This window comes from Streptomyces sp. NPDC001843 (assembly GCF_042891955.1).
GTDB lineage: Bacteria > Actinomycetota > Actinomycetes > Streptomycetales > Streptomycetaceae > Streptomyces.
On record NZ_JBIATQ010000007.1, the window covers coordinates 340,977 to 398,647 of the forward strand.

The 57,671-nt window shown below is 69.9% G+C and carries 43 protein-coding genes and 1 pseudogene (2 of these 44 cut by a window edge); 29 read left to right on the forward strand and 15 right to left on the reverse strand.

Features of this window, described 5'->3' with window-relative positions:
* The 4 genes from ACFYZQ_RS20020 to ACFYZQ_RS20035 all read left to right on the forward strand — a co-directional run.
* A protein-coding gene (locus tag ACFYZQ_RS20020; RefSeq protein WP_389149170.1) for a LamG domain-containing protein crosses the window boundary here: on the forward strand, positions 1–569 show its end. The gene continues 2,992 nt to the left of window position 1, outside the view; only the last 569 of its 3,561 coding nucleotides appear in the window; its start codon lies beyond the left edge, outside the window; the stop codon is at positions 567–569.
* Positions 570–725: 156 nt separating this feature from the next.
* Positions 726–7,577: a polymorphic toxin-type HINT domain-containing protein gene (locus tag ACFYZQ_RS20025; protein ID WP_389149173.1), complete on the forward strand. Its 6,852-nt coding sequence runs from the start codon at positions 726–728 to the stop codon at positions 7,575–7,577.
* A gap of 780 nt (positions 7,578–8,357) precedes the next feature.
* Positions 8,358–8,612, forward strand: coding sequence for a hypothetical protein (locus ACFYZQ_RS20030; RefSeq protein ID WP_389149176.1), 255 nt, complete (start codon positions 8,358–8,360; stop codon positions 8,610–8,612).
* Positions 8,613–8,625: 13 nt separating this feature from the next.
* Complete coding sequence (locus ACFYZQ_RS20035) at positions 8,626–9,066, forward strand: hypothetical protein (protein ID WP_389149179.1); 441 nt, start codon at positions 8,626–8,628, stop codon at positions 9,064–9,066.
* A 79-nt stretch (positions 9,067–9,145) separates the two neighbouring features.
* Here the strand turns inward: ACFYZQ_RS20035 and ACFYZQ_RS20040 are convergent, their stop codons facing one another.
* Positions 9,146–9,331 (reverse strand): hypothetical protein, encoded by a 186-nt coding sequence (locus tag ACFYZQ_RS20040; RefSeq protein WP_389149471.1) that lies wholly within the window; start codon positions 9,329–9,331, stop codon positions 9,146–9,148.
* Positions 9,332–9,561: 230 nt separating this feature from the next.
* On the opposite strand from ACFYZQ_RS20040, the gene ACFYZQ_RS20045 reads away from it, so the two are divergent.
* Together ACFYZQ_RS20045 and ACFYZQ_RS20050 are read left to right on the forward strand one after the other, a co-directional pair.
* Entirely contained in the window at positions 9,562–11,058 is a 1,497-nt protein-coding gene (locus ACFYZQ_RS20045) for a 3' terminal RNA ribose 2'-O-methyltransferase Hen1 (RefSeq protein ID WP_389149182.1), read from the forward strand.
* Complete coding sequence (locus ACFYZQ_RS20050; protein ID WP_389149184.1) at positions 11,055–13,601, forward strand: polynucleotide kinase-phosphatase; 2,547 nt, start codon at positions 11,055–11,057, stop codon at positions 13,599–13,601. Before ACFYZQ_RS20045 ends, ACFYZQ_RS20050 begins: the two co-directional genes overlap by 4 nt.
* A gap of 6 nt (positions 13,602–13,607) precedes the next feature.
* Here the strand turns inward: ACFYZQ_RS20050 and ACFYZQ_RS20055 are convergent, their stop codons facing one another.
* The gene (locus tag ACFYZQ_RS20055) at positions 13,608–14,270 is read right to left on the reverse strand and encodes a hypothetical protein (RefSeq protein WP_389149187.1); all 663 of its coding nucleotides are present in this window, start codon (positions 14,268–14,270) and stop codon (positions 13,608–13,610) included.
* A 345-nt stretch (positions 14,271–14,615) separates the two neighbouring features.
* On the opposite strand from ACFYZQ_RS20055, the gene ACFYZQ_RS20060 reads away from it, so the two are divergent.
* Together ACFYZQ_RS20060 and ACFYZQ_RS20065 are read left to right on the forward strand one after the other, a co-directional pair.
* On the forward strand, positions 14,616–16,472 hold the full coding sequence (locus ACFYZQ_RS20060; protein WP_389149190.1) for a RiPP maturation radical SAM C-methyltransferase: 1,857 nt from the start codon (positions 14,616–14,618) through the stop codon (positions 16,470–16,472).
* Positions 16,469–17,011, forward strand: a complete 543-nt coding sequence (locus ACFYZQ_RS20065; RefSeq protein ID WP_389149193.1) for a DUF5825 family protein — start codon at positions 16,469–16,471, stop codon at positions 17,009–17,011. The genes ACFYZQ_RS20060 and ACFYZQ_RS20065 overlap by 4 nt, the downstream gene beginning before the upstream one ends.
* A gap of 6 nt (positions 17,012–17,017) precedes the next feature.
* On the opposite strand, the gene ACFYZQ_RS20070 is transcribed toward ACFYZQ_RS20065, so the two are convergent.
* The gene (locus tag ACFYZQ_RS20070; protein ID WP_389149196.1) at positions 17,018–17,917 is read right to left on the reverse strand and encodes a hypothetical protein; all 900 of its coding nucleotides are present in this window, start codon (positions 17,915–17,917) and stop codon (positions 17,018–17,020) included.
* Complete coding sequence (locus tag ACFYZQ_RS20075; RefSeq protein ID WP_389149199.1) at positions 17,914–18,951, reverse strand: SPFH domain-containing protein; 1,038 nt, start codon at positions 18,949–18,951, stop codon at positions 17,914–17,916. The genes ACFYZQ_RS20070 and ACFYZQ_RS20075 overlap by 4 nt, the downstream gene beginning before the upstream one ends.
* A 124-nt stretch (positions 18,952–19,075) precedes the next feature.
* Here ACFYZQ_RS20075 and ACFYZQ_RS20080 point away from each other — a divergent pair, with 124 nt between their 5' ends.
* The 5 genes from ACFYZQ_RS20080 to ACFYZQ_RS20100 all read left to right on the forward strand — a co-directional run bounded on the left by ACFYZQ_RS20080 (position 19,076) and on the right by ACFYZQ_RS20100 (position 28,809).
* Entirely contained in the window at positions 19,076–20,299 is a 1,224-nt protein-coding gene (locus ACFYZQ_RS20080) for an arginine deiminase (protein WP_389149202.1), read from the forward strand.
* 134 nt (positions 20,300–20,433) lie between these two features.
* Entirely contained in the window at positions 20,434–21,441 is a 1,008-nt protein-coding gene (gene argF, locus ACFYZQ_RS20085) for an ornithine carbamoyltransferase (RefSeq protein ID WP_389149204.1), read from the forward strand.
* 134 nt (positions 21,442–21,575) lie between these two features.
* Positions 21,576–23,027 carry an amino acid permease gene (locus ACFYZQ_RS20090; RefSeq protein ID WP_389149207.1) on the forward strand — a complete coding sequence of 484 codons (1,452 nt, stop codon included), beginning with the start codon at positions 21,576–21,578 and terminating at the stop codon, positions 23,025–23,027.
* A gap of 456 nt (positions 23,028–23,483) precedes the next feature.
* Positions 23,484–28,253: an RHS repeat-associated core domain-containing protein gene (locus ACFYZQ_RS20095; RefSeq protein WP_389149210.1), complete on the forward strand. Its 4,770-nt coding sequence runs from the start codon at positions 23,484–23,486 to the stop codon at positions 28,251–28,253.
* Positions 28,254–28,272: 19 nt separating this feature from the next.
* Positions 28,273–28,809 carry an SMI1/KNR4 family protein gene (locus ACFYZQ_RS20100; RefSeq protein WP_389149213.1) on the forward strand — a complete coding sequence of 179 codons (537 nt, stop codon included), beginning with the start codon at positions 28,273–28,275 and terminating at the stop codon, positions 28,807–28,809.
* 191 nt (positions 28,810–29,000) lie between these two features.
* Here the strand turns inward: ACFYZQ_RS20100 and ACFYZQ_RS20105 are convergent, their stop codons facing one another.
* Positions 29,001–29,453 (reverse strand): ATP-binding protein, encoded by a 453-nt coding sequence (locus tag ACFYZQ_RS20105; RefSeq protein WP_389149216.1) that lies wholly within the window; start codon positions 29,451–29,453, stop codon positions 29,001–29,003.
* 307 nt (positions 29,454–29,760) lie between these two features.
* Between ACFYZQ_RS20105 and ACFYZQ_RS20110 the strand changes: the two genes are divergently transcribed.
* Both ACFYZQ_RS20110 and ACFYZQ_RS20115 read left to right on the forward strand, forming a co-directional pair.
* Entirely contained in the window at positions 29,761–30,588 is an 828-nt protein-coding gene (locus ACFYZQ_RS20110; protein WP_389149219.1) for an enoyl-CoA hydratase family protein, read from the forward strand.
* A gap of 1 nt (position 30,589) precedes the next feature.
* A complete protein-coding gene (locus tag ACFYZQ_RS20115; RefSeq protein WP_389149223.1) occupies positions 30,590–32,857 on the forward strand; it encodes a bifunctional salicylyl-CoA 5-hydroxylase/oxidoreductase in 2,268 nt (755 codons plus the stop codon).
* A gap of 13 nt (positions 32,858–32,870) precedes the next feature.
* On the opposite strand, the gene ACFYZQ_RS20120 is transcribed toward ACFYZQ_RS20115, so the two are convergent.
* Both ACFYZQ_RS20120 and ACFYZQ_RS20125 read right to left on the reverse strand, forming a co-directional pair.
* A complete protein-coding gene (locus tag ACFYZQ_RS20120) occupies positions 32,871–33,716 on the reverse strand; it encodes a PaaX family transcriptional regulator C-terminal domain-containing protein (RefSeq protein ID WP_389149226.1) in 846 nt (281 codons plus the stop codon).
* Between the two features lie 15 nt (positions 33,717–33,731).
* The gene (locus ACFYZQ_RS20125; RefSeq protein ID WP_389149229.1) at positions 33,732–35,333 is read right to left on the reverse strand and encodes an AMP-binding protein; all 1,602 of its coding nucleotides are present in this window, start codon (positions 35,331–35,333) and stop codon (positions 33,732–33,734) included.
* A gap of 162 nt (positions 35,334–35,495) precedes the next feature.
* Here ACFYZQ_RS20125 and ACFYZQ_RS20130 point away from each other — a divergent pair, with 162 nt between their 5' ends.
* The 4 genes from ACFYZQ_RS20130 to ACFYZQ_RS20145 all read left to right on the forward strand — a co-directional run bounded on the left by ACFYZQ_RS20130 (position 35,496) and on the right by ACFYZQ_RS20145 (position 39,204).
* Positions 35,496–36,623 carry an acyl-CoA dehydrogenase family protein gene (locus ACFYZQ_RS20130; protein ID WP_389149232.1) on the forward strand — a complete coding sequence of 376 codons (1,128 nt, stop codon included), beginning with the start codon at positions 35,496–35,498 and terminating at the stop codon, positions 36,621–36,623.
* A complete protein-coding gene (locus ACFYZQ_RS20135) occupies positions 36,620–37,018 on the forward strand; it encodes a RidA family protein (RefSeq protein WP_389149234.1) in 399 nt (132 codons plus the stop codon). The genes ACFYZQ_RS20130 and ACFYZQ_RS20135 overlap by 4 nt, the downstream gene beginning before the upstream one ends.
* A gap of 116 nt (positions 37,019–37,134) precedes the next feature.
* Complete coding sequence (locus ACFYZQ_RS20140) at positions 37,135–37,563, forward strand: DUF6299 family protein (RefSeq protein ID WP_389149237.1); 429 nt, start codon at positions 37,135–37,137, stop codon at positions 37,561–37,563.
* 273 nt (positions 37,564–37,836) lie between these two features.
* Positions 37,837–39,204 (forward strand): hypothetical protein, encoded by a 1,368-nt coding sequence (locus ACFYZQ_RS20145; RefSeq protein WP_389149240.1) that lies wholly within the window; start codon positions 37,837–37,839, stop codon positions 39,202–39,204.
* Between the two features lie 20 nt (positions 39,205–39,224).
* On the opposite strand, the gene ACFYZQ_RS20150 is transcribed toward ACFYZQ_RS20145, so the two are convergent.
* Together ACFYZQ_RS20150 and ACFYZQ_RS20155 are read right to left on the reverse strand one after the other, a co-directional pair.
* Positions 39,225–40,892, reverse strand: coding sequence for an amidohydrolase (locus tag ACFYZQ_RS20150; protein ID WP_389149243.1), 1,668 nt, complete (start codon positions 40,890–40,892; stop codon positions 39,225–39,227).
* A gap of 33 nt (positions 40,893–40,925) precedes the next feature.
* Positions 40,926–42,443, reverse strand: a complete 1,518-nt coding sequence (locus ACFYZQ_RS20155) for an APC family permease (protein WP_389149246.1) — start codon at positions 42,441–42,443, stop codon at positions 40,926–40,928.
* A gap of 161 nt (positions 42,444–42,604) precedes the next feature.
* On the opposite strand from ACFYZQ_RS20155, the gene ACFYZQ_RS20160 reads away from it, so the two are divergent.
* A complete protein-coding gene (locus ACFYZQ_RS20160) occupies positions 42,605–43,315 on the forward strand; it encodes a TetR/AcrR family transcriptional regulator (RefSeq protein WP_389149249.1) in 711 nt (236 codons plus the stop codon).
* Between the two features lie 5 nt (positions 43,316–43,320).
* On the opposite strand, the gene ACFYZQ_RS20165 is transcribed toward ACFYZQ_RS20160, so the two are convergent.
* Entirely contained in the window at positions 43,321–43,770 is a 450-nt protein-coding gene (locus ACFYZQ_RS20165; RefSeq protein WP_389149252.1) for an ATP-binding protein, read from the reverse strand.
* A gap of 175 nt (positions 43,771–43,945) precedes the next feature.
* On the opposite strand from ACFYZQ_RS20165, the gene ACFYZQ_RS20170 reads away from it, so the two are divergent.
* The 3 genes from ACFYZQ_RS20170 (at position 43,946) to ACFYZQ_RS20180 (ending at position 45,951) form a co-directional block, all read left to right on the forward strand.
* Positions 43,946–44,845 carry a Scr1 family TA system antitoxin-like transcriptional regulator gene (locus ACFYZQ_RS20170; protein ID WP_389149255.1) on the forward strand — a complete coding sequence of 300 codons (900 nt, stop codon included), beginning with the start codon at positions 43,946–43,948 and terminating at the stop codon, positions 44,843–44,845.
* Positions 44,842–45,033: a DUF397 domain-containing protein gene (locus ACFYZQ_RS20175; RefSeq protein WP_389149258.1), complete on the forward strand. Its 192-nt coding sequence runs from the start codon at positions 44,842–44,844 to the stop codon at positions 45,031–45,033. Before ACFYZQ_RS20170 ends, ACFYZQ_RS20175 begins: the two co-directional genes overlap by 4 nt.
* 90 nt (positions 45,034–45,123) lie before the next feature.
* Positions 45,124–45,951, forward strand: coding sequence for a class I SAM-dependent methyltransferase (locus tag ACFYZQ_RS20180; RefSeq protein ID WP_389149260.1), 828 nt, complete (start codon positions 45,124–45,126; stop codon positions 45,949–45,951).
* Positions 45,952–45,959: 8 nt separating this feature from the next.
* Here ACFYZQ_RS20180 and ACFYZQ_RS20185 read toward each other — a convergent pair whose 3' ends face one another.
* Positions 45,960–46,121 carry a hypothetical protein gene (locus tag ACFYZQ_RS20185; RefSeq protein WP_389149263.1) on the reverse strand — a complete coding sequence of 54 codons (162 nt, stop codon included), beginning with the start codon at positions 46,119–46,121 and terminating at the stop codon, positions 45,960–45,962.
* 41 nt (positions 46,122–46,162) lie between these two features.
* Between ACFYZQ_RS20185 and ACFYZQ_RS20190 the strand changes: the two genes are divergently transcribed.
* Positions 46,163–46,342, forward strand: coding sequence for a hypothetical protein (locus ACFYZQ_RS20190; RefSeq protein ID WP_389149266.1), 180 nt, complete (start codon positions 46,163–46,165; stop codon positions 46,340–46,342).
* Between the two features lie 56 nt (positions 46,343–46,398).
* Here ACFYZQ_RS20190 and ACFYZQ_RS20195 read toward each other — a convergent pair whose 3' ends face one another.
* Positions 46,399–48,960, reverse strand: coding sequence for a GH32 C-terminal domain-containing protein (locus ACFYZQ_RS20195; RefSeq protein ID WP_389149269.1), 2,562 nt, complete (start codon positions 48,958–48,960; stop codon positions 46,399–46,401).
* A 491-nt stretch (positions 48,961–49,451) separates the two neighbouring features.
* Between ACFYZQ_RS20195 and ACFYZQ_RS20200 the strand changes: the two genes are divergently transcribed.
* Entirely contained in the window at positions 49,452–50,786 is a 1,335-nt protein-coding gene (locus ACFYZQ_RS20200; RefSeq protein ID WP_389149272.1) for a glycoside hydrolase family 68 protein, read from the forward strand.
* An 83-nt stretch (positions 50,787–50,869) separates the two neighbouring features.
* Here ACFYZQ_RS20200 and ACFYZQ_RS20205 read toward each other — a convergent pair.
* Positions 50,870–51,151, reverse strand: a pseudogene (locus tag ACFYZQ_RS20205) (UDP-N-acetylglucosamine 1-carboxyvinyltransferase); the annotation flags it as partial.
* Positions 51,152–52,288 (reverse strand): pentapeptide repeat-containing protein, encoded by a 1,137-nt coding sequence (locus ACFYZQ_RS20210; RefSeq protein ID WP_389149274.1) that lies wholly within the window; start codon positions 52,286–52,288, stop codon positions 51,152–51,154. It lies immediately after the preceding pseudogene.
* Positions 52,289–52,449: 161 nt separating this feature from the next.
* Between ACFYZQ_RS20210 and ACFYZQ_RS20215 the strand changes: the two genes are divergently transcribed.
* The 4 genes from ACFYZQ_RS20215 to ACFYZQ_RS20230 are packed head-to-tail and all read left to right on the forward strand — an operon-like array spanning position 52,450 to position 55,934.
* Positions 52,450–53,490 carry an ABC transporter substrate-binding protein gene (locus tag ACFYZQ_RS20215; RefSeq protein ID WP_389149277.1) on the forward strand — a complete coding sequence of 347 codons (1,041 nt, stop codon included), beginning with the start codon at positions 52,450–52,452 and terminating at the stop codon, positions 53,488–53,490.
* 56 nt (positions 53,491–53,546) lie between these two features.
* Complete coding sequence (locus ACFYZQ_RS20220; protein WP_389149280.1) at positions 53,547–54,512, forward strand: FecCD family ABC transporter permease; 966 nt, start codon at positions 53,547–53,549, stop codon at positions 54,510–54,512.
* A gap of 4 nt (positions 54,513–54,516) precedes the next feature.
* Positions 54,517–55,353: an ABC transporter ATP-binding protein gene (locus tag ACFYZQ_RS20225; RefSeq protein WP_389149284.1), complete on the forward strand. Its 837-nt coding sequence runs from the start codon at positions 54,517–54,519 to the stop codon at positions 55,351–55,353.
* Positions 55,353–55,934 (forward strand): DJ-1/PfpI family protein, encoded by a 582-nt coding sequence (locus tag ACFYZQ_RS20230; protein WP_389149287.1) that lies wholly within the window; start codon positions 55,353–55,355, stop codon positions 55,932–55,934. Before ACFYZQ_RS20225 ends, ACFYZQ_RS20230 begins: the two co-directional genes overlap by 1 nt.
* Before the next feature lie 286 nt (positions 55,935–56,220).
* Here ACFYZQ_RS20230 and ACFYZQ_RS20235 read toward each other — a convergent pair whose 3' ends face one another.
* Positions 56,221–57,671: the 3' portion of a helix-turn-helix domain-containing protein gene (locus ACFYZQ_RS20235; RefSeq protein ID WP_389149290.1), read on the reverse strand. It continues 79 nt past the right edge of the window; the window shows 1,451 of its 1,530 coding nt (coding positions 80–1,530); the start codon falls outside the window, past its right edge — the gene reads right to left on this strand; the stop codon is at positions 56,221–56,223.

Here is a 57,671-nt window from a genome sequence, read left to right on the forward strand (position 1 = left end):
CGGTGACGGACGAGACCGGTTCGTTCACCGCCTCCGCACGGGTGCGCCTGGATGGCGAGGGCCTGACGGCCAAGCCGGTCGGCTACCAGGCCCAGGTCGCGGGACAGCAGGCGTCTGGCGGTGAGTCCTCGTGGGCGTTGTGGGTGGTCAAGACCGACACCTCGTCCTACCAGTGGAAGTGCACCCGTACCGCCGTCGGAGCAGACGGCAAGGTCACCCAGAGCGCGGCAGTGGCGGCGACGGACCTGGCCGAGCTGAACACCACGGTGGACGTCACCTGCGTCTACGACGCGCAGTGGACCGACCCGGCGGACGAGGCGTCCGACGAGGACACCCAGATGGGCCGACTGCATCTGTTCGTCGGCGGAGACGAGCAGGTCACCGACGACGGCTTCACGTTCTCCGCTGTCCAGCACGGCAACGGTGCGATCTCTGCGGGGCGTGGCTCCGCAGGGGGGACTACCGGCTACTACCTGCCGGGCTCCCTCGCATCGCTGCGAGTGTGGACAGGCGCCCTGGACGAGCAGCAGATTCGCTCCCAGGTCATGGACACTCCCGACAGCGACTGAGTCGAAGGCAGGCGTTCTCCCGAGCGGCTCGCGGCACGGAGCGGGCCGCTCGGGCCCGGCACCCGAAGGTGCCACCGGCCTTTCGTTTGTCCATCTCCTCAACGCACGCGCCCGGCGTGACACAGCGGGGCGCCACTCAGGAAGCAATTTCTCTCGATGAATTCCTTTGGCATACCCAGGCCCTCGCCCGGCCGCGAAAGCAGGGTGAGACCGTGGTCCCGCCGTATCGCGGTCACCACCGGACTGGCACTACTGCCCAGTCTGCTGACCCCGGTCGTCTTCGCGGCCGGCACCGCTCCGCTGGGCCGCCCCGATCTGAACCCCGCACAGGCCACGAAGGTCCGCCCTTTCACCGCCCAGCTCAACAAGCAGGCGGCGGCCGAGGTGGAGAAGGCAGAGTGGGCCGACCAGGCCGCGGCCGCCAGAGCCCGCCACGATCAACGGCGCGAGGTCACCTGGCCGAAGGCCGGAAAGGCATCGCTGACCGTTCCCGACAAGGGCATGGTCAGGGCTGCCCCCGGTGCACTGCCTGTCACAGCATCCGCTACCGGCAGCGGTAAACAGGCCGATACCGTCAACGTCGAGGTCCTTAGCCAGCGAGAAACAGCCGCTCTCGGCGTCAAGGGCGTGGTCCTCAAGATCACCGGTCCCACCACAGGTGGCAAGGCCCGACTGGGTGTCGACTATTCGGCGTTCGCTTCCGCCTATGGAGGCGACTGGGCCGGACGCCTCCAGCTACAGCGCCTGGACGCCTGCGCCCTGGAGGACGCCGACGCCGCGAAGTGCGGCAAGCGCACCACGCTGGATGCGGTGAACAACCGGGAGAAAGACAGCATCTCCGCCCCGGTGACCTTCGGCCCTCGCAGTCGGCCGATGCTGCTCGCCGTTGCGGCAGGGGCGCAGTCGGGGGCCGGCAGTTATCAGGCGACGCCGCTGTCACCGGCGTCGACGTGGGAGGCGGGCGGTTCCTCCGGTTCGTTCACCTGGTCCTATCCGCTGCGCGTGCCGCCGGCCGCCGCCGGACCTCAGCCCGACCTGTCGATCTCGTACAACTCCGCTGCAGTCGACGGGCAGACGGCGAACTCCAACAACCAAGGCAGTCAAGTCGGTACGGGTTTCGACCTGACCTCCTCGTTCATCGAGCGAAAGTACGGCTCCTGCGACGACGACGGCCAGGACAAGAAGTACGACCTGTGCTGGAAGTACGACAACGCCTCCCTCGTGCTGAACGGCAAGGCCACCGAGCTCGTCAAGGACGACGAGACGGGCAAGTGGCGGCTCAAGGACGATGACGCCTCCACCGTCACCCACTCCACCGGCGCGGACAACGATGACGACGACGGTGAGTACTGGACCGTCGTCACCGGCGACGGCACGAAGTTCGTCTTCGGCCTGAACAAGCTGGACGGGGCCGGCAAGGACGACCACACCGACTCCGTATGGACGGTGCCCGTCTTCGGTGACGACGAGGGAGAGCCCGGCTACAGCGCGGGTGACTCCTTCGCCGGGCGAGCCAAGCCGCAGGCCTGGCGCTGGAACCTCGACTATGTCGAGGACACCCACGGCAACGCCTCCACGTACTGGTACGCGGCCGAACACAACAACTACGACAAGCTCGGGGACAAGAACACCGGCACCGACTACGTCCGCGGCGGATACCTGAAGGAGATCCGCTACGGCCAGCGCGCCGGCAAGCTGTTCTCCGCCTCCCCGGCCGCCTCGGACAAGGTCGTCTTCAGCTACGACGAACGGTGCCTGGCCTCCGGCGACGGCTGCGACAAGCTGACGAAGGACACGCGGGACAACTGGCCGGACGTGCCGTTCGACGCGATCTGCAAGGACGGCGACAAGTGCGACGGCAACGTCAACCCGGCGTTCTTCACCCGCAAGCGACTGACCGCCATCACCACCTACGCGTGGAACGCTGCCGCCCCCACTCCGGCCTTCGAGCCGGTGGATGCCTGGACGCTCAAGCAGCTCTATCTCGACCCCGGCGACACCGGTGACTCCACCGACCAGTCGTTGTGGCTGGACGAGATCAAGCACACCGGCAAGCGCGGCACCGACCTCTCGCTGGATCCGGTCAAGTTCGACCACGTGATGATGCCCAACCGGGTCGACGGCAAGAGAGATGGCATCCTGCCGCTGAACAAGCCCAGGTTGAAGATGGTCGCCTCCGAGACCGGCGCACACACCATCGTCAACTACCTCGACGCCGACTGCACCGCCAGTGGCAGCAAGCCCAAGGTGGACGAGAACACCAAGCGCTGCTACCCGGTGTACTGGTCGCCCAACGGCGAGAAGGACCCCAGGCTCGACTGGTTTCAGAAGTACCCGGTCAGCTCCGTCTCCACGAACGACCCGCAGGGCGGATCCGAGGCTCTCCAGTACACCTACCGGTACGGCGGCAGCGGATCTGCCGCAGGTGGCGCCTGGCACTACAACGAAGACCCGATGACTCCCGAGAAGGAGCGCACCTGGTCCGTCTGGCGCGGCTACCAGCAGGTCACCCGGCTCACCGGAACCTCGACCGGCACGCAGAGCAAGGAGACCACGGTCTACCTGCGCGGTATGAACGGCGACCGCGTCCTCGGCTCCGACGGCAAGACCCCGGACCCTGACAAGCGTAAGACGGTCAAGGTGTCCGGGATCAAAGCCGACGAGATCACCGACTCCGAGCCCTATGCGGGATTCACCCGCGAAACCGTCACCTACAACGGGGATGCGGAGGTCGGAGGCAGCGTCAACGACCCGTGGTCCAAGCGGACCGCGACCCAGCACAAGTCCTACGCGGACACAGAGGCGTACTACGTCCGCACCGCTGCCACCCATACCCGCACCAACATCACCAGCAAGCTCAACCCCGTCGACCGCGTCCGCACCGAGAAGACGACCTACGACGACTTCGGCATGGCCGAGACGGTCGAGGACGACGGCGACGACGCCGTCAAGGGCGACGAGAAGTGCACCCGCACCTGGTACGCCCGCAATGACGACAAGGGCATCAACTCCTTCGTCTCCCGGACCCGCGTCGTGGCCAAGCCGTGCACGACCGAGGACGCGGCACTCGACCTGCCCGCGGACGCCAAAAGGCCGGGCGATGTCATCTCCGACACCGCGACGGTGTACGACGACACCACCAGCCCCACCTGGACGCCGACGCAGAAGCCCACCAAGGGCGACGCCACCTGGACGGGACGCGCCAAGGCCTACAGCGGGACCGACGCGCCCGCATGGCAGAAGGTGTCCACCACGACCTACGACGCCCTCGGGCGTCCCGGGGTCGTCAAGGACACCAACGATCTCGAGGTCTCGTCGACCTCCTACGTGCCCGAGGAAACGGGCCCGCTGACGTCGACGTCGGTCGAGAACGCCGAGAAGCACAAGACCACCTCGACCCTGGACTTCGCGACCGGAGCCGAGCTGAAGGTCACCGACCCCAACGACAAGGTCACCGAGAGCGAGTACGACAGCCTCGGCCGTGTCACCAAGGTGTGGCTGCCCAACCGGCTGAAGGTACTGAACGCCGAGCCCAACTACGTCTACGACTACCACCTCACGAGCAGCGCCAAGGACATGTCGTGGGTGGCCAGCGGAACCCTCAGCGCCAACGGCTCCGGCTACAACACCTCCTACGAGTTCTATGACTCCCTGCTGCGCTCGCGCCAGGTCCAGACGCCGACTCCGCAGAGGGGTCGGCTGATCTCCCTGACGCAGTACGATTCGCGTGGTCTGGCGGTCAGTCAGCAGGCCGACGTCTGGGACAGCAAGTCTCTGCCCAGCTCCAAGCCGCAGGAGATCGACGGCGGTGCGGCCCCGATCCAGACGGACACCAGCTACGACGGTGCGGGCCGGCCCACGACGGCGGTGACGAAGGTCCATGGCGTCACGCGCTGGAGCGCCGTCACCACCTACACCGGCGACACCGTCGCCACCAGCGCGCCGGCCGGCGGCCAGGCCGTCGCACAGGTGACCGACGCTCTCGGCCAGCTCACCCAGCGCCGCGAGTACGCCGGGCCGCAGCCGACCGGCACCGATTTCACCACGACCGATTACACCTACAGCCCCGCCGGTCAGCAGAAGACCATCACCGGGCCCGACAAGAGCGAGTGGACCTACACCTACGACCTCTTCGGCCGGCAGGTCAGCGCGAACGACCCGGACAAGGGCAAGACCGTAACGGAGTACGACGACCTCGACCAGGTCGTCAGCACCACGCCGAACGACGACGCGGCCAAGAAGCTGCTGTTCGGCTACGACCGACTCGGTCGCAAGACCGGTCTCTGGCAGAAGGAAAAGACGGACGCCAACAAGCTCGCCGCCTGGGGCTTCGACCAGCTCGCCAAGGGGCAGCAGGACACCGCAACCCGGTACGTCGGCGGTGTGCAGGGCAAGGCCTACACCCAGAAGGTCACCGCCTACGATCCCATGTATCACGTGAAGGGCAGCGACCTGCTCCTGCCCGACGACGAGCCACTGGTCACCGGCAAGTACGTCAAGAACAAACTGTCGTTCACCACGAGCTACAACGTCGACGGCAGCGTCCACTCCTATTCCGTCCCCGCGGTGGGCGGGCTGGCGGCCGAAACGGTCTCCTACGAGCCGGACGCCTTCGGCCATCAGCTCACCTCTCACGGCACTACCGGCTACCTGGAAGGTGCCGCGTTCTCGCCCGAGGGGGACCTGCGCCAGCACACCCTGGGCAAGAGTGATTCCTCCTCGGCGAAGAAGGCCTACGTCAACTTCGACTACGAGGAAGGCACCCGCCGCCTCACCCGCTCCTTCGTCACCGACGACGTGCACGGCTACATGCCGCAGGAGCTGAAGTTCACCCAGGACGACGCCGGCAACGTCACCTCCGTCTTCGACACCTCCACCCAGGGCGGCACCGGCAAGGCCGACTATCAGTGCTTCGCCTACGACGGCAACCGGCGCCTCACCCAGGCCTGGACCCCGAAAACCGCGGACTGCGCGGTCTCCGGACGCACCACCGGCAACCTCGCCGGCGCGGCACCGTACTGGACGTCGTACACCTACACCGACGCCGGCCAGCGCAAAACGGAGACCCAGCACATCGCGGCCGGTGACAAGACCACGACCTACACCTACGACGGCAGCGGCGACACCAAGCCGCACACGCTGGACGAGACCACCGGCGCCCGCGCCGGCACCTACACCTACGACGCAAGCGGCAACACCCTCACACGGCCCGGAGCCATCGACCCCAAGACGAAGAAGCCCACCCAGCAGACGCTGGCCTGGAGCGCCGAAGGGGACCTCGCCAAGCTGACCGAGGGATCCAAGCAGACCGGCTACCTCTACGACGCCGGGGGCGAGCTGCTGATCCGCCGTGCCACTGGCGACGGCGAAACCATCCTCTACCTCGGCGGTGGCACAGAACTCCACCTCACCGTCAAGGGCAGCACCAAGACCGCGGCCGGCATGCGCTACTACACGGCGAACGGCCAGACCATCGCCGTCCGTACCGCCGCCGACGGAGTAGCCGGCACAGAGCTGAACTTCCTGGCCGGCGACCACCACGGCACCTCCAGCGTCGCCCTCGACGGCGACACCTACGCCGTCACCAAGCGCTATTCGACCCCGTTCGGCGCACCCCGCGGCCCCAAGGGAGCCGACTGGCCGGACGACAAGGCTTTCCTCGGCAAGCCCGCCGACGACACGACCGGCCTGACCCATGTAGGCGCCCGTGAATACGACCCGTCCCTCGGCCAGTTCGTCAGCGTCGACCCGATCCTGACCCTGGACCAGCACCAGTCCCTCAACGGTTACGGCTACGCCAACAATTCACCCGTCACGTTCAGCGATCCCGATGGCCTCAGGCCCATCACCCTTTGCGAGGAGGGCTGCTCTCGCGGTGGCGACACCTACCGGGACTGGATGACCCCGAACGGCGACGGAACCTGGAGCTACCACCACGAGCAAACCCACTATGCGTACACCTCGTCAGGTGACCTGCACACCGTCGTCAAGATGGGCAGCGACCTGCCGGCGCTGGGCAAGACGATCCACTTCAAGGCGTACAACCTCAAGCCCCAGAAAACGGTCTTCAAGGCACTCGCCACCACCTTCCTGCCAGACCCGACAGCCTGGAAGGACTGCCTCTCCGGCTCAGGTGTCTCCAGCTGCCTCATCGCCGGCACGGACCTCCCCCTCGGCAAGGCCTTCAAGCTGGTGCCCGACTCGCTGAAGAGGAAGGGTGCCAAGGCGGTCGAGGAATGGATCGCCAAGGTCGTCAAGAAGGGATGCAAGTGCTTCCTCGCCGGCACGGACGTCCTGATGGCCAACGGCAAGACCAAGGACATCGAGGACATCAAGGTCGGAGACAAGGTCCGGGCCACCGACCCGGAAACCGGTAAATCCGTTTCCAAGCGGGTCAGCCGCCGCATCGTCACCGACGACGACAAGCACTTCAACGAGCTGTCCATCGCCACCGAGAACGGCATCGAAAAGCTCACCGCAACACACGAACACCCCTTCTGGTCCCCCTCCCAGCACGACTGGATCCCAGCCGGCAAACTCAGGCCCGGCATGACCCTGCGCACGGACGACGGCGACACGGTCATCGTCACCGGCAACCGGTCGTTCACCGAACGGGCGCGGACCTACAACCTCACGGTTCAGGACCTGCACACGTACTATGTGCTGGCGGGGGCCACGCCTGTTCTCGTCCACAATTCGGGTGGACTTTGTCCGGAAATCCTGGACGAGACCTACAAGTCGGCGAGTACGCCAGCAAAACTGGAGCATGTTATCGATCCGGAGAAGCACGGCTTCGCTGACCTAGTCGCTCGTTCTGGCGGCCGTGAGCAGGCAATGCGACGTATCGTGGACAGCCTGGGCGATGTAAGCGACCTTCCGGCAGCGGGGCGATTTGAAGTGGGTCGAGTCATTGATGGTGAGAACGTGACTATTCGAGGAGCTGTCGTAAACGGCGTTCCAAGAATCGGCACGGCGTTCAACCCCGATAAGTTCCCTGGAGGTAAGTAGATGCGGGTTCCCGTTGAACCCCGCCCACTGACCGCTAAGGAGCGGGCGGTAGTGGAGCGGATTCTGCAAGTGGATCTCCCTGGAGCGGCAGAGCTCCGTCATCAACTTGATCAGGTTCGTGTGGTGGCCCTATGGGGATCCAATTCTGCGAGTGTTGACCTGCGAGTCACCGATGACGCACCTCGTGCTCCTATCCCAAGTGGGGTTGTGCCGGTAACATGCACGATTATCGAAGAGGGGGGTGAGCTTGTTGGCGAAGTCATTCTCTGGACTGAATCGGGAATGTTGTCCGGCCTTGAATACGCCTGGTATGGCGATGAGCCACCGACTTCACTCCCAGAGGTGGACCGAATGGTCATTTCATAGAATCTGATCGGATCTACTTCCGAGCATGAACGGGAAGCCCCGCCGGATTTCGTTCTGGCGGGGCTTCTGGGGTGTTTGACGGCAACGGTGACGGCAACGTCAGCGGACGACGGCTGCGGCGGGTGGGTCATCAGGGCCGTCGTCTTGGGCACCGAGGGCGTTGCCAAGGGTGTCGACGGCGACGGCAACAACCCCGCACAACCACGGACGCCCACGCACGTCACCGGACCAGCAAACCGCACTTGACCAGCGAAAAGGCAGGTCGAAGGCTTCGCGTAGCACACGTACTATGTACTCGCTGGACAGACGCCGGTTCTGGTTCATAACAGTGGAGGATGTCTTCCTGCTCTCCGGGACTGGAACAGTCAGCGGTTCCAGTTCGGGGACCAGTCTTTCTTCCTCGATAAGAAGGGAATGGAGCACATTCTCACTCGTCATCACCCGAAATATTGGGATGGCTCGGTGAAGTCAACGCAGTCTTTCTTCGAGTCGGGTATGAATATTGATGACGTCCAAGACGCTATCGGGCGAGTCATGCAACAGAACCGCGACACGCTGATTCAGCGAGGAAGTCAGGGTATGTATCAGGTTCGCGGGGACGTCGACGGCGTCGATTACGTGCTAGGCATGAACAGGGGTCGAGTGGGCCAGTTCTATCCGGATAACTGAAGGGCCTTGTGACGTGGTTGAGATCGAGACGTTTCTGAGGGGTGCGGACGGTGGGTTTGTGCGCGTGGAATCCTGCCGTACCCCGCCACCCGACCTTGACTACATTGAAGGTGCCATTCGGCTGTCCGTTGATGGACTGGAAATCATCGGCACTGAAGAGTGGGACTACATTGACCAGCTCTGGTGTTATATCGCCGAGATGGTGGCGAAAATGCAGTCGTCGGGTTACGCGGAGACGTACTTTCCGGATCAACCGATCAAGCTTTCTTTTAGGGCCACGGGGTCTCGCGTCTTGGTGGCCGCCAAGATTGGCGAAGAAATTAAGACGGGAAATGCTTCAGCTGTGGATCTCGTGGAGGCTGTCAAAACGGCTGGGATGATCTTCTTTAGGAAGATGTCCGAGCTTGCGCCGGGTAATTCGTATGTCGAGGCGCAGCGGGAACTGTCAGTTTGATCAAGTCAGAGGCCCCGCCGGGAATTCTTGAATCCGGCGGGGCCTCTGGGGCTCTTGACGGCAGTAGTTGACGGCAACGTCAGCGGACGGCCGCGGCGCAAAGAGGTGGTTCGTCGCCGTCATCTGGCTCGCCGATGTTCTCGGTAGGGCTGCGGAGGGCGCGGCCGAGGAGATCGATGGCGTCGCGCTGGAGGCGAAGCCGCACGTGGGCGTGGACGGTGGCAGTGACCCCGATGTGGGCATGCCCGAGGAGTTCCTTGATGATTCGCACCACGGTTGACGTTGCGGATCTGCCTGAGGGCGCCCGCTGGACGACCGGCGAGCCGCCGACGAGCGGGCCGTGGTGGCGAGCGGGCCGTGGTGAACGCCCGCGAGATTGCTGCCGCCGAGTCCTGAGCGAGGAGCCAGGGGCGCGGCTGCCGGCCCGGCGCGCCCGTTAGGAGCCGGGCGGAAAACATGTGGTCAGCGGGGGTACCAGACGGCCAGACTCGGGGCATGTTCCTGACCCTCGGCACCACCGGCACCCCGGAGCGCCCCGCCACCGACCTCGGCTTCCTGCTGCACAAGCATCCCGAGAAGGCGCAGGCGTTCTCCACCTCCTACGGTAAGGCGCACGTCCTCTACCCCGAGGCGGACGCCGAGCGCTGCACGGCGGCGCTGCTGCTGGAGGTGGACGCGGTGGCGCTGGTGCGGCGGGGGAAGGGCAAGGGGCGCGGTGGGGCTCCCGACGCGGCGCTCGCGCAGTACGTCAACGACCGGCCGTACGCCGCCTCCTCACTGCTCGCGGTGGCGCTCAGCAGCGTCTTCTCCAGCGCGATGCGTGGTGTGTGCAACGCCCGGCCCGAGCGGGCCGCCGAGCCGCTGCCGCTCAGGATCGAGGTGCCCGCGCTGCCCGCCCGGGGCGGCCCCGAGCTCGTACGGCGCCTCTTCGAGCCGCTCGGCTGGGCGGTGACCGCCGAGCCCGTCGCGCTGGACGCCGAGTTCCCCGAGTGGGGCGACTCGCGGTACGTGCGCCTCGTGCTGGAGTCCGCGCGCCTCACCCTCGCCGAGGCCCTGCGGCACCTGTACGTGCTGCTCCCCGTCCTCGACGACGCCAAGCACTACTGGGTGTCGTCCGACGAGGTCGACAAGCTGCTGCGAGCGGGGGAGGGCTGGCTGCCCGACCACCCGGAGCAGAAGCTGATCACCAGCCGGTACCTCTCCCGCCGCTGGTCGCTGACCCGGCAGGCGATGGAGCGCCTGGAGCTGGTGCGGCTCGCCGAGGCGGACGACAGCGAGGTCGAGGAGATCGACAACGCCGTCGCCGACGAGGCGGAGACCGAGGAGAAGCCCACCCCGCTCGCCGTGCAGCGACGGGACGCGATCATCGCGGCGCTGTGCGAGTCCGGCGCGGCCCGGGTCCTCGACCTCGGCTGCGGCCAGGGCCAGTTGGTGCAGGCGCTGCTGAAGGACGCGCGGTTCACCGAGATCGTCGGCGTCGACGTGTCGATGCGCGCGCTGACCATCGCCTCCCGCCGCCTCAAGCTGGACCGGATGGGGGAGCGGCAGGCCTCGCGCGTCAAGCTCTTCCAGAGCTCGCTCGCCTACACGGACAACCGGCTCAAGGGGTATGACGCCGCCGTGCTCAGCGAGGTGATCGAGCACCTCGACCTGCCCCGGCTGCCCGCTCTGGAGTACGCGGTGTTCGGCGCCGCCCGCCCCCGCACGGTCCTCGTGACCACCCCGAACGTCGAGTACAACGTCCGCTGGGAGTCCCTCCCGGCCGGCCACGTCCGGCACGGCGACCACCGCTTCGAGTGGACCCGCGAGGAGTTCCGCGCCTGGGCCCGCACGGTAGCCGAACGGCACGGCTACGGAGTCGAGTTCGTGCCCGTCGGGCCGGACGACCCCGAGGTCGGGCCGCCCACCCAGATGGCGGTCTTCGAGATGAGCACAGGTACCGGGAACGAGAACACGGACACCGGGAACGAGAAGGAGGCGAAGGCGGCATGACCGAGGCGACGCACAACAAGGGACGGGTCCTCCCCGTCACCGACCTCTCCCTCGTCGTGCTCGTCGGCGCCTCCGGCTCCGGCAAGTCGACGTTCGCCCGCCGGCACTTCAAGCCGACCGAGGTGATCTCCTCCGACTTCTGCCGGGGCCTGGTCTCCGACGACGAGAACGACCAGAGCGCGACGAAGGAGGCCTTCGACGTCCTGCACTACATCGCGGGCAAGCGGCTGGCCGCCGGCCGCCGCACGGTCGTCGACGCGACCAGCGTCCAGCAGGACGCCCGTCGGCAACTGATCGACCTGGCCAAGAAGTACGACGTGCTGCCCATCGCCATCGTGCTGGACGTCCCCGAGGAGGTCTGCGCCGAGCGCAACGCGGCCCGCACCGACCGGGCCGACATGCCGCGCCGGGTCATCCAGCGCCACATCCGCGAACTCCGCCGCTCCCTGCGGCACCTGGAGCGCGAGGGCTTCCGCAAGGTGCACGTCCTGCGGGGTGTCGAGGACGTCGAGCACGCCACCGTCGTCACCGAGAAGCGCTTCAACGACCTCACCCACCTCACCGGCCCCTTCGACATCATCGGCGACATCCACGGCTGCTCGCACGAACTCGAGTCGCTGCTCGGCAAGTTGGGCTACACCGACGGTGTCCACCCGGAGGGCCGCACCGCCGTCTTCGTCGGCGACCTCGTCGACCGCGGCCCGGACAGCCCGGGTGTGCTGCGCCGCGTGATGTCGATGGTGAAGTCGGGCAACGCGCTGTGCGTGCCGGGCAACCACGAGAACAAGTACGGGCGTCACCTCAAGGGCCGCAAGGTGCAGCACACGCACGGACTCGCCGAGACCATCGAGCAGATGGACGGCGAGAGCGAAGAGTTCAAGCAGGAGGTACGGGAGTTCATCGACGGTCTCGTCAGCCACTACGTGCTCGACGGCGGCCGGCTCGTGGTCTGCCACGCGGGTCTGCCGGAGAAGTACCACGGCCGTACCTCAGGCCGGGTCCGCTCGCACGCCCTGTACGGGGAGACGACCGGCGAGACCGACGAGTTCGGGCTGCCGGTGCGCTACCCGTGGGCGGAGGACTACCGGGGCCGGGCGGCGGTCGTCTACGGCCACACACCCGTGCCCGAGGCCACCTGGCTGAACAACACCATCTGCCTGGACACCGGCGCCGTCTTCGGCGGCAAGCTGACCGCGCTGCGCTGGCCGGAGCGCGAGCTGGCCGACGTACCGGCCGAGCGGGTCTGGTACGAGCCGGCCAGGCCGCTGCGGACCGAGGCGCCGGGCGGGCACGACGGACGGCCGCTCGACCTGGGCGACGTGCACGGCCGCCGGGTGGTCGAGACCCGGCACGCGGGCCGGGTGTCCGTCCGTGAGGAGAACGCCGCCGCGGCACTGGAGGTCATGAGCCGGTTCGCCGTCGACCCGAGGCTGCTGCCGTACCTGCCGCCGACCATGGCGCCGACGGCCACTTCGCAGGTCGACGGCTATCTGGAGCACCCCGCCGAGGCGTTCGCGCAGTACGCGGCCGACGGCGTCGAGCGGGTCGTGTGCGAGGAGAAGCACATGGGCTCGCGGGCGGTGGCGCTGGTGTGCCGGGACGCGGACGTGGCACGCGGTCGGTTCGGGGTGGCGGGTCCCACGGGCTCGCTCTACACCCGCACCGGCCGGCCCTTCTTCGACGACGAATCCGTCACCGAGGAGATTCTCGGCCGTCTCCGCACGGCGATCGACGAGGCCGGCCTCTGGGACGAACTCGCCACGGACTGGCTGCTGCTGGACGCCGAACTGATGCCGTGGTCGCTGAAGGCCTCCGGGCTGCTGCGGTCGCAGTACGCGGCCGTGGGCGCCGCCTCCGGCGCCGTGTTCCCGCCTGCCCTGGCCGCTCTTCAGGGCGCTGCGGCGCGCGGCGTCGACGTCACCGACCTGCTCGCCCGGCAGCGCGAACGGGCCGCTGCCGCGGCCGCGTTCACCGACGCCTACCGGCGCTACTGCTGGCCGACCGAGGGCCTGGACGGCGTGCGCCTGGCGCCGTTCCAGCTCCTGGCCGTCCAGGGCCGCAGCCTCGCCGCTCTACCGCATGACGAGCAACTGGCCTTGCTCGACCGGCTGGTGGAGCACGACGGCAGCGGTCTGCTGCAGACGACCCGACGGCTCTACGTCGACACCGGTGACCCGGAGTCGGTGCGGGCGGGCGTCGACTGGTGGCTGGAGATGACCGGCTGCGGCGGCGAGGGCATGGTCGTCAAGCCGCTGGGCGCCGTTGTCCGCAGCGCGGAGGGACGGCTGGTCCAGCCCGGCATCAAGTGCCGGGGACGGGAGTACCTGCGGATCATCTACGGCCCGGAGTACACGCGCCCTGACAACCTGGCGCGTCTGCGCACCCGCTTCCTGAACCACAAGCGGTCGCTGGCGATCCGCGAGTACGCGCTGGGCCTGGAGGCCCTGGACCGGCTCGCGGACGGTGAGCCGCTGTGGCGGGTGCACGAGGCCGTGTTCGGGGTGCTCGCGCTGGAGTCGGAGCCGGTGGACCCCCGGCTGTGAGCACGCTCAGCCCTTGCGGGCGCGCTGCAGTTCACGGGTGACGGCCTGCTCGCTCTGGCCGAGGAGCGCCTTCTCCATGCTGTGGTCGTCCGAGCGGGAGAAGCGCTCGCCCCGTGCGACGTCCTCCTTGCTCAGCACGCGTCCGCACCACTCACCCTGGTCGCCCGTGTGATCGTCGAAGGGCACGGCGGCGCCCTCCCCGAGGACGGTCCACCCGTCGTCGGTCCAGCGGAGGGCGAGGAGATAGGTGTGGCCGGTCTCCAGCCGTGGAGCGTCCGTTGCCGTCTTCTTCAGGCGGCTGCCGCTCTTGTACACCCGCCAGCCCGGGGCGGTCATGTCGAAGCTCTTGTCCAGCGGTTTCGCGGAACGCCGGCTGGACCAGAGGAGGTCGTCCGTGCGGAACGTCACCGCGCGGTCGGCGTCGTAGCGGATCGTACCCTTGGTGTAGTCCCGCCGGTTGGTCTCCCGCTCCCGTACCGGGGTGACCACGGCGACGTGGTCGGCGTAGGTGACCCAGTCCTCGGCGGTCTGGGACGGGTACGGGTCGCTGCTGATTCCGCAGCCGGCCACCGTGGTCAGACCGGTCCTGCCGACCAGGACGGCGGCGGCGATCCCGGCGACGGCCAGGACGGCGGCGACGGGTCTGCTGATGAAAACCCTTGACGGCATGGCTGAACACCCTCCCCGTGGCGACGCGGTTCCCCCGGTCGCTGAATGACGTGCGCGATGACGGAGTGGTCAGGCTCCGCCCGGCGTGGCGATCACTGTAGGTACAACCAGGCGGAGTTGATCAAGAGTCAGCTTTGTCCCGGAACACACTTGTGACACACAGACGCCTGTCCATAATGTGGACTCCCGTACGCGCAAGACTGTTCGAAATCACGCGTCCCTGGGGAGTGGACATGGAGATCAAGAAGGTCGTCGTGCGGGAGGACCGGAGTACCAGCCGCCGGCCTGCCATCCTGGAGAAACGGCCGACCCGCTGACCGGGGGGCCGGCGTGAGAGTGCATCTCGTGACGATGCCCTGGCATCCGATCGACCTCCCGTCACTGCAACTGGGCCTGCTGCACCGGTTGGTGCGGCAGGCCCGCCCGTGTGACGAGGTGACCGAGTTCCACGGCTCGCTGCGCTGGGCGGAGTTCCTGCTGGAACGCTCCGGCGGTCGGCTGCGGCCCGCGGACTACGTGGAGGTCGGCAGTGACTCGATCTTCCACGGCCTCGGCGACTGGGTCTTCTCGGGCGTCCTGTACGACGATCCCGGCTGGGGGACCGCGCGGCTGCGGGACTACGCCGCGACGCGGGGTGTCTTCATCGACACCGCGCTCGCCATGCGCCCGTACGCGGCCGAGTTCATCGCCCGGTGCGCGACCGAGGTGCTGGCGGCCGAACCCGATGTCGTCGGGTTCACCACCACCTTCATGCAGAACGTCGCCTCGCTGGCCCTGGCGCGGGAGCTCAAGCGCCAACGCCCCGGGCTGGCCGTCGTGTTCGGCGGCAGCAACTGCGACGGGCCCATGGGACACGCCCTGCACCGCAACCACCCCTTCGTGGACCACGTGGTGCGCGGCGAGGGCGAGTACGCCTTTCCGGCGCTCCTGCATCACCTGGACCAGGGCACATCCCCGGCGGACGTCCCCGGGCTGTGCTGGTGGGACGGCCACACGTCCCGCGCCAATCCGGAGACCCGGCGCACGGTGGCGCCGGCCGACATACCCGCACCGGACTACGACCAGTGGCAGACCGCCCTGGAAACGTCCCCGGTGGTGGAGTACGTGCACCCGAAGCTGGTCGTGGAGGGGGCGCGGGGCTGCTGGTGGGGCGAGAAGCACCACTGCACGTTCTGCGGGCTCAACGGCTCGTCCATGTCCTTCCGCGCCAAACCGGGGGAGCGGCTGTGGGACGAGATCGACCGTCTCGTCCGCCGCCACCGCATCCTCGACGTCGTCACGGTCGACAACATCATCGACATGGCCTACTTCAGGGACTTCCTGCCCCGCGTCGTCGACAGCGGCTGGGACCTGCGGCTGCACTACGAGGTCAAGTCCAACCTCACCCGCGACCAGCTCGGCCTCCTCGGCCGCTCGGGCACGGTGCACATCCAGCCCGGCATCGAGAGCCTGGGCAGCCGGGTCCTCGACCTGATGGACAAGGGGGTCACCGGTGCCCGCAACGTCCGCACCCTCAGGGAGTGCGAGAACCACTCGCTCACCTGCTCCTGGAACCTCCTCTATGGCTTCCCCGGGGAGACGGCCGAGGACTACGACCCGGTGATCGACCAGCTCCCGGCCCTCGTCCACCTCCAGCCGCCGAGCGGCGCCCACCGCATCCAGCTGGAGCGGTTCAGCCCGCACTTCACCGACCCGGACCTCGGCTTCGGCAAGCGGCGCCCGGCCGCGATGTACAGCCACGTCTACGACCTGCCGGAGGACGAACTCGCCGACCTGGTCTACCTGTTCGACACCGAGGACGCGGGTATCGGCGGCCCGGTCGAGCGGCGCCTGAAGGAGGCGGTCGCCCAGTGGCGGGCCGGGCACCCGCACTCCCGGCTGGAGTACGAAGAGGACGGGGTGGACCGCGAGGAGGGAGCCCTCCTGGTCCACGACCGCCGGCACGGCCGCCCGCACACCACCCACCGCTTCACCGGCTGGGCCGCGGCCGCCCTGCGCCACCTCGAGGACGGCCGCACCGAGCCGGCGCTGCACCGGCTGCTGGCGGCCGACGGCCACGACGTCCCCATCAGCACGCTCACCGCCTGGCTGCACCACGTCCTCGCCCTCGGCCTGCTGTTCCGCGACGGCCGGACGTACGTCGCCCTGCCTACCTGGGACGCCCCGGTCCGCCTGCCCGACGGCGCGGGGGTGACCGGATGACCGGGCTGCCCGCCGTCGTCCCGCACCGCGTCACCGGGCGCCGGATCGAGGTGCACGAGCCGTTGCGGCTGGGCGCGGGAGGCCGGGAGACGGCGGAGGCGGTGCGGTTCCTGCGCGAGTGCCAGGGCCTCGGGCTCACCGTCGCCTGGGAGGCGGCCGACGCGGAGCTCCCGTACGACGTCCGGCACCTGCGCCACCTGCCGCCTCCGGCGCGACGCCGCGACGAGCCGGAAGAGCTGACCGCCTGGCGGGCCGCTCACCGCCACGGGCTGCTCTACCACCGGCGCGGCCCCGACTTCGTCAGCGTCCTGGACCGCAGGGAACCCGGCGCCGCCGCCCGGATCACCCTCGACCACCCCGACCTGCTCGCCGCCTTCCACACGCTGCTGACCCCCGCACCCCTCGACGCGCTGGCCCCCGGGCAGCGGACGGCCGCCGGACTGCTCGTCGCCGAGCGGCTGGCCCTGGTCACCGACGGCTGGGCGGTGACCCTGCCGCCCCGCATCCGCCGCTGGCCCGTCCCCTGCACCGCCGTCTGACCGGTGTCAGCCGGCCAGACGCAGCCGCCGCTCGCACACGCGCACCCGGACCGTCTGCCCCCAGGTGAGCTCCAGCGCGTCGCTCTCGATGCCGTCGCCGAACGCGACGAGGCGGTCGGACTCGACGGTGACGGTCAGGGCGGCGGATGCCCGCAGCTCCCCGGCGACCAGGGACGTCCCCGTGGCGGGTGACGGCCAGGCCTCCCGGACGAACCACACCAGACGGTCCTCGGCCGGCGCGGGCAGGGCCAGGCGGCTGCCCCGTTCCTGCCACACCGACCGCAGCCAACCGGTGGCCCCCGTCCCCGTGCCCACCAGCACCCCGGAGGAGGCCTGGGCCTCGACGACACCCCCGTCGCCGTCGAGGCCCAGGCGGTAGCGGGCCGTCTGATGGCCGGCCGCACCGAGGTAGATCTCGTTGAGCGCGACCAGCCGCTGCGTGTCGTCGGCGACGGCCTCGACCATCGTGAGCTCCTCGGCGTCGGTGCCCCGGGCGTGGACGGCGGGCAGCAGGCCGGCCGCGTCCTCGGGTCGGTGCCGCACCAGCACGCCCGGATTGCGGCCGGGGTCGGTGTCGATGCCCACCACCGGCTGACCCGTCAGGTACTTGGCGACGTTCGCCACCAGCCCGTCCTGGCCGACCACCACGACCACGTCCTCGGGGGCGAAGAGGAACCGGTCCAGGTCGCCCCGCTCGACCGTGGTCCGGCGCCAGGTCAGCGGCACCGCCGAGGCGACCTCGGCCAGCGCCCGCCGGGTCCGGTGGTGGCGGTCGGCCACCTCCTCGACGGCGCGGCCCCGGGAGGCGAGGAAGAAGGCGGCCTGCCCGTGCGTGCCGTGCCGGGCCAGCAGCTCCTCGTACTCGGTGGTGCGGTGGACCAGCACGGCGCGCGGGGCGAGGCTCACGCCGGCTCCCCGGTCCCCAGCTTGGCGAGAAGGCCCGTGAGTACGTCCGGCGAGACCGTCACGCTGTCGATCCGCGGCAGGTTCTCGGCCAGGCGGGCCCCGGTGAGCGCGTGCAGCGTCGCCACGTCCGCCTCGGCGTGCACCCGCAGCCACGCGGCCTGCGCCTCGGCCCGCGCCGCACCGACCTCCCGTGCGCCCTCGGCCTCGGCGCGGGCCAGCCGTACCGACCGCGCGGCCTCCGCCTCCGCGAGCTTCACCGTGCGCGTCGCCTCCGCCTGGGCCCGTACCGCGTCCGCCGCCGCGTGCTCCTCGGCCTCGCGGCGGGCGTTGGTGCCGCGTTGTTCGACCAGCTGCTCCTCGCGGCGGGCGAGTTCGATCTGGCTGGCGAGTTCGTTCTCGGCGATCGCCCGCTCCCGCTCGACGGCCACCGCCCGCCGTTCGTAGGTCGCCCGGTCGGCCTCCTGCTGGATCTGCTCGCGCGCCGGTGTCCGCAGCGCCCGCTCCACCTCCGGCTCGGGCCGCAGCGCCACGACCCGGACGGCGACGACCTCGATGCCGGTCGACGGCAGCCGGGGTTCCGCGCCCAGACCCGCCGCTATCCGCTCGCGCACCGCCGCCACACCGTCCACCAGCGCGGCCGCCAGCGGGGTGCGGGCCAGCACGTCCAGCGCGTGCTGCTGGGCCGTCTCCGTCAGCAGGGTGCCCAGCTGCTCCAGCGGGGCGCCGCGCCAGACGCCCGTGTCGGGGTCGATGGAGAAGTCCAGGCGGGCGGCGGCCACGGCCGGGTCGCTGATCCGGTAGGTCACCGTCGCCTGCACCGCCACGTCCTGGAAGTCGGCCGTGCGGGCGTGGAAGGTCATCGCCAGCTCGCGGTCGTCGACCGGCACCTCGGACAGTGCCGCGGTCAGCGAGCGGTACCAGAAGCTGAGCCCCGGGCCGTCGTGCACCAGCGTGCCGGAGCGGTGGTGCCGGATGTGCGCCGTGGGGGCGCCGCGCAGGTGGCGCCAGCCCAGGCGCCGGGTGATGTCGGCCATGGAACCCTCTCACTCTTTCTCGTCATGGAGACGATAATTGGAGGGTCCCTTTGTCGTCAATGGGACGAGAACGAGAATCCGCAATGCCAGGATGAAAAGGGAAGGTGGTGGTCAGGATGGAGACATGGCATTCCATGTCGACTCCGAGGCCGGGCGGCTGCGCCGCGTCATCCTGCACCGGCCGGATCTCGAGCTCAAGAGGCTCACCCCCAGCAACAAGGACGCCCTCCTCTTCGACGACGTGCTGTGGGTGCGCCGGGCGCGCGCCGAGCACGACGGGTTCGCCGACGTGCTGCGCGACCGCGGGGTCACCGTCCACCTCTTCGGCGACCTGCTCGCCGAGACCCTGGACGTCCCCGAGGCCAGATCGCTCGTCCTGGACCGGGTCTTCGACGAGAAGGAGTACGGCCCCCTCGCCACCGACCACCTCCGCGCCGTGTTCGAGACGATGCCCGCGCCCGAGCTGACCGAGGCGCTGGTCGGCGGCATGACCAAACGGGAGTTCCTCGAGGCGCACGAGGAGCCGACGTCCGTCCGCTTCCATGTGATGGAGATGGACGACTTCCTGCTGCGCCCCCTGCCCAACCACCTCTTCACCCGTGACACCTCCGCCTGGATCTACGACGGGGTCGCCATCAACGCCATGCGGCTGCCCGCCCGGCAGCGGGAGACCGTGCACTTCGAGGCGATCTACCGGCACCATCCGCTGTTCCGGGAGGAGACGTTCCGCGTCTGGTCACGGGGGCAGGCCGACCACCCCTCCACCATCGAGGGCGGCGACGTCCTGGTGATCGGCAACGGCGCGGTCCTCATCGGAATGAGCGAGCGCACCACCCCGCAGGCCGTCGAGATGCTCGCGCACAAGCTGTTCGCGGCGGGCTCCGCGCGCACCATCGTGGCCCTGGACATGCCGAAGCGGCGGGCCTTCATGCACCTGGACACCGTCATGACCATGGTCGACGGTGACACCTTCACCCAGTACGCCGGGCTCGGCATGCTCCGCTCCTACACCATCGAACCGGGCGTCGACGACAAGGAGCTCAAGGTCACCGACCACCCGGCCGAGCACATGCACCGGGCGATCGCCGCCGCCCTCGGCCTGAGCGAGATCCGGGTGCTCACCGCCACCCAGGACGTGCACGCGGCCGAGCGGGAGCAGTGGGACGACGGCTGCAACGTGCTCGCGGTGGAGCCGGGCGTCGTCGTGGCCTACGAGCGCAACTCCACCACCAACACCCACCTGCGCAAACAGGGCATCGAGGTGATCGAGATCCCCGGCAGCGAACTGGGACGGGGCAGGGGCGGGCCGCGCTGCATGAGCTGTCCCGTGGAGCGGGCGGCCGTATAGGGCCGCGAACGGGCGGCTGTACGGCTACGTGAAGGGGCGGCTGTACGGAGCCGCAAGCGTGCGACTGTATAGAAATGTGGAGCATCGTATAGACTTCCAGTGTCCTGTTTCCCTCGTCCCCTCGGAGCGCCCCCATGGCGACAGTCCCGACCGCCCTCGCCGGCCGCCACTTCCTCAAGGAGCTGGACTTCACCGGGGAGGAGTTCCGCGGTCTGGTCGAGCTGGCCGCCGAGCTGAAGGCCGCCAAGAAGGCGGGGGCCGAGACGCGGTACCTGCGGGGGAAGAACATCGCGCTGATCTTCGAGAAGACCTCGACCCGCACCCGCTGCGCGTTCGAGGTCGCCGCCGCCGACCAGGGCGCGTCGACGACGTACCTCGACCCGTCGGGCTCGCAGATCGGGCACAAGGAGTCGGTGAAGGACACCGCGCGCGTGCTGGGCCGGATGTACGACGGCATCGAGTACCGCGGGGACAGCCAGGAGAAGGTCGAACAGCTCGCCGCGTACGCCGGGGTGCCCGTCTACAACGGCCTGACCGACGACTGGCACCCCACGCAGATGCTCGCCGACGTGCTCACCATGACCGAGCACTGTACGAAACCGCTCGGCGGGACCGCGTTCGCCTACCTCGGGGACGCCCGCTTCAACATGGGCAACTCCTACCTGGTCACCGGCGCCCTGCTCGGCATGGACGTGCGGATCGTCGCCCCGCGGGAGTACTGGCCCGCCGAGGATGTCGTCACCCACGCCCGCAAGCTCGCGGAGGTCAGCGGCGCCAGGGTCACGCTGACCGAGGACATCCGCGAGGGGGTGGCGGGCGCCGACTTCGTCGCCACCGACGTCTGGGTCTCCATGGGCGAGCCCAAGGAGGTCTGGGCGGAGCGCATCGCCGCGCTGTCGCCGTACGCGGTGACCATGGACGTACTGCGCGCCACCGGCAACCCCGCCGTGAAGTTCCTGCACTGCCTCCCCGCCTTCCACGACCTCGGCACCAAGGTCGGGCGGGAGATCCACGAGACCTACGGCCTGACCTCCCTGGAGGTGACGGACGAGGTCTTCGAGTCGGAGCACTCGGTCGTCTTCGACGAGGCCGAGAACCGACTGCACACGATCAAGGCGGTCCTCGTCGCCACCCTCGCCTGATCCGCTCCGCCAGGCCTTGCACCACCCGCCTCACCAGGCCTTATCCTGACCGGCGGCCCGGAGCCACCCCTTCCGGGGCCGCCGTCACGACCGACCCAGGTCGCCCCGCACCACCAGAAACGAGCACCACCCGCATGCCCGCTCCCCGCATCAAGCCCCCCGCGCTCCTCGTCGCCGAGTCCGGCGCCGACCGCGAAGGCCACGGCCTCAAGCGCACCATGGGCCTGTTCCAGCTGATCTGCTTCGGCGTCGGCGCGATCGTCGGCACCGGTATCTTCGTCGGCCTGTCCGACTCGGTCGCCAAGGCCGGCCCGGCCGTCGTCGTCTCCTTCGTCCTCGCCGCGATCACCTGCGTCTTCACCGCCTTCTCGTTCGCCGAGCTGGGCGGCGCCATCCCGGTCTCCGGATCCTCGTACTCCTTCGCCTACGCCGGCCTCGGCGAGTCCACCGCCTTCCTGGTCGGCTGGTGCCTGCTGCTGGAGTACGGCATCTCCATCTCGGCCGTCGCCGTCGGCTGGAGCCAGTACGTCAACGAACTGCTGCACAGCCTCACCGGATGGCAGCTGCCCACCGCGCTCAGCGCCGGACCGGGCGACGGCGGGGTGGTCAACCTGCCCGCGGTGATCGTCATCGCCATGGGCTGCGCGCTGCTGGTGCGCGGAGTCCGGGAGAGCGCCGGGGCCACCGCCGCCATGGCCGCCGTCAAGCTCGCCATCCTGGTCGCCTTCTGCGCGATCGGCTTCTACGCCTTCAAGGACGGCAACCTCACCCCGTTCGCGCCCGCCGGGCTCGGCGGCATCGGCGCCGGCACCACGGCCGCGTTCTTCTCCTACATCGGCTTCGACGCGATCACCACCGCCGGCGAGGAGGCGAAGAACCCCCGCCGGGACATCCCGCTCGCGATCCTCGTCTGCATGGGCGTGGTCACCCTGCTGTACTGCGCGGTCGCTCTCGCCGCGATCGGCGCCATCGGCGGCGGCCAGGTCGCCGGCCGGCCCGCCGCGCTGTCGTACGTCGTCAACGAGGTCACCGGGTCGACGATCGGCGGCGGTGTGATCGCCTTCGGCGCGGTCGTCGCCATCGCCTCCGTGGTCCTCGCGGTCATGTACGGCCAGACCCGCATCCTGATGTCGATGTCCCGGGACGGACTGATCCCGCGCGTCTTCGAGAAGGTCTCGCCGAAGACCGCGACCCCGGTCGCCGGCACCCTGATCGTCGCCGTCGTCTTCGCGCTCCCCGCGGCCTTCGCCTCGCTGGACGCCGTGATGAACCTGTGCACCATCGGCACGCTCGCCATCATGGCCGTCGTCAACATCGCGGTGATCGCCCTGCGCCGCCGCGAACCGGGCCTCGCTCGCTCCTTCCGGGTGCCGCTGTACCCGGTCGTCCCGCTGCTCGGCGTCGGCTTCTGCCTGTACCTGATGTACGAGACGGGCTGGACGACCTGGATCCAGTTCGCGGTGTTCCTGGCCGTGGGCCTCGGCGTGTACGCCGGCTACGGGCGCCGCAACTCCCGGCTGGCCGCCGCCACGGACGGTGCGGAGGTCACCGCGGACGCCGCTGAGCGGGCACCACAGGGAGTCTGAACCACACCGCCTTGACTGACACGGACCCCGTTCCACACCGGTTCAAGCACCGACAGCGACGATGTGTTGGTCGTCCAGGGCGACAAGCTCGCCACCTGGGCCGCTTCAGGACGTGAACGACGCGTCGTGCCCCGCATCAGCCGGAAGACCTTGCGCCGCATCCTGCGCGCGGGCAAGGTCTCCACGGCGTCGAACCGAGCCACATCGTCGTGACAACCCGGGCCGCGGACAGCAGCCGACTGGTGGCCGCGTTCCGCACGTCGGCCCGTGACTGGCCAAGCGGCTGATCACCTCAGAGTCCGAAGCCTCACTACGTCACCTCTTCGCCTGACGTGGTCGCGGAGGTGGCTCGTTGCCTGCTTGTACAGGTGTCACTGCCACCTACTAGGGTTCTCCGCTGCAACGTTCGAAGTCAACTCGTGCGTGCGGGTGCATGGGAAGCGGGGGGAAACGGGGATGGGTTACACGATTCCAGGCTGGCTGGACCAGGTCCTGGACTACATCGGCATCCACTTCCCGAATGTCGACGAGGACGATTACCGTCACATGGCCACGGCCATGCGGGAGTTCGCCGACAACTTCGAGGGTCACGGGGCGGACGCGCACAAGGCGGTGGAGCAGATCCTCGCCTCGTCCAAGGGCTGGGCCGTCCACTCGATGCAGACCCACTGGAACCAGGTCAAGGCCGGTCACCTGGACAAGATCCCGGAACTGGCCCGTCTGTTCGCCGACGCCTGTGACGTGGTCGCGGACATCATCTTCGGGATGAAGACGAAGGCCGAGGCCGAACTCGCCGTCATGGCGGGCTCGGTGGGCCTGTCGATCGGCGCGGCCTTCATCACCGGAGGTCTTTCCGCGGTGCTGGGCGCGGCCGAGATCACGGCCATGCGGCAGTTGGTGAAACGAATCATCGACGAGGCCGCCGACCAGATCGTGAACGAGTTGCTCGCCAAGGTCACGGAGCCGGTCAACGCCAAGTTGGAGGCGATGGTCGAGGACGCGGTCCTGAACCTGGCGGACGACGCCTTCTCCATGCCTCCTGACCCGACCGGCGCCGGCGCGGGAGCAAGCGCAGGTGGCGGCGGTGGCCACGGGGCCGGTGGTGGCGGGGGCGGCCATGGCCACGGGCACGGCGGAATGCAGCTGGCCTCAGCGGGCGGCGGCTTCGTGCTCGACTCGGCGGGCGGAGGCGGTGGTAGTGCCGACCTGTTCATCGACCACGAGGAGTTCGAGAGCGGCGCCGGCAAGGTCTCCTTCCACGGTAGCGAACTGCATCTGAACAGCTCGGCCCCGCTCGGCCGGGCCAAGGGCTTCTTCGGCCGCACGAAGGGCAAGGACCCCTTCACCCGAGCCTTCGACTCGGTCCTGGAAGGCGCACTGCACGGCTCTGAGAAGGCCCTCGGCAAGGTCGCCAAGCACATCACGGAAACCGTGCCGGACCGGGTGAGGGCTGCCTCCCGACTGCACAAGCACAATGACGTCGCCATCGGGGACCGGCTCCACGGCCTGACGGTTGGCGAGAACGGTGACGGCGACGGCGGCCACCGGCTACGCGGCTCGGATGGCAAGCAGGGCTTGCGGGACAGGCTGAAGCTCGCGTCCGCGCAGCTGACCCAGCGGGCCCGCGCGCTGCGGAACAAGTTCACCTGTGGCGACCCGATCGACATGGCCACCGGCCAGATGATCCTCGCGCAGACCGACGTCGAGCTGCCCGGTGTGTTGCCGCTCGTTCTGCGGCGCACCCATCTGACCGGCTACACCGCGGGACACGCCTTCGGCCCGTCCTGGGCTGCCACCCTCGACGAACGCCTTGAGCGGGACGAGTCGTTGGGCGGCGTGTGGTGGTACCGCGAGGACGGTAGCGCTCTCGCTTATCCACGCCTGCCCGACCTGCCAGGTGACCGGGTGGATCCCGCCGAGGGCGTGCGGTTGCCTCTCACTTATGTCACGCGCAGCCGCAGCTACGTGCTGACAGTGCTTGATCCGTACGAGGGGGTGACTCGGCACTTCGAGCCGGCCGTCACCCAAGAGGGTGTGTGGTGGCTGGTCGGCCTGGAGGACCGAAACGGCAACACGATCACCGTGGAGCGCGACGAGCACGACATGCCGCTCACGGTGAGTCACAGCTGCGGCTACCGAATACTGGTCTGCTCGGACGCCGGGCAGGGACGCGTCACCTCGCTCTCGGTGCTCACCGACGACGGGCCTGTGCTCATGCGGGGCTTCGACTACGACGACGCCGGCGATCTCATCGAGGTACGCAATGCCGTCGGCGCGCCACTGCAGCTGGGCTATGACGCAGCCCACCGCATCATCAATTGGCGTGACAGCAACAACACCGCCTACTCGTACATCTACGACGACCAGCATCGTGTGGTCGCCAGCCACGGCACCGACGGCATTCTCGACGCCCGTCTGACATATACGAGCCCAGATGCCCAGGGCGTCACAACCGCCACCTACATCGACTCCCTCGGCAACCCCACCGCCTACCGCGCCAACCGCCACGGCCAGATCGTCGACATCACCGACTCGCTCGGAAACACCACCACCCAGACATGGGACCGCTATGACCGCCTGCTGACCCGCACGGATCCACTGGGCCGGACCACGCGATGGGAGTACGACGACGCGGGCGACCTTGTATGCGTCACCACACCCGACGGCGCGTCGACCCGCCTCAGCTACAACGAACTGCATCTGCCGGTGGAGGTGATCGGTCCCGACGGAAGCCGCATCCGCCAGGAGTTCGACGCCCGCGGTAATCGCACCGCCGTGATCTCCGCAGACGGCGCCGCGCTCCAGTTCGCCCACCACGCCGGCGGAGCAGTGGCCGAGGCCACCGATCCGCTCGGCGCCCGCGTCAGGATCCTCACGAATGCGGCAGGACTGCCCACCGAAGTCACCGATGCCAAAGGCGCGACCAGCCGGGCCCGTTACGACGCCTTCGGACGTGCCGTTGAAGTCGTCGACCCGCTCGGGAGGGCGACGAGCACGCAATGGGATGCGGAAGGCCGGCTGCTGCGCCGCACGGCGGTGGACGGCACCGCCGAGTCATGGACCTGGGACGGTGAAGGCAACTGCACGAGCCACACCGACCCGCTCGGCGGCATCACCCGCTACACGTACGGGCCTTTCGACCTGCCCCTGTGCCGGGTTTCGCCCGACGGAGCGATGCACGCCTTCCGTTACGACACCGAACATCGCCTCACCCACGTCAGCAATCCAACCGGTCTGACCTGGACTTACACCTACGACGCAGCCGGCCGCCTGATCAGTGAGACCGACTTCGACGGCCGTACTTCCCACTTCGTCTACGACGCCGCCGGCCAGCCTGTATCGCGCACCAACGCAGCAGGCGAGACCATCACCTACTCCTTCGACGCAGCCGGTCGGCTTAGCGTCAAGGACGCCGGCGGCGAACGCACTGAGTACCGGTACGACGCAGCATCCCGGATGACGTGCGCCATCACTCAGGACCACGTCTTGGAGTTCGCGTACGACAGAGCCGGTCGCCTCACGGCGCAGACCCTGGACGGTGCCACGCTTCGGTTCACCCACGATCGAGCCGGGCGACGCTCCGGCCGGACCACCCCCTCCGGCACGGTCACCACCTGGGCCCATGGCGTGGACGACAGCACGGTGCGGATGACCGTGGCGGGCCGCGACATCGACTTCACCTACGATGCGGCAGGCCGGGAGATCATCCGCCGAATCGGTCAGTTTGCCACGCTGACCAGTACCTACGGCCCCGCGGGCCGTCTCGTCGGCCAGGCCGTGACGGGGGGCGCGGACCAGCGGCTGATTCAGCGCAGAACATACACGCACCGTGCCGACGGCCACCTCACCGGCATGGACGACCTGACCACCGGTCCCCGGCGCTTCGACCTCGACGTCGCCGGGCGGGTCACCGCGGTGCACGCCGCACACTGGACCGAGGCCTACGCCTATGACCTGATGGGGAACCAGACGGCGGCGTCCTGGCCCACCCGCCACGCCGGACAGGACGCCACCGGTGAGCGCGCTTACTCCGGCTCCTGCATCACTCGCGCCGGACACGTCCGCTACGAGCATGACGCACTCGGCCGTACCGTGTTGCGCCAGAGGACCCGTCTTTCCCACAAGCCGGACACATGGCGTTACGAGTGGAACGCGCACGACCAGCTGACCGCCGTCACCACCCCGGACGGCACCCGCTGGCACTACACCTACGACGCTCTCGGCCGACGTACCACCAAGCAGCGCATGGCTGCCGACGGTACGACCGTCCTGGAGCGCACCACCTTCGTCTGGGACGGCGCCACGCTGTGCGAACAGACCGTCCACAGCAGCGACTCCGCCGAACTGATCACGCTTACCTGGGACCACGACGGCCTGACACCGATCACGCAGACCGAAACCAAATCACTCGCGACAGCCCCCCAGGAAACCGTCGACCAGCGGTTCTTCGCGATCGTCACCGACCAGATCGGCACCCCGACCGAGCTGGTGGACGAGGCAGGCTCAATAGCATGGCGCACCCGCGCCACACTCTGGGGTGCCACCACCTGGAACAAGCACGCACACGCCTACACCCCCCTACGGTTCCCCGGTCAGTACTACGACTCCGAGACAGGACTGCATTACAACTACTTCCGGTACTACGACCCGGAGTCCGCCCGCTACCTCACCCAGGACCCGCTGGGGTTGCTGCCCGCCCCGAACCCTGTCGCCTACGTCGACAACCCGCACACCGTCAGCGACCCGCTGGGGCTTGCACCCTGCGACGAGAGCGACCCCACCTGGGGCGGCCGAGTCCAGTACGGTGATCTGGGCCCGCACGGCCGTGCCACCTCGATGCACGCCACCATCACCCAGGACATGCTCGGAGGAAAGACAGGCCCGCAGGTCGATCCGGCCGGCTGGGAGTCGGGGAAGGGCTACAACCGAGCCCATCTGCTCGCCGCGATGATCGGCGGATCCAACAAGGACCGGCGGAACTTCGTCACGATGCACGCATACGCCAACTCGCCCGTCATGCGCGCAGTCGAACTGCAGGTACGCAACGCAGCCAGGGCCGGCGAGATCATCCAGTACAGCGTCACGCCTGTCTATGCTGATGAACACGCGAAGATTCCCCTGGGCGTGACGATCGAGGCTCATGGGAGCAACGGCTTCCAGATGCACCCCCACGGCAGCCACTCCGGAGGAACGAACATCCTCACCATCTGGAACCGCAAGCGCTGAAGAAAGGAACAGCCTTCCGATGAACCCCGAGCTGAACCGGCTCACCGAACTCCTGCCGCGGCCCACCGCACCGGAGCAGACCCCCGACTGGGAGGCCGCGGAAACAGCACTCGAGGCCGTTCTGCCCGCGGACTACAAAGAGCTCATCAACACTTACGGGGGCGGCTTCGTAGACGGATACCTGCTGCTCCTGGAGCCCGGCTGCGCCAATGACGTCTATGACCAGCTCAAGATCTCCTCGGAGCGTGACGAGGCCAACGAGTCGCTGTGGCAGTACGAGGACAAACCCGCCGAACTGGAGAATGACGGCGCACGTCTGATCTGCTGGGCAACCACGGACAACGGAGAGTATCTGTACTGGCTCGTACAACCCGGCGACGATCCCGACAGCCGTATCATCATGATCAATGACGAGTCCGGGGAGGACTGGGAACGGTACGACATGACCGTGACCCGTTTTCTTACGGCAGTTCTCGGCAGCGAGATCCGCTCGAACATTCTGTGGGACGAGTTCCCGTTGCCTCAGCACAGCTTCCGCCCGGCTCGCGACATGTAGGTCCCGTGGGTGCCACAGGTCTCGCCTGCGAGACTGCACCGCTGGACAGGACGCGGACCGGGCCGGTTGAGACAGCAGCCTCGGTGCCGACCACGTGCGCGATCACGTCGAGCAGCCGTGACTCCCGAAACCTACGCCCGGCTACGGGCGCCGCAACTCCCGGCTGGCCGCCGCCACGGACGGTGCGGAGGTCACCGCGGACGCCGCTGAGCGGGCACCACAGGGAGTCTGAACCACACCGCCTTGCCCGCCTCCGTGGGCCGGTGGCCGCACGACGAGCTCAGGGCCTGGATCAGCAGCAGGCCCCGCCCGCCCTCGTCCCAGGGGTCGGGCGCCTCGACCACCGCCCGGGTGAGGTTCCCGGGCGGCGCCGGGTCCGGGTCGTGCACCTCGACCCGGCAGCCGGTCGACGTCACTTCCACCACCAGCTCGATCGGGCCGGTGCCCGCGGTGTGCTCCACCGCGTTGGCGACCAACTCCGCCGTGAGCAGCTCCGCGGTGTCGCAGTCGGTCGCGTGCTCCTGCTCGGCCAGCGCCGTGCGCACCAGCGCGCGGGCCACGGGCACCGCGGCGGCGGTGTGCGGCAGCGCGATGCGCCAGGAGGCGGGGGCTGAGTGGCGTTCGTACAAGGCGGGTCCGTTCATGGAGCAGGCTGTCCTGCTTTCAACCGTATGAATGGTACGGGCCCGGCCCGAGGCTCCTGAGGCGGGCACCGCATCCGGAGCCCTCGGCCCCGGTACCGGGCGGCTTACCCGCACGGGCGGCCCGCCTCGCGTCCCCGGTCCCGCTGTTACCGGAGTGTCGACGTCCCGTGACCGACGTGACCGGACCGGCGGGAGCGGCTCGGCGCTGTCGCGCACTCGTGACGACAGTCACAAATGAGTGATAGCTTCATGGGTAGAGCCAGCAGAGCTACGTGAGGCACCGCCGCCCCCGAGGAGGCCGCCCGTCATGAGTCCCTTCACCGGCTCCGCCGCCCGCACCCCGCGCTGGGAGCATCTGCGCGTCGGCCTCGCCGACGGGGTCGCCACCGTGACCCTCGCCCGCCCCGACAAACTCAACGCCCTCACCTTCGGCGCCTACGCCGACCTGCGCGACCTGCTCGCCGAGTTGTCCCGCGAGCGGTCGGTACGGGCCCTGGTACTGGCCGGCGAGGGGCGCGGCTTCTGCTCCGGCGGCGACGTCGACGAGATCATCGGCGCCACCCTCGCCATGGACACCGCCCAGCTCCTCGACTTCAACCGGATGACCGGGCAGGTCGTCCGCGCCGTCCGCGAGTGCCCGTTCCCGGTGATCGCGGCCGTGCACGGCGTGGCGGCGGGAGCCGGAGCCGTGCTCGCACTGGCCGCCGACTTCCGTGTCGCCGACCCGTCGGCCCGCTTCGCCTTCCTCTTCACCCGGGTCGGCCTGTCCGGCGGCGACATGGGCGCGGCGTACCTGCTGCCCAGGGTCGTCGGCCTCGGGCACGCAACCCGGCTGCTGATGCTGGGCGAGCCGGTGCGGGCGCCGGAGGCCGAGCGGATCGGCCTGATCAGCGAGCTGACCGAGGAGGGCGGCGCGGACCGGGCCGCCGCCGCGCTGGCCCGCCGCCTGGCCGACGGCCCGGCACTGGCCCACGACCGGACGAAGGCGCTGCTCACCGCGGAGCTGGACATGCCCCTGTCGGCAGCGGTGGAGCTGGACGCCTCCACCCAGGCGCTGCTGATGAACGGCGAGGACTACGCCGAGTTCCACGCGGCGTTCACCGAGAAGCGGCCGCCCAAGTGGCGGGGGAGGTGACATGAAAGTCGCCGTGATCGGTGGCGGCCCCGGCGGCCTGTACGCCGCGGCGCTGCTCAAGCGCCTCGACCCGGCCCGCGAGATCACCCTGTGGGAACGCAACGCCCCCGACGAAACCTTCGGCTTCGGCGTCGTCCTCTCCGACGAGACCCTCGGCGGCATCCAGCACGCCGACCCGCTGGTCTACGCGGCCCTCCAGCGGGACTTCGTCCGCTGGGACGACATCGACATCGTGCACCGGGGCGTACGGCACCGCTCCTCGGGACACGGCTTCGCCGCGCTCGGCCGGCGGCGGCTCCTGGAGATCCTGCACGAGCGCTGCCGCGCCCTCGGGGTGGAGATCCGGTTCCGCAGCGAAGCGCCCGACGCCGACCGGCTCGCCACGACCCACGACCTCGTCATCGCCGCCGACGGTGTGCACAGCACCACCCGCGAGGCCTACGCCCCCGTCTTCCGGCCCCATGTGGCCACCCACCGGTGCCGCTACACATGGCTCGCCGCCGACTTCCCCTTCGACGCCTTCCGCTTCGAGATCGCCGAGACCGAGCACGGCGTGATGCAGCTGCACGGCTACCCCTTTGCGGCCGACGCCTCCACCGTGATCGTCGAGATGCGCGAGGAGGTGTGGCGGGCCGCCGGGTTCGCGGAGACGGACGAACAGCAGTCGGTCGAGACTTGCGCCAAGATCTTCGCCGACGCGCTCGACGGACGCCCGCTGCGCTCCAACAAGTCCGCCTGGACCACCTTCCGCACGGTCGTCAACGACCGCTGGTCCCACGGCAACGTCGTCCTCCTCGGCGACGCCGCCCACACCGCGCACTTCTCCATCGGCTCCGGCACCAAACTCGCCGTCGAGGACGCCCTCGCCCTCGCCGCCTGCCTGACCGAACAGCCCACCCTGACCGAGGCGCTGGCCGCGTACGAGGCGGAGCGCCGGCCCGTCGTCGCCTCCACCCAGCGGGCCGCCCGGGCCAGCCTCGAATGGTTCGAGAACCTCGCGCTGTACCTCGACCAGCCGCCCCGCCGGTTCGCCTTCAACCTGCTCACCCGCAGCCGCCGTGTCACCCACGACAACCTGCGGCTGCGCGACGCACGCTTCACCGCGGCCGTGGAAAGGGAGTTCGGCTGCCCGCCCGGCACGCCCCCGATGTTCACCCCGTTCCGGCTGCGCGGCCTGACCCTGCGCAACCGGGTCGTCGTATCCCCCATGGACATGTACTCGGCGAAGGACGGCGTCCCCGGTGACTTCCACCTCGTCCACCTCGGCTCCCGGGCCCTCGGCGGCGCCGGGCTGGTGATGACCGAGATGGTGTGCGTGAGCGAGGAGGGGCGGATCACCCCCGGCTGCACCGGGCTCTGGACCGGCAGGCAGACCGAGGCCTGGCGGCGGATCACCGACTTCGTGCACACCCAGGCGCCCGGCACCGCGATCGGCGTGCAGCTCGGCCACGCCGGCCGCAAGGGCTCGACGAGGCTGATGTGGGAGGGCATCGACGAGCCGCTGCCCGACGGCAACTGGCCGCTCGTGGCCGCCTCCCCACTGCCGTACAAGCCGGGCAGCCAGATCCCGCGCGAGCTGTCCCGCGCCCAGCTCACCGACATCCGCGAACAGTTCGCCGCCGCCGCCCTACGGGCCGTCCGCGCCGGTTTCGATCTGCTCGAACTGCACTGCGCGCACGGCTATCTGCTCTCCGGCTTCCTCTCCCCGCTCACCAACCTGCGTGACGACGCCTACGGCGGCTCGCCGGCGAAACGGCTCCGCTTCCCGCTGGAGGTCTTCGACGCCGTACGCGCGGTGTGGCCGGAGGAGAAGCCCATGACCGTGCGGATCTCCGCCACGGACTGGGCCGAGGGCGGCAACACCGCCGAGGACGCCGTGGAGATCGCCCGCGCCTTCGCCGCGCACGGCGCCGACGCGATCGACGTGTCGACCGGGCAGGTGGTCGCCGAGGAGCGGCCGGAGTACGGGCGGTCGTACCAGACGCCGTTCGCCGACCGCATCCGGAACTCGGCGGGCGTCCCGGTGATCGCGGTCGGCGCGATCTCGTCCTGGGACGACGTGAACTCCCTGATCCTCGCGGGCCGTACGGACCTGTGCGCGCTGGCCCGCCCGCACCTTTACGACCCGCACTGGACCCTGCACGCGGCGGCCGAGCAGGGCTACGAGGGCCCGGGCGTCGTCTGGCCCGCGCCGTACCGGGCGGGCAGCAGGCGCCCCCAGACCGGACGCACGGACGCCCCCAAGCCCCGGCTCACGCTGCGGAGCTGATCTCCGGCCTGGACTAGGTTCGGCGGTGATCGGGGAGGGACTGGCCCACACCGGCCACGAACCCGGCCCCCGCGTCCCGCAGCCGCTCGTGCAGCCCCCGGAACACGGCGGCCGAGCGCACCCCCGGCCAGTCGGCGGGCAGCAGCCGGGCGGGCAGCCCGGGGTCGGTGTAGGGCAGGTGGCGCCAGGAGTCCAGGGCGAGGAGGTAGTCGCGGTAGGCCTCCTCCGGCGAGGTGTCCGCGCGGCCCTCCCAGGCGTGCAGCACGGGCGCGTGCACGTCGAGGAACGCCTCGTGCGCCTTGGCGATCGCCGTCAGGTCCCACCAGCGGGCGACCGCCTCCACGGTGGGCGCGAAGCCCAGGTGCTCACCGCGGAAGAAGTCGACGTACGGATCGAGGCCGAGGCGCCGCAGGGTGTGCCGGGTCTCCTCGTGCAGCCGGGCCGGCGCGATCCACACACCGGGGGCCGCCGTGCCGAAGCCCAGGCCGGCCAGCCGGGAGCGCAGTACGTGCCGTTTCTGCCGCTCCGACTCCGGCACCGAGAACACCGCCAGCACCCAGCCCTCGTCCCGGGGGGCCGCCGTGGCGTAGATGCGCCGGTCGCCGTCGTCCAGCAACTGCAGCGCCTCGGGCGAGAGTTCGTACCCGGCCGCGCCCTCGGCGGTGCGGGCCGGCACCAGCAGCCCGCGCCGTTTCAGCCGGGAGACCGACGAGCGCACGGACGGCGCGTCCACGCCGACCGCGGCCAGCAGTCTGATCAGCTCGGCGACGGGCATCGGGCCGGGCATGAAGCGGCCGTACGCGCCGTAGAGCGTGACGATGAGGGACCGGGGGGCGTGCTGGTCGGACACGTTGATCATTTTAAGTCTTCGGCATCACTGCTGGTCACCATCGGTGCGCAGGCGGAACCGCTGGAGCTTGCCGGTCGCGGTACGCGGCAGCGCGTCGAGGAAGACGAACTCGCGGGGGCACTTGTACGGCGCCAGCTCGGACCGCAGATGGGCCCGCAGCGCCTCGGCGTCCCGGTCCGCGCCCTCCTTCAGTACGGCGTACGCCACCACGACCTGCCCGCGCGCCTCGTCGGGCCGTCCGACGACCGCCGCCTCCACCACGTCCGGATGGCGCAGCAGCGCGTCCTCCACCTCCGGGCCTGCGATGTTGTACCCGGCGGAGATGATCATGTCGTCGGCGCGCGCCACATAGCGGAGGTACCCGTCGCGCTCCCGGACATACGTGTCCCCGGTGAGGTTCCAGCCGCCGCGCACGTACTCCCGTTGCCGGGGGTCGGCCAGGTAGCGGCAGCCGACCGGCCCGCGCACCGCCAGCAGGCCGGGCTCGCCGTCGGGCACCGGGTCGCCGTGCTCGTCCTGCACCCGCGCCTGCCATCCGGGCACCGGCAGGCCGGTCGTGCCGGGCCGGATGTGCTCGTCGGCGGCGGAGACGAAGATGTGCAGCAGCTCGGTCGCGCCGATGCCGTTGATGACCCGCAGCCCGGTGCGCTCGTGCCAGGCCCGCCAGGTCGCGGCGGGCAGGTTCTCACCGGCGGAGACACAGCGCCGCAGGGACGACAGGTCGTGGCCGGCGGGTCTCTCCAGTTCCCCGAGCATCGCCCGGTACGCGGTCGGCGCCGTGAACAGCACCGACACCCGGTGCTCGGCGATCGCGGGCAACAGCTGTCTCGGACCGGCCTGTTCGAGGAGCAGGGCGCTGGCCCCGGCCCGCAGCGGGAAGACCACCAGCCCGCCGAGGCCGAAGGTGAAGCCCAGCGGGGGACTGCCGGTGAAGACGTCGTCCGCCCGGGGCCTGAGCACATGCCGGGAGAAGGTGTCCGCGATCGCCAGCACGTCCCGGTGGAAGTGCATGCACCCCTTGGGACGACCGGTGGTGCCGGAGGTGAACGCGATCAGCGCCACGTCGTCGGACGCCGTGTCGACCGCCTGGTAGGGGGTTCCGGATGACACGCGGCCCAGGAGGTCGTCCGGCGCGTCACCGCCGTACGTCGTGATCCTGAGGCCCGGCACACCGGCCTTCACCAGGTCGTCCACGGCCCGGACGTCGCACAGGGCGTGCCCCACCCGGGCGATCTCGCACATCGTCGCCAGCTCGTGCGGGCGCTGCTGGGCCAGCACGGTCACGGCGACCGCGCCCGCCTTCAGCACCGCCAGCCAGCAGGCCGCGAGCCAGGGGGTGGTCGGGCCGCGCAGCAGGACGCGGTTGCCGGGGACCACCCCCAGGTCGCGGGTGAGGACGTGGGCCACATGGTCGACGCGGGCCCGCAGGTCGCCGTACGTCCAGGACGGGCCCGCGGGGGTGTGGAACACCGGGCGGTCCGGGGCGGCGTGGTCCAGCAGTTCGGCCGCGCAGTTCAGCCGGTCCGGGTAACGCAGCTCCGGCAGGTCGAAGCGCAGTTCCGGCCATTCGCCGGGCGGCGGGAGGTGGTCGCGCGCGAAGGTGTCGACGTGGGCCGAGAGATGCATGGCGGTTCGCCCCCTTGCCGGACTGGCGCTGATGGTGGGCTCGCGCAAGGAGCGTATCGTGTTGGTGACGGCAGTCAACCAGACGCGATACCGTCGAGGGGTGCGCCCCGGCGCATGGGGGAGCCGCGCGAAACGGGGGAAACGGGAGAGGAGACCGGCGAGTTGTCCGCATTCTCGCTCGAACCGGAACAGGCCGCCCGGTGCGCCGAACTACGCACCCTGGCCGCCGAACGACTGCGCCCGATCGCCGAGAAGGGGGAGCCGGGCCGCGTCAACCGCCCGCTCGTCGCCGAACTCGGCCGGCTGGGCCTGCTGTCCCGGCTGTTCACCTCCGGCGCGCTGGACCTGTGCCTCATGCGGGAGTCCCTGGCGTACGCCTGCACCGAGGCCGAGACCGCCCTCGCTCTGCAGGGCCTGGGCGCCCACCCCGTCCACGCCCACGGCACCCCGGCACAGCGCGGGCACTGGCTGCCCCGGGTCGCCGACGGCAGCGCCGTGGCCGCCTTCGCCCTGAGCGAGCCGGGGGCGGGATCGGACGCGGCGGCGCTCTCCCTCACGGCGGACCCCGACGGCCCCGGGCGCTGGCGGCTCAGCGGCGAGAAGTGCTGGATCTCCAACGCCCCCGAAGCCGACTTCTACACCGTGTTCGCGCGCACCACCCCCGAAGCGGGCGCCCGCGGGGTGACCGCCTTCCTGGTCCCCGCCGACCGCCCCGGCCTCACCGGCTCCGCCCTGGAGATGCTCTCCCCGCACCCCATCGGCAGCCTCGGCTTCGACGCCGTACCCGTCACCGCGGACGACGTCCTCGGCGAGCCCGACCGCGGCTTCCGGGTCGCCATGGGCACCCTCAACCTCTTCCGGCCCAGCGTCGGCGCCTTCGCCGTCGGCATGGCGCAGGCCGCGCTGGACGCCACCCTCGCCCACACCGCGCGGCGCGACGCCTTCGGCGGCAAGCTGAGCGACCTGCAGACCGTCGCCCACCGGGTCGCCGAGATGGCGCTGCGCACCGACGCGGCACGCCTGATGGTGTACGCGGCGGCCACGGCGTACGACGAGGACGCCCCGGACGTCCCCAAGCGCTCGGCGATGGCGAAGCTGCTCGCCACCGAGACCGCGCAGTACGTCGTCGACGCGGCCGTCCAGCTGCACGGCGCCCGCGCCCTGCGCCGCGGCCACCTCCTCGAACACCTCTACCGCGAGGTGCGCGCCCCCCGCGTGTACGAGGGCGCCAGCGAGGTGCAGCGCGGCATCATCGCCAAGGAGCTGTACGCCCACGTGGAGGCCCGATGACCGCCGAGCGTGTCAACCCGCCCGAGCTCTCCCCGCCGACCGGCTTCTCCCATGCCGTCGTGGCCACCGGCGGCCGGATCGTCTTCCTCGCGGGCCAGACCGCGCTCGACCCCGACGGCAAGGTCCTCGGCGACACCCTCCCCGCACAGTTCGAGCAGGCCCTCGGCAACCTCCTCACCGCCCTCCACGCGGCCGGCGGCACCCCCGCCGCCCTCGCCCGCGTCACCGTCTACACCACCGACGTCGCCGCCTACCGCGCCCACGCGCCCGAACTCGGCCGCATCTGGCGGCGGTTCGCGGGCCGCGACTACCCGGCGATGGCCGTCGTGGAGGTCGTCCGGCTGTGGGACGAGAAGGCGATGGTGGAACTCGACGGGTTCGCCGTACTCCCGTGACCCCGGGGCAGGCCGTCGGCACGCGTGACGCGCCACCGATTGAGTGACGATCACACCGCGAGCGCCCCCTGGGCGGTACAGGTGGAGGCCGCACCCCATGATCCGGAAGGTACTCCATGCCCCTGCGTCCCGTCCTCGGCGCCGCCGCCGGCGCCGCCGCCCTCCTGTTCGCAGCCGTCGCCCCCGCGACCGCCGGCCCGACCGAGACCGTCACGGTCGACCGCACGGGCCGTATCGCCGCGGACGGCACCGTCACCGTCTCCGGCACCTACCGCTGCACCGCCACCGGCACGACTCCGGTCTTCATCGGCATCTCCATCAGCCAGGACCACTCCGGAGCACGGCACGGCATCGGAGGCAGCCGCGCCCAGTGCGACGGCGCCGAGCACCGCTGGGAGAACTCCGGCCAGGTCACCCAGGACCCCTTCGAGCCCGGCGCGGCCCGCGTCCAGGCAACCGTCCTGGACCTGCGCCCCGAGGAAGGCGTCCCGGTACCGCACTTCCACGCCGACCGGGAGCAGGACGTGACCCTGGTCCGGCCCTGACCGCACGCGTCAGGTGGCCACCATCGCAACACCAGGCCTGTCATGAGTGGTGCGTGGGTGAATGTTGCGGAGGCGAACCCGCCGGATTCGGTGTCCCCCACCCCTGCCCAGCCACTGTGACCTGCAGGAATGCCCAGGGCGCGGGCCGATGTGCGGCACGTCCGCGGCATCCGGCTCACTCGGCGGGCGGTAGCGTTCCGCCTAGGGGACACCCGACCGCGTCCGCGTCCTGTCCCCGCGGAAGGCCGAAGCACCGACAGCTCAGGGCAGACAGTGACCTGGACAACCGACGACAACGAGTGGGCCCCGCGTTCTTCGGGCGGCATCCGCACCATTCCCTCGCGGCCGTCGACGGTCCTCGCCCGGTCCGCGCTGCCCGCGGGCCTGTGGATGTCCGTGGTGGGCGTCCTGCTGTTCGGGACGGTCGGCGCGAGCGCCCCCAACTACAACACGCTCAGGACGGCGACGGGCTGGCTCCACCTGCCCCCCTTGCCCGGCGCCCTCTCCCTGACAGCCACTCTGGCGGCCATAGCGCTGTCCTGCCTCGGCACGCTCCTGACCCTCAAGGCGCACCGGGAGGGCTGGAGCCCCGACCCCCGGCGCCTCTTCCGCGTCGGCGCCCTCGCCACGGTCGTCCTGGCGGGCGTCACCCCGGTCGGCTCCTCCGACACGGCCAGCTACGCCGCCTACGGCCGCATCACCGCGCTCGGCGGCGATCCGTATCTGACGACCCCCGCCCAGCTGGGCGGCGGCTACGCCGATCTCGTGGGCGCCGCCTGGCGGGACACACCCTCGGTGTACGGGCCGGTCGCGACGTGGTGGCAGGCCGCCGCGGCGTACGTCGGCGGCGACCGGCCATGGCTGACCATCTCGGTCCTGATGTTCGCCAACGCGGCCGCGTTCCTGGCCACGGGCTGCCTGCTACTGCGCACCGCCGACGATCCCGTCCGGGCCGGGCTGCTGTGGATCGCCAATCCGCTCCTGATCGGCCTGATGGTCGTCGGCGGGCACCTGGACACCCTCGTCGCCTGCCTGGCCGTCTGTGCGGTCCGCCTCGCCACCCGGACCGCCGGTCGGCACCACGACGCGACGGTCGGCGTGCTCGTCGGCCTGGCCTGCGGCGTCAAGATCAGTGCCGCCCTGCTCGCCGTCGGACTGGCCTGGCCGCTGCTCCGCTCCGGCACCTGGCGGCGGGCCCTGCGGCAGCTGTCCGCCGCCGCACTGACACTGGCCGGCGTGTACAGCGTCTACGGCTCACACGCGCTGGCCCCGCTCTCCGCGGCCACACAGCAGATCTCCAGACCCTCGGTGTGGCAGGCGTTCGACGGGTTCGCCACCGCGTCGCTGGGACCCGGCGCCTCCTCGACCGTCATCCGTCTGCTGTGGCCCGTCCTGATGCTGGCGCTCGCCGCGGCACTGCGCCACCGGGTGCCGGCGGACACCCCCGCTGCCGCCGCCGTGACGTTCGCGCTCGCCTTCGCGTGGCTCCTCACGGCACCGTGGTCGATGCCCTGGTACGCCGCTTTCGCCTGGGCGCTCGCCGCCATGTTCCACCAGGGCCGCGCCACCGGGTACCTCGTGGTGGTCACCGCGGTCACGGCCCTGTTCCACAGCGGCGGAGGTCACGGCTGGAGCTGGTGACGGCCCCCGGCGTCCCATGATCACGCGTCGGCGGCCGCGTGGACGCGTCGCCCCTCCACGAAGGTCTGCAGTACGCGGGTGGCGGCGATCTCCTCGGGCGGCCCCGCGAACGGGTCGCGGTCGAGCACGACCAGGTCGGCCGACTTGCCGACCGCGATGCTGCCGGTGATGTGGTCGAGGTGGTTCACGTAGGCGCTGCCCGCGGTGTACGCGGCGACGGCGGCCCCCAGATCGAGGCGCTGCCCGAGGAGGAAGGCCGGTGTGCCCGCGGGCGCCTGCGGCGAGACCCGGTTGACGGCGACATGGATGGCCTGGAGCGGATCGGGGCTGCTGACCGGCCAGTCACTGCCCGCGGCCGTCGTCGCGCCGGCCCGCAGCAGATCGCCGAACGGATACTGCCTCCTCCCGCGTTCCGCGCCGAGGAAGGGCAGCGTCAGCTCGTCCATCTGCGGTTCGTGGGCGGCCCACAGCATCTGCAGGTTGGCGCCGGCGCCCAGGGCGCGGAACCGGGGCACGTCGTCCGGGTGCACGACCTGCAGGTGCGCCAGGTGGTGCCGGGTGTCGCGCCACCCGTTGGCGGTGCGGGCGGCCTCCACCGCGTCGAGCGCCTCCCGGACCGCCCGGTCGCCGAGGGCGTGGAAGTGCACCTGGAAGCCCAGCGCGTCGAGCTCGGTGACGTACTTCTTCAGCTCACCCGGCTCGACGAAGCTGATGCCGCTGTTGTCCGAGGCGCAGCCGCAGCCGGTGAGGTACGGGTCGAGCATGGCGGCGGTGTGGTTCTCCGCGATGCCGTCCTGCATGATCTTCACGGTCGTGGCGCGGAACCGTCCCCTGCTCAACTCCTCACGCCGGGCGCCCAGTTCGGGTATCTGCTCGGCGCCGCGCTCCCGGTCCCACCAAAGTGCGCCGACGACCCGCGCGGTGAGCAGGCCCCGGTCCAGCGCCGCGTGGTAGGCGGGGGCCGGGTCGGTCATGTTGGTGTAGGTGCCGACGATGGCGTCCTGCCAGGCGGTGACCCCGTGGGAGTGCAGCACGGCCTGGGCCCGCAGCAGGGCGGCGAGCTGCTCCTCGGGGGTGGGGTCGGGCACCAGCCTGCCGACGAGGTGGACCGCGCCCTCCTGGAGCATGCCGGTGGGGGTGCCGTCGGCGTCGCGTTCGATCCGGCCGTCGACGGGGTCGGGGGTACGGGCGTCGATGCCGGCCCGCTGGAGCGCCCGGCTGTTGACCCATGCTCCGTGGTGGTCCCGGTTGGGCAGGAAGACGGGCCGGTGCGGGACGACCGCGTCGAGGTCGGCGGCCGTGGGGGAGCCCCCGGGGAACGCCTCCATGGACCAGCCGCCGCCGGTGATCCACTCGGCGTCCGGGTGCTCGTCGGCGTACGCCCTGATCCTGCGCAGGTACTCGGTCGGGTCGACGGTGTCGCCCAGGTGGCACAGGCCGAGCTCGAGGCCCGCGCCCTGCGGGTGCACATGGGCGTCCTGGAAGCCGGGCAGCAGCAGCTTCCCGGCGAGGTCGACCACCTCGGTGCCCGGTCCGATCAGCTCGTGCACCTCGTCGTGGCCGACGGCGGTGATCCGCCCGCCGCGCACGGCCACGGCGGTGGCGCGGCTGCGGGCGGCATCGACGGTGTGCGCGGGACCGCCGGTGAGGACGAGGTCGGCGGGGCCTGCGGCCTGGGGATGCGACATGTGCGGTGAACTCCGTGGTGGGGTCGGGGGAGGTCAGACCGCGGTGCGGTCCATGGGCAGGGTCAGGGCCTCGGCGTCGGTGCCGCGCCCGGTGGTGAAGTACGGGGAGCGGCGGACGTACTTGGCGACGGCGGCCATGCCGAGTCCGGCCAGGACGATGAAGGCGGGCAGCGAGAACATGAACCAGCCGTTGCCGGGGCTCAGCGCGAAGTGGTCGCTCATGGTCAGGTACGAGTAGCCGAGGTAGCAGCCGAGACCCAGCAGGATCAGCCCGGACACGGCGGGCACGCCGACGGCGAGCAGCGCCTCGCGCGGTCCCTCGTGGCGGGCGGAGCGGAAGCGGACGGCGCAGGCGAGCGCGGTGAGGCCGTAGTAGAGGGCCACGACCAGGCCGATGGCGTTGACGGCGGCCAGCAGCATCTCGCTCAGCTTGGGAAGGGCGACGGCGAGCAGGGCGATCACCGCGGCGATGGCCATCACGACGACCGTGCCGGCGGCGGGCGTTCCGTACCGCGGGTGGATACGGGTCCACAGCGGTCCCATGGTGCGGTCGCGGCCCATGGCGAGCAGTCCGCGAGCGGTGGGGATGAGGGTGGCCTGCACGGAGGCCACGGCCGAGAACATCAGCGCGACCAGGGGCAGGGTGTCCCACGGCTCGGCGGCCAGTTTCTCACCGAGGTAGGGGAGGGCTTGCGGGCCGTTGCGGACGAGTTCGGCCAGGCTCATCTCCCGCTGGAAGGCGACCGAGGCGAACAGGAACAGGCCGAGCATGGCGAAGAGGGCGATCAGGCCTCCCCGGGCGGCGTCACCCGGGCTCTTCGTCTCCTCGTTGACGCTGAAGGCCGCGTCCCACCCCCAGAAGAAGAAGACGGCGAGGACCATGCCCTGGGCGAAGGTCTTGCCGCTGGAGATCTCGAAGGGGTCGAACCAGGAGAAGGAGAACGTGTGGTGCCCCGTGACCATGGCCCAGCCGCAGAAGCCCAGCAGCACCGCGTACTCGAAGGCCAGCAGGGAGAACTGGAACCGGGTGGCGGCCCGCATCCCGGTGACGGCCAGGGCGGCGAGGGCGACGAGGATCACCAGCCCGACCCCCGTGGTGACACCGGTGGACGTCGGATCGAGGGCGACGCCGGCGAGGCTGTGCAGCCCGGCCTTGTTGGCGAACGCCAGCACGACCGACCCCATGATCGCGCTGGTGTAGGCGCAGAAGATGATCGAGCCGACGAGGGTGACCCAGCCGGTCAGGAAGCCGGGCCAGGGCCCGAGGGACTTGCCGACCCACACGTAGCCGTTGCCGCAGTTGGGCTCGGAGCGGTTGAGACGGGCGTAGGCGGTGGCGATGCCCAGCACCGGCAGGAACGCCAGCAGCAACAGCGCCGGGGCCTGCAGACCCACGATGGAGGCGATGGTGCCCATGCCGATGGCGATGCTGGTGGTGGCGGCGGTGCTGGAGGCGGCGAGGGCGATGCCGTCGACGACGCCGAGCGAACGCTTCAGGGCGGGGCCGGGTGCGGAGGCCGGTGGGGAGGCCTGGGACGGTATGGACGACATGGAGGGCTCCTCGGAGGAAGGGTGACGGGAAGAGCCGCGCGGTGAGGCGATGGAACAGCCGGTGCGCCCATTGCGTCAATCCTGTTGACATAAGGCTTTCGGCGGCCGTTCACTGCGGGGACCAGGTGGCCGTCAGGCGCCCCGACGGAGAGGAGCCCGGCATGCCGACCCGTGTCCCTCAGGAGCGCAGACGACGGCGGCCCACCCGCTCCGGGGTCCTGCTGTCGGAGGACCTGATCGTCGACACCGCGCTGCGGCTGATCGGCGAGCACGGCCCCGAGGCACTGAGCGTACGCCGCCTCGGCGCGGCCCTGGGCTGCGACCCCAGCGCCCTCTACCGCTACTTTCACGGCACCGACGACCTGGTGCTCGCCATCGCCGACCGGATCATCGGCGACGCGATGAAGGGGTTCGTACCCGGCGACGACTGGGTGGCCTCCCTGCGCGAGATGGCCCTGCGGGTCCGCGCCGGATACCTCGCCCATCCCCGGGCGGCCGCCATGGCGGCGCACCGGGTGACCCGCCGCAGCAGCGAGATCCAGGCCGTGGACACGGGCATCGGCCTGCTGATGTCCGCGGGCTTCGAACCCGCCCGAGCGGCCCGGCTCTACCTGGCCTTCATCGACACCGTGCTCAGCCACGCGGCCGCGGAGGCGGCGTTCCAGGCCCTTCCCCGGCAGCAGCGCGAGGCCGACCACCGGGCGTGGCGGGTCGTCTACCAGGACCTCGACCCCGCCTCCTACCCGGCCCTGACCGCCGCGCGCAGCGAGCTCCCCGCGATGGCGGACAGCTCCTTCGAGGAGGCGGTGGACCTCCTGCTGGAGGCGTTGGCGGCGCGGGCTGCGGGTGCCGGGCCGCCGGCCGCCGGGTAGGGCGATCACCCGGCCGCCGGCGTGGAGAGCACCGCCCGGACGGTCTTGCCGCCGGGTGGGTGGGGGACGCAGTCCCAGTGGTCGGCGAGGGCGGCGACGAGCGCCAGGCCGCGCCCGCCGAGGGGGAGCGCGTCGGGAGCGGCGGCGCCCGTCGCGATCCGCGGGGGGAGGTCCCCGCGGGCGTCGGTGACCTCCACGCGGAGACGGCCCACCGACGGGTCGAAGGCGAGCGTGAGCCGGAAGCAGCGACCCGGCACGCGGCCGTGGACGACGGCGTTGGCGGCGAGCTCCGCGACCACGGCCTCGGTGCGCTCCGTGAGGTCCCGGGGCACGCTCCAGGAGCCCAGCTCGGTCACGGCGAGCAGCCGGGCGAGCCGGGCGCCGCGCCGCGTGGCGGACAGCAGCTGCGTGAAGGTGCGGGGCGGCGCGTTGAGCTGCGCGGACGCTTGGTTCATGGCGTCAGCGTGGCGGTTGGGGGAGGGGCGGGGCGAGGGCGGCGCCTCGTACGCGGAGTGAGCGTACGGGCACTGTGAGTGGACAGTGCGCAGGGCGTTGCGACACGCTGAGCGGCGCACCAGGGGGCCGTGAGGACGAGTCGTCACGGTCCGGTACGGAGGGAAAGGGCGGCGGATGGACATCGTCGAAGGGGACGCGGTCGGGGCCGAGCACGGAACCGGAAGCGTCGACGCGCGGTCGGCTCCGGCGGGGGACTGGGAGCGGGAACCTCACCCGTCCGACAGTCTGCGCACGTTCGGCGTGGTCGTCCAGGCGTTACGAGAACACGCGGGACTCAGCCGGGTCGACCTCAGTGCCCGGGTCCAGTACTCCAAACACACCGTGGAGTCCGTGGAGTTGGGCCGCCGGGTGCCGGACCAGGCGTTCGTCGAGCGAGCCGAGGAAGCCCTCGGCAACACCGGCGCGCTGCGCAAGGCCGCCCGGCACCTCAGTCGGGGCGAGGCGGGCCTCGCGGCCTGGTTTCGGCGCTGGGCCCGGCTGGAGCGGGAGGCGGTGATTCTGTGCACGTACGAATGCCGGTTGGTGCCGGGGCTGTTGCAGTCGAAGCCGTACGCACGGGCGGTGTTCGAGGGCACGATCCCGCTGCGCACCGACGAGGAGTTGGAGGCACAGCTCACCGCGCGCATGGAACGGCAGGCGATGATGCGGGAGCGCCCCACCGTGCCGTTCAGCTTCATCGTCGAGGAGCACGTGTTCCGGCGGCGGTTCGGCGATGCCGAGGCCATGCGTGAGCTGCTGGACCATGTGCTGGAGCGGAGCGCTCCGCGCAACGTGACGCTTCAGGTGGTGCCGCTGGATGCGGGGTTGCACGCGTGTCTGGACGGGCCGGTGCGCATCTTGGAGACTCCGGCGGGGCAGCGGCTCGCGTACTCCGAGGGACAGCAGAACGGGCGACTGATCTCGGACCGGAAAGAGGTGAGCCTGCTCTGCCAGCGCTATGAAACACTGCGCTCGCAGGCCCTGAGCCCTACGGAATCCCGGGCCCTGCTGGAGCGACTGCGAGGAGAGCTATGAGCAGCGGTACGAGGGAACTCGCCTGGTTCAAGTCGAGCTACAGCGGCAGCCAGGGCGACGACTGCGTGGAGGTCGCGATCGCCGAACAGGCCGTCCACGTAAGGGACTCCAAGGACGTGACCCGCCCGGCCTTCGCGGTGGGCCGGGAGGGCTGGGGACGGTTCGTGCGGTTCGCGTCGGAACACTGAGTGGTGGCGTGCCGGTACGCAGCCGGCACGCCCAGGCGGTGGCCACCCATTGACTGCCTGGCACCGGCTGTTCGCGCTTTGATGGAGTCCATGAGCATCGATGAGCACGAGCGGCTGATGCGCACCAACCAGGAGAACTGGGACGCGCGCACCCCGGTGCACGTGGCCAGCCGGTTCTACGGCATCGAAGAGGACCTCGACCCCGCCCGCTGGTTCGCCCCCTTCGAATGGGACGACCTCGGGGACCTCGACGGACGCGACGTACTGCACCTCCAGTGCCACCTCGGCACCGAGACGATCGCCTTCGCCCAACGAGGAGCGCGGGCCACGGGGCTCGACTTCTCCCCGGCGTCCGTGGCGGCGGCCCGCGCCGTCGCGGAGCAGGCGGGACTCGACGTGACGTACGTACAGGCCAATGTCTACGACGCTGTCGAAACTCTCGGTGAGCAGCGCTTCGACGTCGTCTACACCGGCAAGGGAGCCCTGTGCTATCTCCCAGACCTCCCCCGGTGGGCGCGGACCGTCAGCCGCCTGCTGCGTCCCGGCGGCCGGCTGTACGTCGTCGAGTTCCATCCGCTCCTCAACGCCCTCGGCCTGAAACCCGCCCCGGGTGAGGGCCCCGAGCTACTGCTGCGCCATGACTATCTCGGCGGCCGTGGACCCGTTCACCGCGATGCGACGTACACGTACACCGACGGACCCGCGGTCGAGGGCGTGCGGGACAGTTACGAATGGATGCACGGCGTCGACGAGGCCGTCAACGCGGTGACAGAGGCGGGGATGACCATCCGGCGCCTGCGGGAGCACGACGAGTTGCCGTGGCCGCGCTGGCCGCAGATGGTCCGTACACCGTCCGGCTGGTGGCGGCTGCCCGAGCCCCGGATCCCACTGCTGTACAGCCTGTTGGCGATCCGCTGACGAGTTCGTCAGCCCGTGATGACGGCGTCGCGGTGGATCCACTCGCGGCTGTGGGGCGCCTTGTACAGGAAGTCGGCGACGTCCGCGCGGCTGATCGACGGGTTGCCCTTCATTCGTCCGGCGCCGAGTGCGTGCAGAGCTTCGCGCAGATGGACAACGGCACCATCCATCTGCGCAACCTGCCCGGAACAATGCCCAGCTTCAACGAGGTGTGCGGACGCTCGTCGATCTCGGGAGTACAGAACTCGGGCTCCTGGCGGCCTTCTCCGCCGGCTTCGCGAAGAAGATGCGCCTGATGGACAAGGACGCCTACTGGCTGGGCACCGCGATCTCGGGCGATTGCGTCCCACAGACCGGAAGCTTCATCAAGTGCACCATGACAGCGAATTAGTCTGACGAGAGAAAAGAAGACCGCGGCGGCCTCGCGGAGGGCGAAGAGGTCGATGATCACTTGTGGGCGGAGCCGAGGTGCCAGACCACGGCCCTGTCCAGCTTCACCGAGCCGTTCTCGGCGAAGACCCGCACGCCCTGGCTGGCGGGGGAGGGGAAGATCTGATCGGTGATCACGGCCTCGCCACTGCCGCCGAAGACCTCGACGGACGACCAGTCGACGAGGATCCGAAGACTCACCTTGCCGTCCTTCGCCTTCAGCGGTGCGGTCTGGACGCCGGGAAAGGTGCTGTTGAAGTCGACCGCGCCGGAGTGGCCGCGGTCGACGTACAGCTCCTGTGTCGTGGTGTCGTAGCCGATGACGGTCTCCTCGCCGTTCGCGCCCGTGCGCACCTTCAGGCCGAAGCGTTCGGCGTCCTTGAGAGAGAAGGTCGCCTCGATGTCGAGGGCCTTGCCCTCGGCCGCTGCGCCGATCAGGGGCTTGGAGGTGTCCTTGACGGTGGTGCCGACCGCGGACGCAGAGGGTCCCTGCCGCAGGGACGTCACGCTGTTCACGGGCCGGCTGGTCAGCCGGATGCGGCCGTCGACGGTGCGCAGGGCCATCTCCCGAGGGATGCTCTGCGCGCCGCGCCAGGGTGAGGTGGGGATGGCGCCGCTGTAGTCCCAGTTGTTCATCCAGCCGATCATGTACCGCTTGCCGCCCGGCGCGTTCTCCCAGGAAACGGCCGCGTAGTAGTCCTTGCCGTAGTCGGCCCAGCCGGCGCGCTGGACGACGGACTTCGCGGGAGCGTCGGCCTCGGTGAATCGGTCGGCGACGATGTGGCCCCAGCCGCTGGTGTTCATGTCGACGATCTGGATCTGCGCCTTCTTGCCGGCGTAGGGGCGCATGTCGAAGGAGGCCCAGTCGAGGGTCTCGCTGTTGGCGCCGGTGGCGCTGCGGACGACCTTGCCGTCGACGATCAGGTTGACGGACGTCTCCTGGGAGACAGGATGGGCCTGGGCGTCCGAGAGCATGATGTGGTCGACGTTGAGGTGGCCCCAGCCGCCGGTGTTGTCGTCGACGATCTTGATCTGGGCTTTCTTGCCGACGAGGTCCTTGACGTCCCAGGAGGCCCAGTCGAGTGCCTCGCGGTCCTGTCCGGTGGTGCTGCGGACCACCTGCCCGTCGACGAGGAGTTCGACGGCGGTCGGGTTGCCGGAGCCGACGGGGTGGTTGCCGCCGCCGACCAGGAAGTTGACGTAGTCCTTGTCTATGGTGAACTCGGGTGAGGTGAGGGCGCCGGTGGTGGAGTCGCCGTTCCGGTAGCTGTTGACCAGGCCGCTTCCGAGGAAGCCGGAGACTTCCTGCTGGTCGGGAAGGGTGCCGGTGGCCGGTGCGGTACCGAAGGCGTCCCCGGTGGCCGTCCAACCACCGTAGGTGCCGCCCTCGAAGTCGGCGAGGACCGTACCCGGGGGTGGCGGGCCCTGCTCCATGACGGTTCCGTCCACGTGCGGGTACCGACCACCGCCGACCTTGAAGTTCAGGTACTTGCTGTCGACGGTGAAGGAGGGCGAGGTCAGGGCGCCGGTGGTGCCGTCACCCGAGTGGAAGCTGTTGGCGAGGCCCTTGCCGTCGTATCCGGAGACGGCCCCCTGTCCGTCCAACGTCCCGGCTGCCGGCGCCGTGCCGAAGGCGGTGCCGGTGGTCGTCCACGACCCGAAGTCCGTGCTCTCGAAGTCCTGCACCACCGTACCGGTGGGCGGCGTGTAGGCGCCCTCGTCCTCGGCGGTGAACTTCTTGCCGTCGTAGTCGCCGACGAAGTACTGGGCGGCCGAACCGCCCGCGATGCCACCGGGGTTGATGTTGACGATCAGGACCCACTTGGTCTTCTTCGGATCCCCGTCGACCGCGAGAGGGAACAGGTCGGGGCACTCCCACACGCCGCCCGTCGCGCCGGCCGGCCCGAACTCGCTCTGCAGCTCCCAGTCCTTGAGGTTCTTCGACGAGTAGAACCGCACCTTGTGCTCGGCGGACAGCGACACCGTCATGAGCCAGCTCTTCGTCGGCTCGTACCACTGGACCTTGGGGTCGCGGAAGTCCTTGGAACCGATGTCGATGACGGTATTGCCCTGGTACTTGGTCCAGGTACGGCCGCGGTCGGTGCTGTAGGCGATCGACTGTGCCTGGACGCCTGTGCTCTTGTTGTGACTGGTGTAGATCGCGACCATGGGCGGGTTCGTCTTCGTGCCGAACCCGGTGGTGTTGTCCCAGTCGACGACCGCGCTGCCGGAGAACACCATCTCGTTGTCGTCGTACGACAGGGCGAGCGGCAACTGCTTCCAGTGCACAAGGTCCGTGCTCACCGCGTGGCCCCAGGACATGTCACCCCAGGAGTTGCCGTTGGGGTTGTACTGGTAGAAGAGGTGATACTCGCCCTCGTAGTACACGAGGCCGTTGGGGTCGTTCATCCAGTTCCTCTCCGGGGTGAAGTGGAACTGGGGCCGGTAGGTCTCGGAGTACGGCGGGATGTCGGCGGCGAGGTCCTGAGGGGTGAGCGGAGTGGCGGACAGGGCGCAGACGGTCGCCACCGTCGCCATCATCCGCACGCAGGCATCCCGGGACACATGTCCAGAGCTCATGGTGCCTCCTGGCTCCACTGGGCCGAGCCTGGAACTCGGCCCGGACCGACCGGAAGTGACGCCCTGTTCGGCGTCCAGGCAGCCGACCAGGAGTGTCATCGTTGACTGGTGTCAACGATGACATCGAGTGGCCCGATGATGCGCGGGATCCCGCCACGCGTCAACGGTTCAGGCGGAATCGGCCGGCGCGGCCCGCCCGGCCCGGCCGAACCGAATCAAACGATCACGTGCGGAAAGCGGAAGGCACCTGGCTGGTGGTCGTGCTTCGCCGCACGACCACCACCGGGCCCTGATCGTCGGCAGTCGAACCAGTTCCACGCCGTCCCGTGATTGCCGTGTCGGGAAGTTGCCTGCCTGTCAGCTCCCCGGAACCGGAAGTTCATCGATGTCGGCGAGAGGTGGGGGAGTGCCTCGCGAGAAGGGGGGTAGCCGCGCATTCGATCGTTTCCGGTTCTGTTCCATTCGATCCCCCTCTTCGGGAAGGACGACGCATGCGCAGAGCGCGAAGAGTGCTGCTCCGGCTGGCCACGGGTTTAGTGGCCATCGCGGCGCTGGGCGGTGTGGCGACACCGGCTTCCGCCGACACACCGGCCTCGTCCCAGACGCGAACGCGGCAGTACAGCGCGGACGACGACTACACCGCCGTCTGGTCCCGCGCGGACGCGTTGAAGCTCCGGCAGGACAAGACCAACACCGCCCCCCGTGTGTCGCCCGACTTTCCGGTGATCAGCGACAAGGTGTGGCAGTGGGACACCTGGCCGCTGACCAAGCTCGACACGAAGACCGCCACCTACAAGGGCTGGCACGTCATCTTCGCGCTGACGGCCCCGCGCTCGGTCCCCTTCGGTGACCGGCACTGGTACGCGAAGATCGGCTACTACTACTCGCGTGACGCCAAGAGCTGGAAGTACGGCGGCGACCTGTTCCAGCCCGGCACCGCGTTCGGCTCACGTCAGTGGGCCGGCTCGGCGGCGCTCGTCGGCGACAAGGTGTACTCCTTCTACACTGCCTCCGGGCGCGACAACGGTGGGGTCGACCCCAACGATCCCCTGCAGCGCCTGGCGATGGCGAGCGGTCGGATCCACGCGGACAAGACCCGTGTGTGGTTCGACGGGTTCCACGACCACCGCATCATCGCCGAGGCCGACGGCAAGCTGTACCAGACCATGCAACAGTCCCAGGCGGGCCCGATCATCTACGCCTTCCGCGACCCGTTCGTCTTCCGGGACCCACGGGACCGCAAGATCCACATCTTGTTCGAGGGCAACACGGCCGGTGTCGCCGGCAGCTACCAGTGCACCAAGCGCGACATAGGTGACGTCCCGGCCGGTCACGAGGTGCCGGAGAACGCGAAGTACTACACCGGCAACATCGGGCTGGCCACGGCTGACAGCGACAGCATGGGCAAGTGGCGGCTGCAGCCCCCGCTGCTGTCGGCCAACTGTGTGAACCAGCAGACCGAACGGCCACACCTGGTCATCCGCCACGGCAAGTACTACCTGTTCACCATCAGCCACAAGTTCACGTTCGCGCCGGGACTGAGCGGCTGGGACGGCCTCTACGGGTTCGTCGGTCCGTCCCTGCGCAGCGACTACAAGCCGCTCAATGGCAGCGCACTGGTCCTGGGCAACCCTGAGGACGCCCCGACGCAGCAGTACTCGCACTACGTGATGCCCAACGGGCTGGTGGAGAGCTTCATCGACACGGTCCCGACCGCCGACGGCGGGACCCGTTTCGGCGGCACCCTGGCCCGCACGCTCGTGCTGTCCCTGAAAGGAAACAGGACCTACCTCACCAAGCAGTTGGACTACGGCTTCATCCCGTAACCAATCCGCAGTCGCGCAACCCTCGTGGCGGGCCACGTCCATCGTGGCCCGCCACGGCCGTTCGAAGCACCGATTCCGACGGCTTTCAGATGTCCCGGAAGATCTCGATCCGCGCTCCGGTCGGGCCAACGGGTCGGGCCCTGGACCAGGACGCGGTGCGATTCGAGCAACCGGAGCCGTCCGCCGAGGCGGTTGAGGTCGGTCAGGTAGATCGCGCGGTTGTCGTAGACCCAGTCGTGGATCAGTGTCTTGCCCTGGGCGGACGCCGCGATCGCCGTGAAGAACGGGACGTTGTCGATGTTCAGGCCGGGGAACGGCATGGGGCGGATCTTGTCGTTCGGCGCCTCCAGCTTGGAGGGCCGGACTCAGGCCGACCGCAGAGGCGGGGCCTGCCTCGTGATCGCGGCGGCGGGCAGCAGGTTGTCCGGTTCGGCGCCGGGGTCGGCGGTGACGACGACGCCGGCCGTCTGAGCGTCGAACCCGTTCGGCCAGATCGTGAGGTCGCTCGCCAGCGCACCTTCCAGTTCGGCCTCCCGCAGGTCCGCGCCGCTGAGGTCGCAGCCCCGTAGGTCGGCCATTCTCAGGTCCGCACCGGCGAACACGGCGCGGTGGGCACGCACCTTGCGCAGGTTGGCTTCTCGCAGGTCCGCCCGCGAGAAGTCCGCCTCCCACAGGTCGGCCTTGACCAGGCGCGCGCCGCGCAGATCGGCCTCGACACAGCGAACCCGGTGGAGAATCGAGGTTCCCAGCTCGGCGTGCCGCAGGTTGGCCGCTATCAGTGAAGCCTTGCTCAAGTTGACCTGGTAGATGCTCGCCGCCTCCAGGGACGTGCCGTCGAAGTTGACTCCCTGCAGCCAGAGCCCGTCGCAGTCGGCTCTTCTCAGGTCGGTCAGGCTGACGTTGAGCCACTCCGGGCGTGGCTCCCGACGCAGGACCCCGAGGCAGGTCAGTGCGGTCTGAGCGTCCGCGGCGCGGGTCTCCAACGGCAGCACCGAGTTGATCGACGCGTCGGCCGGCGGCACTCCGGGTTCTCGCGGCGGCCAGGGCAGGTGCGTCCGAAGGTACGCCGCCATGATGGATACGACCGCCTCGTGATCGCGGGCGGAATGGTCGGCGATCCGCCACAAGGCGTAAACGCCTCCGATCCGCACGTCCAGCTTGTCGCTCCCGAGCTGGTCCACGGCCCGGCTGAAGCGATCGGTGATGTTCCCCTCGCGGGTCGCGTGCAACCCGTCCTGGCTGACCCGCAACTGCCGCCACGTGGCGTAGGCACCGAACAGCACCACCGTGCCGCCCACCGCCTGCAGAAGCGTGGTGCGCACGTTGTTCACCGCGTTCAGCCGGTCCGCTGCGGCAAGGTGGCCGCCGGCGAGATCGTGATCGACCACCAGGCCCGGAAGAACCAGGAGCACAACGCCCAGTACGGCAAGCGCGGCCAGTGCGACCGACGCGGTGACAACGGTCCGGGCCAGACGCGAGCGGTCACGAGCAGATCCCCCCATGGGCATCGGATCTTAGGGCAGGGCTGGTAGCAACCGGCAACTGCCGGGAACTCAGGGCCACTTCGCTCCGACTACTGCAACACATGCCTCTCAGCCCGGTGAGCGCAGAAGCCCCTCAGCCGGGTGAGTACAGCCCGTACGCCCGCACACAAGGAGCCCGTATGTCGATGAACCGGCCGGTCGCCACCGCCCTGGCCGCAACCCTCTGCCTGCTCACGGCGGCCTGCGGTGCCTCCGCGTCCGACGACAAGGCGAGCGACAGCACGGCCGGGGCCGCGGCCTCGAAGACCGGCTACCCGGTGACCCTGGACAACTGCGGACAGAAGCAGACCTTCGAGAAGGCCCCCAGCCGGGTCGTCGTCATGAACGGCGCCTCCGTCGCCGAGGTCTCCACCCTCCTCGCCCTCGGCCTGGGAGACAGGATCGTCGCCAACCAGCAGGGCTACGGCAGGTCCGAGGTGCCCGGCCGGGCCGCCGCCATCAAGAAGCTGCCCACCGGGGACGTCAAGCTCAACGAGGCCTACGACATCCCGCGCGAGGCGATGCTCGGCCTGCGCCCCGATCTGGTCCTGTCCGTCACCACCTACGGCTTCGACGAGAAGAACGGCTTCGCCACCCGCGACCAACTCAAGGAGGTCGGCGCCAACAGCTACGTCTCCCCGCAGGGCTGCGACGACGACCCCTCCGAGATGACCGTCGCCGACAGCTACCGGCTGCTGCGCGACATGGGAAAGATCTTCCACGTCGGTGACAAGGCCGAGGAGTTGATCGCCGCCTCCCAAAAGCACATCGCGGCGGTCTCCGAGAAGGTCAAGGGCGGGAAGAAGCCCGCGGTCATGGTGCTCTTCTCCAACATGTCCATGGGCGGCAACGACTTCAGCTCCGTCGTCGCCAACGGCATCGTCAACGACATCCTCACCAAGGCCGGTGGCACCAACGCCTTCTCGAACACCACCAAGGGCACCTTCGCCGACCTGAGCAAGGAGAAGGTGGCCGCCACCGACGTCGACGCCGTCGTCGTCATCGCCTACAACGACCCGAACCCGGCGGCTTACGCCAGGAAACTGCTGAAGGAGTTCCCCCAGTGGCCGGCCGCCAGGAAGAACGCGTACGTGACGCTGTCGGACTCGATGTACCTCGGCCCGAGCAACGACCTGGCCGTGGAGAGGATCGCCAAGCTGCTGCACCCGGCCGCCTTCTGAGCCGGCTCAGGACCCCCCTGGCGTTCACGCTGCTGCCGGTCGCGCTGGCCGCCACCATGATCGTGGCGATCAGCATCGGCGCCGTCAGCGTCCCGGTCGGTGACGTGTGGGGGATCGTCCTGCATCACGTCACCGGCGCGGGAGCGGCTCCGGCCGACCCCGCCCGCGACCAGATCGTCTGGAACTTCCGCACCCCGCGGGTGGTCCTGGCGGCCCTGGTCGGCGCGGGCCTGGCGGTGTCCGGCGCGGTGCTCCAGACAGTGGTGTCCAACCCGCTCGCCGACCCCATCGTCCTCGGCTTCTCCTACGGCGCCACGCTCGGCGCGGTTTTCGTCATCACCCTGGGCGGCGGCGCGGCACTCGCCGGGCTAGGGGTGTCGGCGGCGGCCTTCCTCGGGGCGGTCGTCGCCGGGGCGCTCGTGTTCGCGCTCGGTCAGCGGCGCGGACGGCTGGCCCCGACCCGGCTGGTCCTGGCGGGCGTCGCCGTCGGCTATGTCTTCCTCTCGGCCACCAGCTACGTGCAACTCCAGGCGACCCCGACCGAGTTGCGGACGGTGATGTTCTGGATGCTGGGCAGCGTCGCGGGCGCCCAGTGGGACCAGCTCCCCACGGTCACCGTGGTCGTGCTCGTCACGACCACACTCCTCTCCCTGTTCGGCAGGCGCCTCAACGTACTGCTGGCCGGCGACGAGTCCGCCACCGCCCTCGGCGTCGACGTCAACCGGCTACGGGCCGTCCTCCTGGTCCTCAGCGCGCTGCTGACCGGCACCGTCATCGCCGTCGCCGGCAGCATCGGCTTCGTCGGCCTGATGATCCCGCACCTGGTACGTCTGACCACCGGCGCCGACCACCGCCGCCTGCTGCCCCTGACCGCTCTGCTGGGCGCCGTCTACCTGGTCCTCGTCGACCTGCTCTCCCGCACCCTGAACCGCCCCAACGAACTGCCGCTGGGCATCCTCACCGCGCTCCTCGGCGCCCCGTTCTTCCTGTGGCTGCTGCGCCGTAACAAGGGGATGGACTGACCGCATGGAACTGACCGTCGACCAGATCCACATCACCCTGGACCGGACCGCGATCCTGCGCGACGTGAGCCTGCAGGCCCGCAAGGGCGACATCGTCGGCCTCGTCGGCCCGAACGGCAGCGGCAAGTCCACCCTGCTGCGCGCGGTCTACCGCTCGCTGCGCCCGGCGGACGGGGCCGTCAGGGTCGGCGAGGACGACGTGTGGGCGCTGTCCCCCCGTGCCGCGGCCCGTCGTACCGCCGCCGTCCTCCAAGACGCGGGTGGCAACACCACCGGGCTGACCGTCACCGAGATCGTCGCCCTGGGCCGCGCCCCCCACCACGGCCTGCTGGGCCGCGACGGAGCCGAGGACCACCGGGCGGTGACGGACGCCGTCGACCGCTGCGGCGTACGGCCCCTCGCGGACCGCGACTACGCCTCCCTGTCCGGCGGCGAACGCCAACGCGTCCTGCTGGCCAGGGCGTTGGCCCAGCACCCGCAACTCCTCGTTCTGGACGAACTCACCAACCACCTGGACATCCGGGCCCGGTTCGAGCTCCTCGCCCTCATCCGCGCCACCGGCGTCACCACCCTCGCCGTCCTGCACGACCTCGACCTAGCCGCCCGCCTCTGCGACCACCTGGTCGTCCTGCACGAGGGAACCGTGGTGGCGGCGGGACCGGTCCTGGAGGTACTGACCCCACAGATCCTCGCCGACGTCTTCGGCGTCCGCGCGCACACCGAACGGCATGCCGATGGCGTGGTCCGGATCACGTACGCGGCCCGGCCGCTCGCGGACGAAGACGCCCCGGACGACGGCAGCCGATCCCTTGAGACCCTCAGCGAAGGAGACGACAACTGATGTCGCTACGTGTTCAGATCCTCATGTACGACGGGGTGGAGGAGCAGGATGCCATCGGACCGCGTGACGTGTTCGGCCACGCTGTACAGGCGGGCGGTCAGGTGGAGACGACCCTGGTGCGACCGTCGGCTCCCGGCGAGGTGACATGCTTCTTCGGCACCAGGATCGTGGTGCCGAACGCCTGGGAACCCACCGATGCCGATGTGCTCATTGTGCCGGGCGGCGGCGATCGGCTGATCAAGGATCCAGAGGTCCATCGGGACCTCGTACGGGCACAGGAGGCGGGAGTCACCGTCGCCGGCGTCTGCACCGGGGTCCTGGTGCTGTCCGCAGCGGGCCTGACCAACGGCCGCCCGTGCACGACACACCACCTGGCCAAGGCCGACCTGGCCGCCCAGGGAGGCAGGGTGATCGACGCACGAGTCGTCGACGACGGCAATCTGGTGACCGCGGGCGGTGTCACCAGCGGAATCGATCTGGCGCTCTGGCTCCTCACCCGCGAGTGCGGGGCATCCGTCGCCCTCGGCGTCGAGTCCATCATGGAACACGAACAGCGCGGCGCCGTCTGGCGAACCTCCTGACCACCGTCGGCGATACGGGTGCCGGGCAAGCCATGGCTTCGGCCCTGGGCCGCGCCCGCGAGGTACGCGGCCCGATTGGGGCCGCTGGATGAGCTGGCGAAGAAGCCCTTCTCCCGTGCGGTGCCCGGTCTCGCAGGCTCTTCGGCGGCTCGGCGCGAGGAGAAGCCTGGGCGAGGACGAATTCGAGGCCGTGGGACTCGACCGCCACCGAAGACCCAGATGAGCCGCCGCACCCCCCCCTGGCTCACATCAGGCGGTTCAGGCAGGGTGCGGCGGCATTCGCCTGTCAGATGTCCCGGAAGATCTCGATCTGCGCCCCGATCGAGTTCAGCCGCTCGGCGAGGTCCTCGTAACCGCGGTTGATGACGTACACATTGCGCAGCACCGACGTGCCCTCCGCCGCCATCATCGCCAGCAGGACGACCACGGCGGGCCGCAGGGCGGGCGGGCACATCATCTCGGCGGCGCGCCAGCGGGTCGGGCCCTCGACCAGGACGCGGTGCGGGTCGAGCAACTGGAGCCGTCCGCCGAGGCGGTTGAGGTCGGTCAGGTAGATCGCGCGGTTGTCGTAGACCCAGTCGTGGATCAGTGTCTTGCCCTGGGCGGACGCCGCGATCGCCGCGAAGAACGGGACGTTGTCGATGTTCAGGCCGGGGAACGGCATGGGGTGGATCTTGTCGATCGGCGCCTCCAGCTTGGAGGGCCGGACGGTGAGGTCCACCAGCCGGGTGCGGCCGTTGTCGGCGACGTACTCCGGGCTGCGGTCGTGGTCGAGGCCCATCTCCTCCAGGACGGCCAGCTCGATCTCCAGGAACTCGATCGGCACCCGACGCACCGTCAGTTCCGACTCGGTGACCACGGCGGCGGCCACCAGGCTCATCGCCTCGACCGGGTCCTCCGAGGGGGAGTAGTCCACGTCGACGTCGATGTCCGGCACGCCGTGCACGGTGAGCGTGGTGGTGCCGATGCCCTCGACCTTGACGCCCAGGGCCTCCAGGAAGAAGCAGAGGTCCTGGACCATGTAGTTGGAGGAGGCGTTGCGGATGACCGTGACGCCGTCGTGCCGGGCGGCGGCCAGCAGCGCGTTCTCGGTGACGGTGTCGCCGCGTTCGGTCAGCACGATCGGCCGGTCCGGCCGGACCGAGCGGTCGACCTGCGCGTGGTACTGGCCCTCGGTCGCCGCGATGTCCAGCCCGAACCGGCGCAGCGCGATCATGTGCGGCTCGATCGTCCGCGTGCCCAGGTCGCAGCCGCCGGCGTACGGCAGCTTGAAGCGGTCCATGCGGTGCAGCAGGGGACCGAAGAACATGATGATGGACCGTGTGCGGACCGCCGCCTCGGCGTCGATCGCCGCGATGTCCAGCTCGGCCGGCGGGACCAGCTCCAGGTCGACGCCGTCGTTGATCCAGCGGCTGCGCACACCGATGGAGTTGAGTACCTCCAGAAGGCGGTACACCTCCTCGATGCGTGCCACCCTGCGCAGCACCGTGCGCCCCTTGTTGAGCAGCGAGGCGCACAGCAGTGCCACGCAGGCGTTCTTGCTGGTCTTGACGTCGATGGCGCCGGAGAGCCGGCGCCCGCCGACCACGCGCAGATGCATCGGGCCCGCGTAGCCCAGCGACACGATCTCGCTGTCCAGGGCTTCACCGATTCGGGCGATCATCTCAAGGCTGATGTTCTGGTTGCCGCGCTCGATGCGATTGACGGCGCTCTGGCTGGTGCCGAGCGCCTCCGCGA

Coding starts and splice junctions, on each gene's coding strand:
- ACFYZQ_RS20025 (WP_389149173.1), top strand. CDS start 726: ATGAATTCCTTTGGCATACCCAGGCCCTCGCCCGGCCGCGAAAGCAGG.
- ACFYZQ_RS20030 (WP_389149176.1), top strand. CDS start 8,358: ATGGAGCACATTCTCACTCGTCATCACCCGAAATATTGGGATGGCTCG.
- ACFYZQ_RS20045 (WP_389149182.1), top strand. CDS start 9,562: ATGTTCCTGACCCTCGGCACCACCGGCACCCCGGAGCGCCCCGCCACC.
- ACFYZQ_RS20050 (WP_389149184.1), top strand. CDS start 11,055: ATGACCGAGGCGACGCACAACAAGGGACGGGTCCTCCCCGTCACCGAC.
- ACFYZQ_RS20055 (WP_389149187.1), bottom strand. CDS start 14,270: ATGCCGTCAAGGGTTTTCATCAGCAGACCCGTCGCCGCCGTCCTGGCC.
- ACFYZQ_RS20065 (WP_389149193.1), top strand. CDS start 16,469: ATGACCGGGCTGCCCGCCGTCGTCCCGCACCGCGTCACCGGGCGCCGG.
- ACFYZQ_RS20075 (WP_389149199.1), bottom strand. CDS start 18,951: ATGGCCGACATCACCCGGCGCCTGGGCTGGCGCCACCTGCGCGGCGCC.
- ACFYZQ_RS20080 (WP_389149202.1), top strand. CDS start 19,076: ATGGCATTCCATGTCGACTCCGAGGCCGGGCGGCTGCGCCGCGTCATC.
- argF (WP_389149204.1), top strand. CDS start 20,434: ATGGCGACAGTCCCGACCGCCCTCGCCGGCCGCCACTTCCTCAAGGAG.
- ACFYZQ_RS20090 (WP_389149207.1), top strand. CDS start 21,576: ATGCCCGCTCCCCGCATCAAGCCCCCCGCGCTCCTCGTCGCCGAGTCC.
- ACFYZQ_RS20095 (WP_389149210.1), top strand. CDS start 23,484: ATGGGTTACACGATTCCAGGCTGGCTGGACCAGGTCCTGGACTACATC.
- ACFYZQ_RS20100 (WP_389149213.1), top strand. CDS start 28,273: ATGAACCCCGAGCTGAACCGGCTCACCGAACTCCTGCCGCGGCCCACC.
- ACFYZQ_RS20105 (WP_389149216.1), bottom strand. CDS start 29,453: ATGAACGGACCCGCCTTGTACGAACGCCACTCAGCCCCCGCCTCCTGG.
- ACFYZQ_RS20110 (WP_389149219.1), top strand. CDS start 29,761: ATGAGTCCCTTCACCGGCTCCGCCGCCCGCACCCCGCGCTGGGAGCAT.
- ACFYZQ_RS20115 (WP_389149223.1), top strand. CDS start 30,590: ATGAAAGTCGCCGTGATCGGTGGCGGCCCCGGCGGCCTGTACGCCGCG.
- ACFYZQ_RS20120 (WP_389149226.1), bottom strand. CDS start 33,716: ATGATCAACGTGTCCGACCAGCACGCCCCCCGGTCCCTCATCGTCACG.
- ACFYZQ_RS20125 (WP_389149229.1), bottom strand. CDS start 35,333: ATGCATCTCTCGGCCCACGTCGACACCTTCGCGCGCGACCACCTCCCG.
- ACFYZQ_RS20135 (WP_389149234.1), top strand. CDS start 36,620: ATGACCGCCGAGCGTGTCAACCCGCCCGAGCTCTCCCCGCCGACCGGC.
- ACFYZQ_RS20140 (WP_389149237.1), top strand. CDS start 37,135: ATGCCCCTGCGTCCCGTCCTCGGCGCCGCCGCCGGCGCCGCCGCCCTC.
- ACFYZQ_RS20150 (WP_389149243.1), bottom strand. CDS start 40,892: ATGTCGCATCCCCAGGCCGCAGGCCCCGCCGACCTCGTCCTCACCGGC.
- ACFYZQ_RS20155 (WP_389149246.1), bottom strand. CDS start 42,443: ATGTCGTCCATACCGTCCCAGGCCTCCCCACCGGCCTCCGCACCCGGC.
- ACFYZQ_RS20160 (WP_389149249.1), top strand. CDS start 42,605: ATGCCGACCCGTGTCCCTCAGGAGCGCAGACGACGGCGGCCCACCCGC.
- ACFYZQ_RS20165 (WP_389149252.1), bottom strand. CDS start 43,770: ATGAACCAAGCGTCCGCGCAGCTCAACGCGCCGCCCCGCACCTTCACG.
- ACFYZQ_RS20170 (WP_389149255.1), top strand. CDS start 43,946: ATGGACATCGTCGAAGGGGACGCGGTCGGGGCCGAGCACGGAACCGGA.
- ACFYZQ_RS20175 (WP_389149258.1), top strand. CDS start 44,842: ATGAGCAGCGGTACGAGGGAACTCGCCTGGTTCAAGTCGAGCTACAGC.
- ACFYZQ_RS20180 (WP_389149260.1), top strand. CDS start 45,124: ATGAGCATCGATGAGCACGAGCGGCTGATGCGCACCAACCAGGAGAAC.
- ACFYZQ_RS20185 (WP_389149263.1), bottom strand. CDS start 46,121: ATGGATGGTGCCGTTGTCCATCTGCGCGAAGCTCTGCACGCACTCGGC.
- ACFYZQ_RS20195 (WP_389149269.1), bottom strand. CDS start 48,960: ATGAGCTCTGGACATGTGTCCCGGGATGCCTGCGTGCGGATGATGGCG.
- ACFYZQ_RS20200 (WP_389149272.1), top strand. CDS start 49,452: ATGCGCAGAGCGCGAAGAGTGCTGCTCCGGCTGGCCACGGGTTTAGTG.
- ACFYZQ_RS20210 (WP_389149274.1), bottom strand. CDS start 52,288: ATGGGGGGATCTGCTCGTGACCGCTCGCGTCTGGCCCGGACCGTTGTC.
- ACFYZQ_RS20215 (WP_389149277.1), top strand. CDS start 52,450: ATGTCGATGAACCGGCCGGTCGCCACCGCCCTGGCCGCAACCCTCTGC.
- ACFYZQ_RS20220 (WP_389149280.1), top strand. CDS start 53,547: ATGATCGTGGCGATCAGCATCGGCGCCGTCAGCGTCCCGGTCGGTGAC.
- ACFYZQ_RS20225 (WP_389149284.1), top strand. CDS start 54,517: ATGGAACTGACCGTCGACCAGATCCACATCACCCTGGACCGGACCGCG.
- ACFYZQ_RS20230 (WP_389149287.1), top strand. CDS start 55,353: ATGTCGCTACGTGTTCAGATCCTCATGTACGACGGGGTGGAGGAGCAG.